The organism is Microvirga subterranea (assembly GCF_003350535.1).
GTDB classification, from domain to species: Bacteria; Pseudomonadota; Alphaproteobacteria; order Rhizobiales; family Beijerinckiaceae; genus Microvirga; species Microvirga subterranea.
The window spans coordinates 1-56456 of record NZ_QQBB01000002.1; the positions used below are offsets into that span (position 1 = coordinate 1).

The following is a 56456-nucleotide window of genomic DNA, read 5'->3' on the forward strand; positions in this document are numbered from 1 at the left end:
CTGCAGCCCAACCCGGTCCACCTCGACCCGCGATGGGCCAGCCTCTCACACGGCGTCCACCAGCTCAACGCAACACTCCTCGTCATCCTAAACGTCGATCAAGTCCTTCAATTCGATATTCAACAAGCCGCATAAGAAACTTCTGGAGTTTGAGGCCATGAAATATTGCCTGGTCGTCGATGATTCCTCGGTCATCCGCAAAGTGTCCCGCCGCATTCTGGAAGACATGAGGTTCCGCGTTTCCGAAGCCGAGAACGGGGAGAAAGCCCTCGACATGTGCCGCGCCGAGATGCCCGACGTGGTGCTGCTCGACTGGAACATGCCCGTAATGGACGGCTACGAGTTCCTCATGCAGGTGCGCCAGATCCCCGGTGGCGACGAGCCGAAGATCATCTTCTGCACGACGGAGAACGACATCGCCCACATCTCGCGGGCGCTCGAGGCGGGCGCCAACGAATACATCATGAAGCCGTTCGACAAGGATATCGTCGCGGCGAAATTCCAGGATGCGGGCATCATTTAAGCCTGCCGCTTTCCACGTCAGCATTTCTTAGATCATCGTCGAGTTCATTCATGATTGCAGAGTCCGCCTCCCTGACATCCCCCGCCGGGTCACCGCGGACGCGTGTGATGGTCGTTGACGACAGCGTCGTCATCCGGGGGCTCGTCGCCCGCTGGATCAACGAGACCGGTCAGTTCGACGTCGTCACCACGGCCGCCAACGGTCGCATCGCCGTGGATGCGCTGGAGCGCTTCGAGCCGGACATCGTGCTGCTCGATCTGGAAATGCCGGAGCTGGACGGCGTGGCCGCCCTCCCGCTCATTCTGAAGCGGCGGCCCGGCACGAAGGTGATCGTCGTCTCCACCCTGACCCGGCGCAATGCCGAGATCTCCGTGAAGTGCCTGTCCCTCGGGGCGGTCGATTATCTGGCGAAGCCGGAATCGCAGCGGGAAAAGTCCACATCGGACGATTTCCGCCGCGACCTGATCGAAAAGCTCAAGGCCCATGCAGGCTCCCGCGCACGGCCGGTGCGGCTTGCCGCGACGAGCACCCGCCCAGCCTTCAAGCCCATCCTGTCGCGGCCGAAGGTCCTTCTCATCGGCGCCTCGACCGGCGGGCCGCGCGCAGTCGAGCAGGTGCTCGGCGGTCTAGGTGCCGCGATCCAGAAGGTGCCGATCCTCATCGTGCAGCACATGCCGCCGATGTTCACGGCCGTCTTCGCGGATCACCTGCGCGCGCAGTTCGGCGTCAGGGCCTGCGAGCCGCGCGACGGCGAACCCCTCGTGCCGGGAACGATCTTCATCGCGCCGGGCGGTCGCCATATGGGTCTGTCAGGCACCTCGTCGGGCGCGCTCATCCGCCTCGACGACGGGCCGGCGGAGAATTTCTGCCGCCCTGCGGTCGACGTGCTCTTCCGCGATGCGGCCTCCATCTTCGGCAACTCCGCGCTCGCGGTCATCCTCACCGGCATGGGGTCCGACGGGACGCACGGTTCCCGCTCCGTCGTCCAGGCGGGCGGCACGGTCCTTGCCCAGGACGAGGCCACGAGCACCGTCTGGGGCATGCCGGGCAGCGTCGCCAAGGCGGGTCTCGCGCAAGACATCCTCCCTCTCGAAGCCATCGGACCCGTCCTCAAGGGTCATATCACCGGGTCGACACCATGACCGAACTCGATTTCCAGTTCCTGTGCGGCTTCCTCAAAACCCGCTCCGGTCTCGCGCTGACGCCCGAGAAGCGCTACCTCGTGGAAAGCCGCCTGAGCCCGATCTGCCGCCGCTTCGAGCTGGACACGCTCTCGGGACTCGTGGGAGCGCTCAAGGTGGGCCGCACCCCAGGCCTCGAGACCGCCGTCGTCGAGGCGATGACAACGAACGAGACGTTCTTCTTCCGGGACAAGGGGCCGTTCGACCTCTTCCGCGACGTGCTGCTGCCGCGATACCTCACGGCCCGCGCAGGAGCGCGGCGCCTGCGGATCTGGTGTGCGGCCGCTTCGACCGGCCAGGAGCCCTATTCGCTCGCCATGCTCCTCAACGAAGCCTCAGCGCGCCTCGCCGGCTGGCAGGTGCAGATCGTCGCCACGGACATCTCGACCGAGGTCCTGGAGAAGGCGAAAGCCGGCATCTACAATCAATTCGAGGTGCAGCGCGGTCTGCCGATCCAACTCCTCGTGAAGTATTTCAAGCAGAACGGGGATCAGTGGCAGATCTCGCCGCAGATCCGCGCGATGGTGGATTACCGCCCGCTCAACCTCATCAAAGAATTCGGGCATCTCGGCACGTTCGACATCATCTATTGCCGCAACGTCCTGATCTATTTCGACAAGCCGACGAAATCCGACGTCCTCGAGAGGCTGGCCAAAGCCATGGCGCCCGACGGGGCGCTGCTTCTCGGAGCAGCCGAGACGGTGATCGGTCTCACCGACTCGCTGAGCCCCGATGTCGCCAATCGCGGGCTCTACGGCAAGGCGGTGTCCGAGGCATCAGTGCCGCCGAGGATCGCCGCGTTGCGCTGAGAGGTGAGAGACCCTCGCGAGCAGAAGCGGGCGAGGGTCCTCGTCGAAGTCAGGTCCGGCGCGCTTTATCGGCGCGATCCTTCTTCTTTCCCGGATGGGGCTTCTTGCCCGGATAAGGCTTCTTGCCGCCTTTCGCCGGAGCCGCCTTCTTGCCGCCGCGGTGCTCGGCGCGGGCACCCTCGGCCGGCTCGATTCGAATGTCCTCGTCGTTGGTCTTGCGCACGGCCGAGGCAAAGCGAGGGGCGACCGACTGGGCGATCTCGAATCTCGTATCCTGATCGAAGATTCGAATCGAGCCGATCTCCTTCTTCGTCACATGGCCGAGACGGCAGATGATCGGCAGGAGCCAGCGTGGGTCGGCGTTGTTGCGCCGGCCGACATTCATCCGGAACCAGACCATGTCCTCGGAGCTCCGGTGGCTCTCGCCGTCGCGTCGCTCGCGCGGGCCGCGACGGTCGTCGTCCTCCCGGAACTCCCGCTTTTCGCGCCGCGGGCGCTCGGGGCCGGCATCGACAATCTCCTCGGGCGCAGGCAGCCGCGACCTGAAGGAGCGGACCAGGGTGGCGGCGATCTCCTCGGCCGAGAACTGCCCCAGCAGGGCCTGGGCCGTCGCGGCGTCCTCCTCGGTCGTTTCTTCCGAGAAGACCGGATCCTTGAGAAGCCGCTCGCGATCCTTCAATCGGATCTCGTCCGCGGACGGCGCGCCGCCCCAGGTGACGTCGACGCGCGCCGCATCGATGAGCCTCTCGGCCTTGCGGCGGCGCGTAAAGGGAACGAGCATGACGCAGACGCCCTTGCGGCCCGCTCGGCCCGTCCGGCCGCTGCGGTGCAGGAGCGTTTCGTGGTCGTTCGGCAGGTCGGCGTGGATCACGAGGCCGAGATCGGGCAGGTCGATGCCGCGTGCCGCCACATCGGTCGCCACGCAGACGCGGGCGCGACCGTCGCGCAGAGCCTGTAGGGCGTGGCTGCGCTCGCTCTGGCTGAGTTCGCCCGAGAGCGCGACCGCCGCGAAACCGCGTTCGAGCAGGCTCGCGTGCAGGTGCCGCACGGCTTCGCGCGTATGGCAGAAGACCATGGCGCCGCGACTCTCGTAGAAGCGCAGCACGTTGACGACGCCGTGCTCGACCTCGTTCGGGGCGAGCCTGATGGCGCGGTACTCGATGTCGCCGTGAGGCTGGTTCTCCACCAAGGTGTCGATCCGGGCCGCATCGCGCTGGTAGCGCCGCGCGAGGGTAGCGATGTTCTTCGGAATCGTGGCCGAGAACAGGAGCGTGCGGCGCTCGGCGGGCGTTGCGTCGAGGATGAATTCGAGATCCTCCCTGAAGCCGAGATCGAGCATCTCGTCCGCCTCGTCGAGCACGACCGCGCGCAGCTTCGACGTGTCGAGCCGGCCGCGCTCCAGGTGGTCGCGCAGACGTCCAGGGGTGCCGACCACGATGTGACACCCGTCCTCGAGGGCGCGCTGTTCACGGCGCACGTCCATGCCGCCGACGCAGGTCGCGACGCGTGCGCCGGCCGGGCCATAGAGCCAGATCAGCTCGCGATTGACCTGAAGGGCAAGCTCGCGGGTCGGGGCGATGACGAGCGCCAGCGGCTCCCGGGGAGGGTCGAAACGCTCCGCATCACCCAGCAGGGTCGAGGCGAGGGCGAGGCCGTAGGCGACGGTCTTGCCGGAGCCGGTCTGGGCTGAGACGAGAAGGTCCCGGTCGAGGACGCCGGGATCGAGCACGGCGGCCTGAACGGGCGTCGGCTCCTGGTAGCCTCGATCTGCGAGGGCGCGCTCGAGGCTGGGATTGGTCTTTGGAAAGGGCATGTGTTTGCGGCTGAACCGTTTTCTGAGGAGCCGTTCCGGGCTCCGGTAAGATCATCAGCCTGAGGCGGCGCTATCGTCTATTTCATCGATTGAGACCAGGAAAACGACATCGATGTCGAGATCGCCGTCAAAATCCTCGTCTTCGTCCTCTTCCTCTTCGTCCAGAGCCTCATTGAAAGCATCGATCTCGTCTTCCGATGCGCTCCGGGTCGTCAAGGCAGCCGATCCGTCCCACAGGGGACGCCCCTCGCTCTTAAACGACATCAGGTCATCTTTGAAGCTCTTGCTGAGAAAGAGGTCCCGGGCCTGATCCTCGTCGGCATTGGTGACGGCAACGGCCTTCCCGGCGATCTCAAGCGTAACCATAGTGTTTCCTTCGTGGCGCAGGTGGATCCACACCATTAACGTCCGGAAGCGGAATTTCGATCAATCTTTGTCAAGGTCGGCGAAGGCCCCGGCTCCGGGATGACCTAGCCGCCGCGGCCTGTCGTGCCTCCTGGTAGGCCAGGAGATGGACCTGCTCGTTCCTGGGATGGCCGGAATGGCCACGGATCCAGGTCCAGGTGACGGTCCTCTCCTCCAGGAGCGCAGCCAGGCGCTGCCACATGTCCCGGTTGGCGACCTTGCCGCCCTTCACGATTCGCCAGCGCCGGGACCGCCACCAGGGGAGAGAAACGGTCGCTCCGGTGATGACGTACTGGCTATCGGTGTGGACCTGGGCGGCGATTGCGGGCGGCAGGGCTTCGAGAGCCTGGATGACGCCCATGAGCTCCATGGCCGTATTGGTTGTCGAAAGACTCTGCCCGACGACGATCCGCTCGTCGCCTCCGATGAGGATCAGGGCGGCATATCCGCCGGGACAAGAGCCGCCGCTGCCGATGCAGGCGCCATCCGTGTAGATGAGGGCCCCGGGTTCGATTCCCGCGCTCATCGGGATAGAAGCTGCCAGAACTCGTCCTCGGTGATGATCGAGACCTGATGGCCGCCCGATCTCAACCGCTCCGCCTCGCGCCCCTTGGAACTCATCGCGGTGCCGGTTCCGTTCCCGCCGACGCAGAGATGGGTCGTCGCCGGAGACACGGCTCCCGCAACCGTGAAGCCAAGCTCTGCCGCACGGCGGGCGGCTTCCTTGCGCGCGACCTGCATGCGGCCCGTGAATACGATCGTCCGGCCTGAGAAGGGACCGCCGCTCACCCCCTGCACCAGGATCGGAGCGGCCGAGCCCGGCTGCCGGGAGACGCCAGACGCCCATTCGCTTGCGGTGCGGCCGCTCTCGGTCAACGCACGTCGGAAGATCTCGGCCGTCGCGATGGCATCCTCAAGCGCGTCGTGGTGCTGAAACGCGATATCGAAATGGGCCGCGAGGTTTCCCAGCGAATAGCCGCGCCGGGAGAATTGCGGCCAGGTCCGGCGCACCACGGTCTGGTTGTCGAGCCAGCGGGCCTCCAGGAGGGGGAGGTTATACTTCTGACAGGCCTTGGTGATCGCGATGCGGTCGAACGATCCATGGGTCACGACGATCCGCCCCCCGATCAGGCCTGCAATCTCCGGCAGGAGGTCCGCAAAGGTCGGCCGGCCGGCCACATGCTCGGGGCGGATGCCGTGGACCTTGATGTTCCAGTGGTCGAACCGGTCTTCCGGATCGATCAGGTACGAGACGGTGCCGACGGTCTCGCCGTTCTCGACCAGCACGATGCCGATCTGGCAGATGGAGGCGCAGTCCGGGTTGGCCGTTTCCAGGTCGAGGACGATGTAGTTCATGAAGGGCGCTTTATCGTGTGCCGTCGATTTTCGAAAGCGATGGATGCGCCTGATGTAAGGCCTTCCCGGCTCTGAGCGTCGTGAAGGATTGTCGCAGAGGACTCTCCCGGTCCTTAGTACGTGTAGCGGAGGGCCTCGCTCGCGTCCCGCAGAGCCGGGAGGAGGCGCTCCTCCATCTCGGCCACCGTGGCCCGGGCGGCTTGGGCGCTGATGTTCAGGGCGATCGTCACGGCGCCGTCCTTCTGGACGAGCGGCACGGCGATTGAGCGCAGCCCGTATTCGAGCTCCTCGTCGACGACCGAGTAGCCCTGGTTGCGGACAGCCTGGAGGGCTCCACGGAACTGGTCCTTGTCCGTGATGGTCTTGGGCGTCCTCGGCTCGAGCCGGACCCGCTGAAGGTAGGCCTCGATCTCCGCCTCCGGCTGAAACGCGAGGATCGCCCGCCCGAGCGACGTGCAATAGGCCGGGAGCCGGCTCCCGACGCCGAGCCCGATCGACATGATGCGGCGGGTCGCGGAACGGGCGATGTAGACGATGTCGTCCCCGTCCAGCATGGCGGCCGAGCTCGATTCTCCCGTCTGCTCCGAGATCCGCTCCAGGAAGGGCTGAAGGCGGATGGAGTGGGAGGTCGAGGCCAAGTAGGCATAGCCTAGCCGAAGGATCCGTGGATTGAGGCTGAAGTAGCGCCCGTCGAAATTGGCATAGTTCAGCTTCGTGAGGGTGCGCAGATAGCGGCGCGCGCCGGCGCGGGTGATGCCGGTGAGCTTGGCGACCTCGGTCAAGGTAAGGCGGGGGCGGCTGGCGTCGAAGGCCTCGATGACTGCGAGGCCCTTCTCCAGACTCGCGACGAAATCGCGATCGCCTACGGCCGCCTCGTCCATCTCCGTATTAGTCATGGAAGCTCCTGAGACATTTGGTGCGGTCGCCTTCCGTGGCCTTGACACCGGCCCGGGATTTGTACTTCATGTTCGCAATGGTAATCAATGTTCGTTATGCGAACAAGATGTGTGCCAGAGACCGAGACCGCAGATCCTGCCGAACGAGATCGAGGCGGCTCCAGGGAGGGACGAGAATGTCATCTGTGAAGAAGCTTCTTTGCGCCGCCGTCGGCGCCCTGATCGCCGGATCGGTGTCTGCGTCGGCCGACACCGTCAAGGTCGGCATCATCGGTCCCTTCTCCGGGCCCTTCGCCTTGCAGGGCAAGAACTTCCAGGCTGGCGTCGAGGCCTACATGGCGCTCAACGGCAAGAGCGTGAAGGGCCATGACGTCGAGGTCATCTACCGCGACCTGCCGGCCGCGAACCCGGCCCAGTCCCGCGCGCTGGCCCAGGAACTGATCGTCAAGGACAAGGTCCAGTATCTCGGCGGCGTCTACTTCACGCCGGATGCGCTCGCGATCACGCCGCTCCTCAAGCAGGCGAACGCGCCGCTCGTCATCTTCAACGCCGCGACCTCGGCCATCATGACCCAGTCGCCGCTGGTGGTGCGCACCTCGTTCACGACGGCGCAGACCACGACGCCGCTCGGCAAGATCGCGGTCGACCGGGGCGTCAAGAAGGTCGTCACCGCTGTGAGCGACTACGGCCCAGGCGTCGATGCCGAGAACGCCTTCAAGAAGGCCTTCGAGGCGGCCGGCGGGAAGGTGGTTGAGGCCATCCGCATGCCGCTCAACACCAACGATTTCAGCCCGATCATGCAGCGCGTGCGCGATTCCGGCGCCGAAGCGGTCTTCGCGTTCCTGCCGTCCGGACCGACGACGCTTGGCTTCGTGAAGGCCTACAACGAGACGGGCCTCAAGCAGGCCGGCATCAAGTTCTTCGCGCCCGGCGACCTGACGCAGGAATCGGACCTGCCGGCGCTCGGCGACGGCGCGCTCGGCCTCCTCACCACGTTCCACTACGCCGTGTCGCACGACTCGCCCGAGAACAAGCGCTTCGTCGAGGCGGCCACGAAGGCCATCGGCGGTGCGGACCAGCTCTCCTTCCCGGCGGTCGGCGCCTTTGACGGCATGCATGTCATCTACAAGATGATCGAGGCGACCGACGGCAAGCAGGACGCGCAGAAGGCCGTGGATGCGGTGAAGGGCCTCTCCTGGACCAGCCCGCGCGGCCCGGTGAGCATCGACGCCGACACGCGCCACATCACCGAGAACATCTATCTCCGCGAGGTGGTGAAGGGCCCCGACGGCAAGCTCATCAACAAGGAGATCGAGACCTTCGCCAACCAGAAGGATCCTGGTCTCGCCTCGCAGTAAGGCGCGCGACGCCATCATGCGGACGGGCGCGGCCTTCGGGCCGCGCCTTCGATCCTATCTCGGGCCTTGGGGCCGACGGGACATTCACATGCAGACCATCCTCAGCATCGGGATCGACGCCTTTGCCTACGGCATGGCGCTTTTCATCATCTGCATCGGCCTGTCCCTCACCATGGGCCTCATGCGCGTGGTCAACCTCGCGCACGGCGCCTTCGCGATGATCGCCGGCTACATCGCTTCCTATGTGGCGCGCGATCTCGGCTGGGGCTATGGCTTCGCAATCATCCTGGCGGTGATCGGGACCATCATCCTGTCGATCCCGCTGGAGCGCTTTCTCTTCCGCCGCATCTACGGCAGCTCCGAGCTGACGCAGGTTCTGATGACCATCGGCATCACCTTCTGCGTCATCGGCATCACCAACTATTTCTTCGGCCCGACCCTCAAGACGATTCCGTTGCCCACCGGCCTCTCGCAGCCGGTCGATGTCGGCTTCCGCACCATCGCGGCGCACCGGCTCTTCGTCATGGCCTGCGGCCTCGTGGTCGCGGCAGGGCTCTGGTACGTGATCGAGCGGACCGCCTTCGGCATCAAGCTCCGGGCCACCGTGGACAACGCCGCCATGGCCGACGCCCTCGGGGTGAAGACGCAAGTGGTCTATGCGGTGAGCTTCGCACTCGCCATCGGCCTTGCGGCCTTCGGCGGGGTGGTCGGAGCCGAATTCCTGCCGATCGAGCCCTATTACGCGCTGCGCTACATGGTGACCTTCCTGGTCGTGGTCTCCGTCGGGGGCGCCGGCTCGATTCTGGGCGCCGTAATCGCCTGCCTCGTGCTCGGCGCCGTGGACACGACAGGGCGCTACCTGATGCCCGATTTCGGCAACTTCTTCTTCTATGCGGCCGTCATCGCGATCGTGTGCGTCTTCCCCCGCGGCTTCTTCGGAAAGGCTCAGTGATGCAGACCCTGGCCCAGTCTGAAAAGCTCGCTGCCGCTCCTTCCCTCGGCTCCCGGTTCCTGCGCGACGCCATCGGGATCGCGGCGATCATCGTCGCGGGGATTGCCGGCTATTTCCTGTTCCCGGACAACCTCGCGTTGCTCACCCGGGTCATTGCGGTGGGGCTTCTCGTCCTGTCGATCGATCTGATCACCGGTTATTGCGGGGTTGCGACCCTCGGCCAGGCGGCGCTCTTCGGTGCCGGCGCCTATGCGGCTGGAATCGCCTGCGTGAACGGCGTCACGGAGCCCCTGACACTGATCCTGATCGGCGCGATCGCCGGCGCGGCGGCGGGGCTTCTCATGGGCACGATCATGCTGCGGGCCCACGGCCTCGCCCAACTCGTCCTCTCCATCGCCATCGTGCAGCTCTTCCATGAGGCCGCCAACAAGGCCTCGGCCTACACAGGCGGCAGCGACGGCCTCGCCGGCCTGATGCTGAGCCCGCTCTTCGGCATGTTCGAGTTCGACCTCTGGGGCCAGACCGCCTACCTGTTCGGTCTTGCCCTGCTGGTCGTCGTCTTCGTCGTCCTGAAATTCGTCGTGGCCTCGCCGTTCGGCATGCTCTGCCGCGGCATCAAGGAGGACCCGGTCCGCATCGGCGCCATGGGTGCCTTCGTGTTCCCGGTGCTCCTGAAGATGTTCGTCATCTCGGGAGCGGTGGCCGGGATGGGCGGCGCGCTCGCGGCGATCTCGACGCAGGTCGTCGGCCTCGACAGCGTGAGCTTCGAGCTGTCCGCCAATGCGCTCGTCATGCTGGTGCTCGGCGGGCTGGGGAGCCTCTACGGAGCGCTGATCGGCACGGTGATCTTCATGGGCTTCGAGCACGTGGTGTCCGCCATCAACCCGTTCCACTGGATGACTATGGTCGGTGCGCTCCTGATCGCCGTCGTCCTGGCCCTGCCGGGCGGGCTCAGCAGCATCGCGGACGCTATCCTGCCGTCGCGGGGCCGCACCAGGGGAGGGAAAGCATGAGCGATCTCTTCCGGGTCGAAGGCCTCACGAAGTCGTTCGGCGGACTTGCGGTCAGTCGCGACATTTCGCTGTCCATGCCGGAGGGCGAGCGGCTGGCCCTGATCGGCCCCAACGGCGCCGGCAAGACCACCTTCGTCAACCTCGTGACCGGGCAGCTCGCGCCGAGCGCGGGGCGCGTGATCCTCAACGGCGAGGACGTGACGGGTCTCGGCGCGGTCCGCCGCGTTCGGAAGGGGCTGGTGCGCACGTTCCAGGTGACGCGCCTGTTCTCCGACATGACGCCGGAAGAGCACGTGACCCTGACCGTGCTGCAGCGGGAGGGCAAGGCCTCGCGCCTCCTCGGCCGGTTCCACGGCAACTCCCAGGTTTCGGGCGAGGTCGAGAGCATCCTCGCGACCCTGGGGTTGATCGAGGTCGCACGCCGCAAGGTCCGCGAGATCGCCTACGGCCAGCAGCGTCTTTTGGAGATCGCCATCGCGCTCGCCTTGCGGCCGAAGGTGCTGCTCCTCGACGAGCCGGCGGCGGGGGTGCCGTCGAGCGACACGCCGCGCATCGAGCAGGCGCTGGAGCGTCTGCCGCCGAGCCTCGCGGTGCTGATGATCGAGCACGACATGGATCTCGTCTTCCGCTTCGCCAAGCGCGTCGTGGTGCTGGCGGCAGGCGAGATCATCTTCGAAGGATTGCCATCCGAAGTGGCGGCCGATCCGAAGGTCCGGGAAGCCTATCTGGGGAGCTATGCCAATGCCCGCAGCGTCGCTTGATGTCCGCGGCCTGAGTGCCGGCTACGGGCCGACCGTGGTCCTGGAGGATCTCTCGTTCTCCGTTCCGGCGGGTTCGCGCCTGTCGATCCTCGGCCGCAACGGCATGGGCAAGACGACACTGCTCGCGAGCCTCATGGGAATGACCCGCCGCTATGGCGGCGAGATCCGCGTCGACGGCAGCGACATCGCCTCTGCGAAGAGCTCAGAGCGGGCCATGAGGGGCATCGGCCTCGTACCCCAGACGCGCGACATCTTCCGCTCGCTCACCGTCGAGGAGAACCTCCTCGTCGGCATCAAGGGCCGGCCGCGCAGCGTGATCGAGGAGGCCTACGAGATGTTTCCGCGCCTGAAGGAGCGGCGGCGCAATCTCGGTTGGCAGCTCTCGGGTGGCGAGCAGCAGATGCTCTCGACCGCCCGCACGATCCTGGGCCGTCCGTCCGTGCTCCTCCTCGACGAGCCGCTCGAGGGTCTGGCGCCCGTGATCTGCGACGAGCTGATGGCAGCCTTCTCGCGCCTCGCGGCAAGCGGCGAGATGACGATCCTGCTCGTCGAGCAGCGCCTCGAAAGCGCCCTCGACTTCGCCGATTCCGTCATGATCCTGGAGCGCGGGCGCATCGTCTGGCAGGGCACCAGCGAGACCCTGCGGTCCGACCACGAACTGGTCGAGCGTTATATCGGCGTCGGCTCCCTGCACTGAGAGACACCATGGCTTTCACCCGCGCAAACGGCATCGTCCTCCACTATCAGGTCCAGGGCCGCGCGGACGGTCCGACCCTGGTGTTCCTGAATTCGCTCGGAAGCGACATGCGCATCTGGCAGGAGGTGGTCCCGGCCTTCGCCGACCGCTTCCGGATCGTGCTCTACGACAAGCGCGGCCACGGCCTGTCGGACGCTCCGCCGGCGCCGTACACCATCGACGATCATGCGGACGATCTGCTGGCGCTGCTCGACCACCTCGGGGTGAGGAGCGCCTCTCTCATCGGCCTCTCCGTCGGCGGCATGATCGCACAGCGGCTCGCCGTCCGCACGCCTGAGCGCGTCGAGGCGCTCGTCCTCTGCGACACGGCCGCCAAGATCGGAACGCCGGAGATGTGGAGCGAGCGCATTGGCGCCGTCGAACGCGCCGGAATCGGGTCGATCGCCGACCGCATCCTGGACCGATGGTTCACGCCGGCGTTCCGCGAGACGCGCGACGAGGACTTCACCGGCTGGAAGAACATGCTGGTCCGTACGCCAGCCCACGGCTATGCGGGGACCTGCGCGTCGATCCGGGATGCCGATCTGACGGCCGATGCGGGCAGGATCACGGCGCCGACGCTCTGCGTGGTCGGCGATCAGGACGGCTCCACGCCGCCGGATCTGGTGCGGACCACCGCCGATCTCATTCCCGGTGCGCGCTTCGAGATCATCCGCGATGCGGGACACATTCCCTGCATCGAACAACCTGCGGCGTTGATCGACTTGGTCGAGCGCCATCTTCGGGAGGCTGGACGTGGCTGAAACGGACAAGAGCGAACGCTACAAGGCCGGCATGGCGGTCCGCCGCCAGGTTCTCGGCGACGCGCACGTGGACCGCGCGACGGCCCAGATGACCGCATTCGATGAGGATTTCCAGACCTTCATCACCGAAGGGGCCTGGGGATCCGTGTGGTCGCGTCCCGGCTTCACCAAGCGGGAGCGCTCGATCGTCACCATCGCGCTGCTCGCGGCGCTCGGCCAGGACGAGGAGGTCGCCATGCACGTGCGCGCGACCCGCAACACCGGCGCGACCAAGGAAGATATCAAGGAAGCGCTTCTCCATGTGGCGGTCTATGCGGGCGTTCCCGCGGCCAACCACGCCTTCAAGATCGTCAAGAAGGCCTTTGCGGAGATGGAGACGGCAGCAGGCACGTCACAGGGGCAAACCGAACCGCGCTGAGGCATCGGCGCATTTGGACGGGATGGCAGACATGGTGGATCAAGGACCTTTCTTTCAGCGTGACCGGGACTGGCATCCGCCGGCCTTCACGCCGCAGTACAAGACATCGGTGCTGCGCTCGCCGCAGCAGGCGCTCCTGTCGCTCGAGAACACCATCTCGGAGATGACCGGGCCGGTCTTCGGGCATGACAAGATCGGGCCGCTCGACAACGACCTGATCCGGAACTACGTCCAAACCGGTGAACCGATCGGCCAGCGCATCATCGTCTATGGACGCGTGCTGGACGAGAATGCCCGGCCCGTTCCCGGCGCGCTGGTCGAGTTCTGGCAGGCCAATGCGGGCGGCCGCTACCGGCACAAGAAGGAAACGTACCTCGCTCCCATTGATCCGAATTTCGGCGGCTGCGGCCGCACGATTACGGACGAGGAGGGGCGTTACCGGTTCCGCACGATCAAGCCGGGCGCCTATCCGTGGCCGAACGGCGTCAACGACTGGCGCCCCGCGCATATCCACTTCTCAATCTTCGGCCACGCCTTCGCGCAGCGGCTGATCACGCAGATGTACTTCGAGGGCGATCCGATGATCTGGCAGTGCCCGATCGTCTCGACGATCCCCGACCAGGCCGCCATCGAGCAACTCGTCGCGGCGCTCGACCGCAACAACACGCTGCCGATGGATGCGCTCGCCTACAAGTTCGACATCGTCCTGCGCGGGCGCCGTTCGACCATGTTCGAGAACCGGATGGAGGGGAACTGATGGTTCAGAAGCTCGGATTTTTGAAGGAATCGCCCTCCCAGACCGCGGGACCCTACGTCCATATCGGCACGACCCCGAACTGGGTCGAGATCACCGGCGTCTGGAAGGAGGATCTCGGCCTCGTGCTGGTCGGCCCCGAGACGAAGGGCGAGCGGATCATCGTCAAGGGGCATGTCTACGACGGCGCCGGCGATCCGCTGAAGGACGCTCTCATCGAGATCTGGCAGGCAGATGCGGAGGGCTTCTACAACAGCCCGCAGGAGCGCCGCGGGCGCGCCGACCCGAACTTCGCCGGCTGGGGCCGCCAGCCTGCCGACGGCGTCACCGGCGAGTACAAGTTCGAGACGATCAAGCCGGGACGCGTTCCCTACAAGGACGGGCGCCTGATGGCGCCGCACATCACGTTCTGGATCGTGGCGCGCGGCATCAATATCGGCCTCCACACGCGCATGTACTTCGGCGACGAGGATGCGGCGAACGCCGAGTGCCCGGTCCTGGCGCGCATCGCCCACAAGGCGCGCATCCCGACGCTCGTCGCCACGCGCGGCGTGGAGAACGGCCTGCCGACCTACACCTTCGACATCCATCTCCAGGGTGAGAAGGAAACTGTGTTCTTCGACATCTGATCGTGAGCTGAAAACTGAAAATGGCCAAGTTCCAGAGCCTCAAGGAGGCCGTTGCCGAGAACCTGCGCGACGGCGATACCGTCGCGTTCGAAGGGTTCACCCATCTCATCCCGCATGCGGCCGCCCACGAGGTCATCCGCCAGGGCCGCAAGGACCTGACCCTGATCCGCATGACGCCGGACATTATCTATGACCAGATGATCGGCATGGGGCTCGCCAAGAAGGTGATCTTCTCCTATGCGGGCAATCCCGGCGTCGGTCTCCTGCGCCGCATGCGCGACGCCATCGAGAACGGCTGGCCGCGCGCCATTGAGACCGTGGAGCACAGCCACGCCGCGATGGCGAACGCCTACGAGGCGGGCGCCGCGGGGCTTCCCTGCGCGGTGTTCCGCGGCTATCGCGGAGCCGGCCTCAAGGAGGTCAATCCGGCCATCAAGAGCGTGACCTGCCCGTTCACGGGCGAGGAGCTCGCAGCCGTTCCCGCGCACCGGCCGGACGTGACCTTTATCCATGCCCAGAAGGCCAACCGGCGCGGCGACGTCCTGGTCGAGGGCATCATTGGCGTGCAGAAGGAGGCGGTGCTCGCCGCCAAGCGCGCCATCGTCACGGTCGAGGAGATCGTGGACGATTTCGAGGGGCTGCATCCGAACCTCTGCGTGCTGCCGCACTGGACGATCACGTCGATCGTGCACGTGCCGGGCGGAGCGCATCCGTCCTATACGCACGGCTACTACGACCGTGACAATGCGGCCTATCTCGAATGGGACAAGATCTCGGCCGATCGCGACCTGTTCACGCAGTGGATGAAAGACAACGTGCTCGCCGTGGGCTCCGAGGCCTTCGCGGCCCGCGTCAAGGGAATGTGAGACAGCCAGATGCCCGACTTTACTCCCACCGAGATGATGACCATCGCGGCCGCGCGTGCGCTGTCGAACGAGGACGTGTGCTTCGTCGGCATCGGTGCACCGTCCGCCGCCTGCAACGTCGCGCGCCTCACCCATGCGCCTGACGTCACCCTCATCTACGAAAGCGGCACCATCGGCACCGCGCCCGACGTGTTGCCTCTGTCGATCGGCGACGGCGAGCTCTGCGAGACGGCGGTGGCCACCGTGTCGGTGCCGGAGATGTTCCGCTACTGGCTCCAGGGAGGACGCATCTCCATCGGCTTCCTGGGCGCCGCCCAGCTCGACCGCTTCGGCAACATCAACACCACCGTGATCGGCGACTACAACAAGCCGAAAGTGCGCCTGCCAGGTGGCGGCGGCGCTCCGGAGATCGCGACCTCGTGCCAGGAGGTCTACATCACCATGAAGCAGTCGACCCGCGGCATGGTGGAGAAGATCGACTTCTTCACCTCCTTCGGCCACGGCGAAGGCGGCAATGACCGTGAGCGCCTCGGCATCACCACGAAGGGCCCGACGCTGCTCATCACAGACCTCGCGGTCTGGAAGCCCGATCCGGTCACGAAGGAGTTCACCGTCGTGTCGATGCATCCGGGCGTGACCCGCGAGCAGGTGCAGGAGACCTGCGGCTGGAAGGTTCGCTTCGCCGACAACGTCGAGGAGACGCCTCCGCCGACCGAGCTCGAGCTCAAGACCCTGCGCGATCTTCAGGCGCGCACCGAAAAGGCCCACGGCGGCAAGAAGGAAGCGTGATCATGCGCGAGGCTTACATCTGCGCCTATGTGCGTACTCCCATCGGCCGCTATGCCGGATCGCTTTCGAGTATCCGCGCGGACGATCTCGGGGCGGTTCCGCTGAAAGCCCTCATGGAACGTCACCCGAATCTCGATTTCGAGGCGGTGGACGACGTGATCTATGGCTGCGCCAACCAGGCCGGCGAGGACAACCGTAACGTCGCCCGCATGGCGCTGCTGCTGGCGGGGCTTCCGGGTTCCGTCCCAGGCACGACCATGAACCGCCTCTGCGGCTCCGGCATGGATGCGGTCATCACGGCCGCGCGCGCCATCAAGGCCGGCGAGGCCGAGCTGATGATCGCGGGCGGCGTCGAGTCCATGTCGCGCGCGCCTTTCGTCATGCCGAAGGCGGAGGCGGCGTTCTCGCGCGCCGCCGAGATCTTCGATACCACCATCGGCTGGCGCTTCATCAATCCGCTGATGAAGAGCCAATACGGCGTCGATTCGATGCCGGAGACCGGCGAGAACGTGGCCGAGGACTTCCAGATCTCGCGCGCTGACCAGGATGTCTTTGCGCTGCGCTCGCAGAAGAAGGCTGCGGCCGCGCAGGAGAACGGGCGGCTCGCCAAGGAGATCGTGCCGGTGACGATCCCGCGCCGAAAGGGCGACCCGATCGTGATCGACAAGGACGAGCATCCGCGCGGCGACACGACCCTTGAAGGGCTCTCCAAGCTCTCGACCCCGTTCCGCAAGGACGGCACCGTGACGGCCGGCAATGCGTCGGGCGTGAACGATGGCGCCGCGGCGCTGATCGTCGCATCCGAGGAGGCTGTGCGGAAGTATGGGCTCGAGCCGATCGCCCGCGTGGTCGGCGGCGCCACCGCCGGCGTGCCGCCGCGCATCATGGGTATCGGGCCCGCGCCCTCCACCAGGAAGCTCTGCGCCCGGCTCGGCCTCAAGCCGACCGATTTCGACGTGGTCGAGCTCAACGAGGCCTTCGCCAGCCAGGGCATTGCGGTTCTGCGCCAGCTCGGTATTCCCGAGGACGCGCCGCACGTGAACCCGAACGGCGGCGCCATTGCGCTCGGCCATCCGCTCGGCATGTCGGGCGCGCGCATCACCGGCACGGCCGCGCTCGAGCTCAAGCTCAGCGGCAAGAAGCGGGCGCTCGCGACCATGTGCGTCGGCGTCGGCCAGGGCATTTCCATCGCCCTCGAGGCCGTCTAAGCTCCCGCCATGACGATGCCGGCGCCATCCCCCACGCTCCTCGACTCCCTCACCGGAGACGAGGAGATCGGCGGCTTCTTCACCAGGGAGGCCGAACTTTTCGCCATGCTGCAGGTGGAGGAGGCGCTCGCCGGCGCCGAGGCCGATGTCGGCCTCATCGACAGGGAAGCCTTGGGCGCCGTTGCGGAAGCCTGCCGCACCTTCAAGCCGGACTGGGAGCGGCTCGCCCGAGGGCTCGCGCAGGACGGCGTGGTGGTGCCGGAATTCGTCAAACAATTGCGCGGGGCGGTAGGACAAACTCATGCCAAGGCCGTTCACTTCGGGGCGACGAGCCAGGACGTGATCGACACGGCGCTGGTCCTGCGCCTGAAGGGAGCGGTGCAGGTTTATCTCCGCCGCCTCGACGGATTGCTCCAGGCTCTCCACGCCTTGAAGGCCCGGGACGGCGCCGTGCGGCTCATGGCCCATACCCGGATGCAGCAGGCGCTGCCCTTCACGGCCGCCGACAAGATCGACACCTGGCTCCAGCCGCTGGAGCGGCACAGGGAGGCGCTCGCGGAATTCTCGCCGCGGCTCCTCGCGGTCCAGCTCGGCGGACCAGTCGGCACCCGGGCGGAGCTGAAGGGGCATGGCGACGCCGTCGCCGACCTCATGGCTGAACGCCTGGGCCTTGCCTATGCGCCGCAATGGCATTCCCAGCGGGACCGGATCGGCGAGTTCGGCTCCTGGATCTCGCTCCTGTCCGGCACCCTCGGCAAGATCGGTCAGGACGTCGCCCTCATGGCGCAGAACGAGGTCGGCGAGGTCCGGCTTGCCACCGGCGGCGGCTCCTCGGCGATGCCGCACAAGTCGAACCCGGTCCCTGCCGAGGTGCTGGTGACGCTCGCCCGGTTCAATGCGGGCCTCCTCGGAACCCTGCACCAGGCGCTCGTCCACGAGAACGAGCGCTCCGGAGCCGCCTGGACCCTCGAATGGCTCGTGCTGCCGCAGATGGCCGTGTCCACCGGCGCCGGGCTGAGGCTGGCGCAGGATCTGGTCGGGAAGCTGACCTTCCAATCCTCCGTGACGTAGCGCTCCCGTCAGGCATCGCCGACAATCACGGTGATGCGGCCGCTGCCGCCGCAATCCGGACAGGCCTTGTGCCCGATCTCGCCGGAGCCGTTGCAGGTCGGGCAGATATCTTCGCCCGTCTGCTTCGTGCCGCTCACGTCCTCGTCGCCTGGGTTCTTCCGCTCGGTCTCGGCCATGGATGTCTCCTTTTCGGGAGAACGTCGGGACCCGGCCTCGGTTCAGGTGGACGGTCCACGCTGGAGCGCCCGGAATCCGAGAGGCGACAGGCCTGTCTTGTTCTTGAAGAAGCGCGCGAAGTAGGACGGGTCCTCGAATGCGAGGGCGAGCGCGATCTCCTTTGCGCTGAACGACGTGAAGGTGAGATAGCGCTTGGCTTCGAGGACGAGGCGCTCGTGGATCATCCCGAGCGCCGTGTCGCCGAGCTGCTCGCGGCAGATGCGGTTGAGATGGGCCGGCGTGAGGCCGAGGCGGCGGGCATAGGCCTCGACCGGCTTGTGGGTGCGGTAGTCCTGATCCACCAGCTGGCGGAACCGCAGGGCATGGTGGCGCGCCCTGTCACGCACGCCCGGTGTCGAGGCGATCGACAGACGTTGCAGCCGGTGGACCGTGATGAGGACGAGGGCGAGGCGAGCCTCGATGACCCCGAGCCGTCCCGGCTCCCGCGTCCCGAACTCCGCCGCGATGCTAGCGATGTCGTCCGCGATCGCCCGGGCGATGGCGTCACGCCCGGCCAACGGCACGAACTGCACCTGCCGGAAGGTGCTCTCGATGTTCCCTGCCGCCTGGAGGATCGCCGGCAGGCGGTCCTGGAACAGGGTCAGCACGGTCCCTTCCACGTCAGGCCGGAAGGAGTAGCCGTGCACCACCATCGGCGGCAGCGTGATCAGGCTCGGGCCTTCGAGATGGCCATGCTGGCCGTCGACGACGATGTCCGCCTTGCCGCTCCCGAGGTGGAGGATCTGGAACAGGTTCTCGTGCCGGTGCGGCTGGATCTCGTAATTGTACAATCGGCTGCGCGACTGGATCGTCTCGCAATGAACCCAGTCGGTTCGCGCGCCATCCTTGAATTCTCCATAAAGGGAATAGGTTGGGATCGTTTCCATGAGGCGGCCGGGTCTTCTGATCGTGTGGCTTGGGATGTTCGAATTGTCCTATCCTTTGCCTGCTTTGTCCATTGGCCGCGGACCGATCCGCACCCATTGTCCGTTCTTGTGAGAGGCGGCCGAAGCCGCCCGTCTGGAGGAACGTCACAATGCGCACCAAGGTTGTCATCATCGGCGCCGGGCCGGCCGGACTTCTTCTCGGGCGGCTGATCGAGAGCGAGGGCATCGAGACGGTCATTCTGGAACGCCGCAGCCAGGATTACGTGCTCGGCCGCATCCGGGCCGGCGTCCTCGAACAGGGCACGGTCGAGCTGCTGGAACGCGCAGGCGTCAGCGAGCGTATGCATGCGGAAGGCCTCGTTCACGACGGGGTCGAGCTCTCCTTCGACGGCGATACGCATCGCTTCGACTTTCGGAAGCTGGTCGGCCGGACCGTCATGGTCTACGGCCAGACAGAGGTGACCCGCGACCTGATGCAGGCCCGCGACGCCTCCGGGGCGGCGACCGTCTACGAGGCCGAGGACGTGTCGCTCCACGATTTCGACGGCGAGGCCCCGCGGGTGCGCTACCGCAAGGACGGCGTGGAGCACGAGATCGCCTGCGATTTCATCGCCGGCTGCGACGGCTATCACGGCGTCTCCCGCGCCAGCGTGCCGGAAGGTGCGGTGAAGACCTTCGAGCGGGTCTATCCCTTCGGCTGGCTCGGCATCCTGGTGGACCGGCCGCCCGTGGCGGAGGAGCTGATCTATGCCCATCACAGCCGCGGCTTCGCCCTCTGCTCCATGCGCTCCGAGACCCGCAGCCGCTACTATGTTCAGGTTCCGGCGGGCGAGCGCGTCGAGGACTGGTCCGACGAGCGTTTCTGGGACGAGCTCCGCAGCCGCCTGAACAGGGAGACGGCGGACAGGCTCCAGACCGGCCCCTCGATTGAGAAGTCCATCGCGCCCTTGAGGAGCTTCGTCGCCGAGCCCCTGCGGTTCGGACGCCTGTTCCTGGCGGGCGATGCCGCCCACATCGTGCCGCCGACCGGCGCCAAGGGCCTGAACCTCGCAGCGAGCGACGTGCGTTATCTAGCGGACGCCTTCATTGAATATTACGGCGCTCGCTCCCCGGCCGGAATCGACGCCTATTCGACCAGGGCTCTGGCGCGGGTTTGGAAGGCGGAACGCTTCTCGTGGTGGATGACCTCAATCCTCCACACCTTCCCGGACACGGACGCCTTCGGCCGGCGAATGCAACGGACGGAGTTCGACTATCTGGTCGGCTCCGAGGCGGCATCCCGGTCTCTGGCCGAGAACTACACCGGCCTGCCGTATTAGGATTCGACCCGCCCCCCGATCCGGGTGTGAAAAGCCCTTAAGACCAGTATGGACAGAGGGCGACCAATATGAGACCAGTTATGGAGTGAACCAGACTGGCCCTCATTCCCGCTTCCGGTTGCTGCATTGGCAATCCGTGCCCGGATCCCACGTCAACGAAGACGGAGCGGGATTGCATGGCCATGCGGCTTGGATCATCGACGGAGCGACTGGGGTCTCGGACCGCAAATTGACCTCGGGCGGCTCCGATGCGGCATGGCTCGCCGGCACGATCGACGAGAGGTTGACGCACCTCGCCTCGAACGGCGGGTCGGAGCATTTCGACCACCTCGAACACAGCATCCGGGGCGCCTTCGAAGCCGAGACCGCCTATGCGGATCTCCCCGGCGACGAACACGCCCCCTCGGCCTGCCTCGGCTTTCTTCGCCTCCTTGAGCGGTCCGCGAGCGGATTGCTGCGCCTCGAAGGGCATTTCCTGGGCGACGTGGTCGCCCTGGTTCCGACCGAGAACGGCATCGTCCGGTGGACGGACGAGCGCTCCAAGCCCTTCGAGCGGCGGACCCTGGCGGCTCTCGAAGGCGCGAGTCGCGAGCCCGGCGCGATGCCGGAGGCGGTGAGGCGGCAGATCCAGGAGAACCGGACCAGGCTGAACCATCCGGAAGGTTACTGGGTGGTGAACCCGCGCCGTCCCTGGGCCGGCCGCCAATTGCGCTTCGAGGCCGCGATCGCGCCCGGGCAGCCGGTGGTGCTGGCGACGGACGGCTTCATGCGCCTCGTGGACGTGTTCGCTGCCTATTCGGATTCCTCGATTCATGCCGGCCTGTCTGCCGGGGAGGGGGAGCGCCTGATGCAGGAGTTGCGCAAGCGGGAGCGCGAGGATGCGTGGGCGGGGCTCTATCCGCGGGTCAAGATCCACGACGACGCCACGGTCCTCGTGGTGGCGCCCGAACACGAATGACGGAATTCCGCAGGGCAGGCCCGAACGGAGGCCCTGCGGTGGGAGGAAGGACTTCAACGATGAGGGAACTCAAGATGAAACTGACGAGACGACTTCTGCTCGGCGCCGCCGCTGGCGGCTACCTACTCTCGGCCGGCGCCGCAATGGCCAAGACCGAGCTGACCTTCTGGAGCTGGCGCCAGGAAGACAAGGCCTTCTACAACGAGATCATCAAGAAGTTCCAGGAGAAGGAGCCTGAGATCTCGGTCAAGTTCGAGACCTACGCGCCCGAGAACTACCAGACGATCCTCTCCACGGCGCTCGCCGCCGGCCGCGGCCCGGACGTCATCCAGGTCCGCGCCTACGGCAACCTCGAGACGATCGCGACGCCGGGCTACCTGCTGGCGCTCGACAAGCAGAACGTGCCGGAGCTGGCCAACTTCCCCGAAGCGTCTCTCGCAGCCGAGACCCTGCGCTCGGACGGCAAGGTCTATGCGGTCCCCTTCGCGATGCAGACCCAGCTCGTGGTCTACAACAAGAAGATCTTCAAGGATAATGGCCTCAACCCGCCGAAGACATGGGACGAGCTGATGAGCGTCGCCCAGGCCCTGAAGGCGAAAAACATCAGCCCCTTCGCCAACGGCACCGCGACCGCGTGGCAGAACGAGACCATCGTCGGCGGCCTCCTGTCCTCCATGCTCGGCAAGCAGTTCGAGGAGGACATCGTCTCCGGCAAGGCGAACTTCACCGACCCGCGCTTCGTCAACGCCCTTACGAAGCTGAAGGACGTGAGCCAGTACTTCTCGCCGAACTTCACCGGCGTCGACTATCCGTCCTCGCAGCAGCTTTTCGTGGCGGGACGCGGCGCGATGTTCGCCGGCGGCTCCTACGAGATCGCCAACTTCAAGAACCAGAACCCCACGCTCGACCTCGGCGTGTTCTCGGCTCCGGTGCTGAAGGCCGGCGACCAGGCGCTCGTCGCCACCTACTATGACGGCGGCTATGCGGTGAACGCGAAGTCGGACAAGAAGGACGCGGCGCTCAAGTTCGTCCGCTTCCTCGCGACGCCCGAATACGGCACGGCCTTCACCAACCAGCTGAAGAACCTGTCGCCGATCAAGGGCATCAAGATCGAGGATCCGATCACCCAGGAAGTGGCGAAGCTTGCCGAGAACTCCATGTCCTACCTGATGCTCGTGCGCTTCCGCTATCAGGAGCCGAGCGGCTCGGTTCTGCTGCAGTCGAACGTGCAGAAGATGCTCGCCGGCCAGCAGACCCCCGAGCAGGCAGCCGCCGAGATCAACAAGGGCATCGCGACCTACTACAAGCCGTTCCAGAAGTAAGGCTTCTGCACGGGGCGGCGGACTGCCATGTCCGCCGCCCTTTTTGACGAAGGTTTGAGCCCATGCCCGTCTCGCCCAAACAGGCCCGCACATGGAAGCACCGCAGCTGGGTGGCGTTTCTCATCGTCCCGCCGGTCGTCTTCATGACCCTGTTCGTGGTCTATCCGATCCTGTCCGCCTTCGCCTACGCCTTCTATGAATGGCGAGGGCTGGCGCGGGGCGAGTTCGTGGGTCTTGCGAACTTCAGGGACGTGCTGTTCGGTCCCACCATGGCGCCCGTGGTGTGGAACGCCTTCCTGCACAACGTCTATGCGCTCGTCGCGCTCATGATCATCCAGAACGGCGGCGGATTCTTCCTGGCGTGGCTCCTCTACAAGGAGCCCTTCGGCTTCCGCTTCCACCGGGTCGCGGTCTTCGTTCCCGTCGTGCTCTCGACGATCATCGTCGGCTTCCTCTGGAAGCTCTTTCTCAACCCGAATTTCGGCCTCATCAACCAGGCGCTCTACACGGTCGGGCTCGATTCATTAGCGAAGCCCTGGCTCGGCGATTCATCGACTGCGCTCGGCGCGCTGATCCTCGCCAATGCGTGGCACTTCGTGGGCTTCCCGACCCTGGTCTACCTCGCGGGCATGCAGCGTATCCCCTCCGAGATCATCGAGGCGGCGCGGCTCGACGGCACCACCGAATGGCAGCTTCTCAAGAACGTTGTCTGGCCGCTGGTGGCGCCAAGCACCACGATCCTGTTCACGCTCCTCTTCATCGGCGCTTTCAACTGGTTCGAGATCCCGTACGTGATGGCGGGCCTCGACGGCTCGCCCTTCGGCTCGACCGACGTGCTGGGCCTCGTCTTCTACCGCACCGCCTTCGGCAACCAGAGCGCTAGCATCCAGAACTTCGGCCAGGGCTCGGCGCTCGCCACGCTGATCTTCCTGTTCATCGTGGTGTTCGCGTCGATGCTCACCCTGTGGCTGCGCCGTCGGGAGATCCAGTTTTGAAGACCGAAGCCGAGACCCTGCACGGTGCGGCGCAGCCGCGGCCTATCTCGTTCGCGTTCCTGGCTCAGATCATTCTGATCATGAACTCGTTCATCATGCTCTATCCCGTCGTCGTGATGGTGCTCTCCGCCTTCAAGACGACGGGCGAGATCTTCGAGCACCCCTTCGCGCTACCCGACTTCACGCAGGTGCAGAACTTCACCCGCGTTCTCGGCGAGACGTCGATGCCGACCTACTTCGTGAACTCGATCATCGTGACGGGCGTGTCGATCCTCCTCATCCTCGTGCTCGGCACCATGGCGGGATATGCGGTGGCCCGCTACGAGTCGCGCACCAACACCTTCATCCTGCTGTTCTTTCTCGCGGGACTCATGCTGCCCCTGAAGCTCGCGGTCATCCCGCTCTTCATCCTGCTGCGCGACCTGGGCCTGCTCGACACCCGCTGGAGCCTGATCGTCACCTACACGGCGATCGGGCTGCCGTCCGCGGTGTTCATCATGGCGGGCTTCCTGCGCTCGCTGCCCTCGGAGCTCGAGGATGCAGCCCGCATCGACGGGGCGTCGGAGCCGCGCATCATGTGGTCAGTCATGCTGCCGCTCGCGCGCCCGCCCATGGCGATCGCGGCGATCCAGAACGCGGTGCCGATCTGGAACGACTTCTTCTTCCCGCTCGTGTTCATCCAGACCGACGCCTACAAGACCCTGCCGCAGGGGCTGACGACCTTCATGGGCGAGTACACCACGGACTGGGGCATGCTGTTCGCCGGCCTCACCATCGCGGCGGCGCCCATCACGCTGCTCTACATCGCCCTGTCGCGCCAGTTCATCCAGGGCATGACGGCCGGCGCGGTGAAATAGGAGATGACCGTGCTAATCCCGAAGGGCACTCTCGTGGTCTCCTGCCAGGCCCGCGCGGACAACCCGCTGCACGGCCCCGTCTACATGGCCGCCATGGCGCTTGCGGCCGAGGCCGGCGGCGCGAAGGGTATCCGGGCGAACGGCGCCGAGGACGTCGCGGCCATCCGCGCCGTCACGAAGCTTCCGATCATCGGCATCGCGAAGGTGTGGGACGACCGCTTCCCGGTCTACATCACGCCGGACTTCGACAGCGCCGCCAGGGTCGCCGAATCCGGCGCCGACATCGTCGGCATCGATGCGACGCCGCGCCCGCGCAACGGCGAGCCGGTCGAGCGCCTGATCGCCCGGATCCGCCACGAGCTCGGCCGGGAGGTCTTCGCCGACATCTCCACGCTGGAGGAGGGCAGGGCGGCTGCGGCTTGCGGCGCCACCTACGTGGCCACGACGCTTTCCGGCTACACCGAGGAAACTGCGCCGCGCAAATCCGCGGGTCCGGACTTCGATCTCCTGTCCGCCCTGGTCGAATCCGTGTCGGTGCCGGTCGTGGCCGAAGGCCGCTTCGACACGCCCGATCTCGTGGCGGAAGCGCTTGCGCGCGGCGCCCATGCGGTGGTGGTCGGGACTGCGATCACCAATCCGCGCGAGATCACGAAGAAATTCGTCCGGGCCATCGAGGCCCGGGCAGGCAACGGACCATAGCCGCCTCCCGACCGGGGCGCATCTGTCACAGGACGGAAGTTGAGATGGCAAACGTATCGATCCGCGATGTCCGCAAGTCCTTCGGGACGGTGTCGATCATCAAGGGCGTCGACATCGACATCCAGGACGGCGAGTTCGTCATCCTGGTCGGCCCGTCGGGCTGCGGAAAGTCGACCCTCCTGCGCATGATCGCGGGGCTCGAGGACATCACCGACGGCGAGATCCGTATCGGCCCGCGGGTGGTGAACGACGTGCCCCCGAAGGACCGCGACATCGCCATGGTGTTCCAGTCCTATGCACTCTACCCGCACATGACGGTGGCCGAGAACATGGCCTTCTCGCTGCGGCTCAAGGGACTTCCGAAGGCCGAGCAGGCGAAGCGCGTCCAGGATGCGGCGGCTTCGCTCGGCCTCACGCCGCTCCTCGACCGCTACCCGCGCCAGCTTTCGGGCGGTCAGCGCCAGCGCGTCGCCATGGGCCGCGCCATCGTGCGCGACCCGCAGGTCTTCCTGTTCGACGAGCCGCTCTCCAACCTCGACGCCAAGCTGCGCGTCGCCATGAGGGCCGAGATCAAGGAGCTCCACCAGCGGCTGAAGACCACGACAGTCTACGTCACCCACGACCAGATCGAGGCCATGACCATGGCCGACAAGATCGTGGTCATGCACGATGGTGTCGTGGAGCAGGTCGGCGCGCCGCTGGAACTCTACGACCGTCCGGCCAACCTCTTCGTGGCCGGCTTCATCGGTTCTCCGGCCATGAACTTCATCGACGGGCGGCTGGACGCGTCGGGCCTCGTCCTGTCGAGCGGTGCGGTCCTGCCTCTGGACCGGACGCCCCCGGTCGCGGCGGGATCGAAGCTCACTTACGGGATCCGGCCCGAGCATCTGCAGATCGCGCCGGCCGGCACCCTGGGCGCCATCCCGGCGACCGTAGCCGTCGTCGAGCCGACCGGGTCGGATACCACGCTCATCGTCAAGGCGGAGGGCGGGAACCTCACGGTCCTGCTGCGGGAGCGCTGCGACCTGCGGCCGGGCGAGGCCGTCGCGCTCAAGCCGGTCTCTCATCAGGCCCACCTCTTCGACGAGGCCGGGCGGCGGGTGGCGACGATTTAAGGCAGGCAGGCGCTTGGGCGGAGAGACGAGGCAGGTTATAACACAAACGTGAAGGCACCCCCGGCCTGCTCGGGTGTACCCATCTGGAAGCCTTTTCCAATCGAGGTGCTGCCGTGTTGATCCGCCGTCCTTCAGACATCCTCCCGTCCGAAATCACGCCGCGGGACGCCTATCTCAATCGCCGCCGCCTGCTCGCGGGCGCGGCCGGCCTCGCCCTGGCGGCCGGCCTGCCGAAGCCCTCCCGGGCCGCGGCCCTCAGCGCGGTGAAGAGCCCGCTCTCGGCCACAGACGAGAAGCTGACGAGCCGTGAGGACATCACCACCTACAACAACTACTACGAGTTCGGCACCGACAAGGCCTCTCCCGCCGCCAAGGCCAAGACGCTCAAGACCTCGCCCTGGACCGTCAAGGTCGACGGTTTGGTCGCGAAACCGGCGGATTACGCCCTGGAGGACATCCTCAAGCCGGTGACGCTGGAGGAGCGGATCTACCGCATGCGCTGCGTCGAGGGCTGGTCGATGGTCATCCCCTGGGTGGGCTTCCCGCTGGCAGACCTGATCAAGCGGGTCGAGCCCCTCGGCAGCGCCAAGTACGTCGCCTTCGAGACCGCCTTCCGACCCGACGAGATGCCCGGCACCGACACGATCTTCCCGGTCCTCGACTGGCCCTATGTGGAAGGCCTGCGGATGGACGAGGCGATGCATCCGCTCACCATCCTGGCCGTTGGGCTCTACGGCGAAACCCTGCCGAACCAGAACGGCGCGCCGATCCGGATCGTCGTGCCGTGGAAATACGGCTTCAAAGGCATCAAGTCGATCACCCGCATCAGCTTCGTCGAGAAGCAGCCGGAAACCGCCTGGAACAAGCAGGCGCCCGACGAGTACGGCTTCTACGCCAACGTGAACCCGAAGGTGGATCACCCGCGCTGGAGCCAGGCGACGGAGCGTCGGATCGGGGAGGGCGGGCTGTTCGTGAAACGCCGCCCGACGCTACCTTTCAACGGCTATGCCGACCAGGTGGCGCAGCTCTATGCCGGCATGGACCTGAAGAAGTTCTACTGATGGCCGGACCCATTTCAGCGCAGGGGGCTAAGCGCGGCTTCGCCGTGCCTCAGGTCCCGAAGATCGCCGTCTACGTCATCGGCTTCATCCCGGCGGTCTGGCTCTTCTATGAGGGCGTGAACGACCGGCTCGGCGCCGACCCGATGCGTTATCTGGAGCAGGCGCTCGGGCTCTGGGCCCTGCGCTTCCTCATCGCCAGCCTGACGGTGACGCCGCTGCGGCAGCTCGCGGGCGTCAACCTGCTGCGCTATCGTCGGGCGCTGGGGCTGCTCGCCTTCTACTATGCCGCCCTACATCTCGTGACCTATCTCGTGCTCGATCAGGGACTGGATTTCGCGGCGATCTGGGCGGACATCGTGAAGCGGCCCTACATCACCATCGGCATGGCCACCTTCGTCATCCTCGTTCCGCTGGCGCTGACGTCGAACAATGCCGCGATCCGGCGGCTCGGTGGGCAGGCCTGGGCGCGCCTGCATCGGCTCGTCTATGTGGCGGCCATCGGCGCGGCGCTGCACTTCCTGCTGGTGGTGAAGTCCTGGCCGCCGGAGCCTCTGGTCTATACGGCCATCGTCCTCGTGCTGCTCGGCTACCGGCTCGTCCGGTCGCTCGCCAAGAAGGCGTCCCCGAGGCGGCGCCCTGCTTGAAGCGCGGGGCGGCTCCGCTAGGATGCCGCCTTGGCCATAGCGGCATCGGACGGAGAGACCATATGCATCGACTGCGCCAGCTCCGGACGTCGGTAATCCGTGCGATCGCCGTGTCTCTCGTGCTCGCCCTCTCGGCCCAGGTCGCGGCAGCACAGACGAAGCCGGTGCTCGTCTTCGCGGCCGCGAGCCTGAAGAACGCCCTCGACGAGATCGGCGCGGCCTGGACCCGCGAATCCGGCCGGAAGGTCACGATCTCCTATGCGGGCAGCAACGCCCTCGCGAAGCAGCTCGAAGCGGGAGCGCCCGCCGACATCTTCGTCTCGGCCGATCTGAACTGGATGGACTATGCGGCATCGAAGGATCTCGTCCGACCGGACACGCGCGTGAACCTCCTCGGCAATGCGCTCGTCCTCGTGGCGCCGAAGGATTCCACGGTTCAGGTCGACATCAGACCCGGGATCGATCTCGCGGCCGCGCTCGGCTCCGGCCGGCTCGCCATGGGCAACGTGGATGCGGTGCCGGCGGGCAGGTACGGCAGGGCGGCGCTCGAGAAGCTCGGGGCCTGGGAGGGCGTGAAGGACAAGGTCGCGCAGGCCGAGAACGTGCGGACAGCGCTCCTCTTCGTGTCGCGCGGGGAAGCGCCGCTGGGCATCGTCTACAAGACCGATGTGGCCTCCGATCAGAACGTGAAGGTCGTGGCGGAGTTTCCCGCCGACACCTACCCACCGATCGTCTATCCGGTCGCGCGCCTCAAGGCATCGGACAATCCTGACGCGCAGGCCTTTCTTAATTTCCTCCGTTCCAAGCCCGCGAAGGCCCTGTTCGAGAAGCAGGGCTTCACCTTCGTCGACAAGCCGGCGACCGGTTCGTGATCGACTGGCTTTCTCCCGAGGAATGGACCGCAGTCGGCTTGAGCCTCAAGGTTGCGCTGACGGCGATGGCGGCGAGCGTTCTGCCGGGCATCGCGGTCGCGCTGATTCTGGAGCGCGGGCGCTTCTGGGGACGGCAAGTCCTCGATGTGCTGGTGCATCTGCCGCTCGTGCTGCCGCCGGTGGTCGTCGGCTATTTCCTCCTGCTCGGCTTCGGGCGGCGCGGGCCGATCGGCGCCTTGCTGGACGAGCAGTTCGGGATCGTGTTCTCGTTCCGCTGGACGGGTGCTGCGCTCGCCTGCGCCATCATGGGATTCCCGCTGCTCGTGCGCGCCATCCGACTCTCCATCGAAGCCGTCGACCGAAAGCTGGAGGACGCAGCCGGGACGCTCGGCGCCCATCCGGTCTTCGTGTTCTTCGCCGTCACGCTGCCGCTGATCCTTCCGGGCATCCTCGCCGGCATGGTGTTGTCCTTCGCCAAGGCCATGGGCGAGTTCGGCGCCACCATCACCTTCGTGTCGAACATTCCCGGCGAGACCCAGACCCTGCCGTCGGCGATCTATACCTTCACGCAGGTTCCGGGCGGCGAAGCGGGCGCCCTGAGGCTCACTCTCGTGTCGATCGCGGTTTCGGTCGCGGCCCTGCTCGCCTCGGAATGGATGGCGCGCCGCGTTCGGCGGAGGCTTGCCGCCTGATGAGCCTCGACGTCGATATCCGGCACGGTCAGGGCGACTTCACGCTTCATGCCGCGTTCCGCTCCGAGGGCCGCCTTACGGCCCTGTTCGGCCCGTCGGGCTCCGGCAAGACGACCCTGGTGAACGCCATCGGCGGCCTCATCCGCCCCTCCGAAGGCCGGATCGAGGTAAACGGCCGGGTTCTTGTCGACACGCGGCGCGGGATCTTCGTGCCCAAGCACCGCAGGCGGATCGGCTACGTGTTCCAGGAGGGGCGGCTCTTTCCGCACCTGAGCGTGCGACAGAACCTGCTGTTCGGACGCTGGTTCACACCACGGGACCAGCGCAAGGCGAGCTTCGACGCCGTCGTCGACCTGCTCGGGATCGGGCATCTCTTGACCCGCCGTCCGGCGACGCTGTCCGGCGGAGAGAAGCAGCGGGTCGCCATCGGGCGGGCGCTTCTCGCCGACCCGCAGCTCCTGCTCATGGACGAGCCGTTGGCATCCCTGGACGAGGCTCGCAAGGCTGAGATCTATCCCTATCTCGAACGGCTCAGGGACGAGGGCGGAGTTCCGATCGTGCTCGTCAGCCACTCGGTGGCGGAGATCGCCCGGCTTGCGACCTCCATTGTGGTCCTGTCGGAAGGGCGGGTGAGGGCCTCCGGGCCGGCTGCCGAGATCCTGATGCATGGCAACCTTCTGCCGCAGCCCGATCGGGGCGAGGCGGGCGCACTGGTCGAGACCCGGGTCGCGGGCCACGATGAGGTTTACGACCTAACCTATCTCGAAGCGAAGGGCGGCATCCTGACCGTGCCGCGCCTTCCGCTCCCGATGGGAGCGCATCTGCGCCTGCGCCTGCGCGCGCGCGACATCATCCTGTCCCTGCATGCGCCCGAAGGCCTGAGCGCCCTGAATGCGCTGCCGGCGATCGTGGTGGCCATCGACGAGCCGGACGGGGCCGGCGTGGACGTGGCGCTCGATTGCGCGGGCGATGCCCTTGTGGCGCGGCTCACCCGCAAATCCGTGGAGACGCTTGGCCTCGCGCCCGGGCTCCCGGTTCACGCCATCATCAAGAGCATCGCCTTCGACCAGGAGGCCCTTGCCCGGATGCCGCCTGCGGACGAGTTATGAGACAGCGTTCCCAGGACTTGCGCGACGAGACCCGGCGTGTAGCTTGACCCCCGATTTTCTTTCCAGAGGCAGGATCATGAACGATCAATTCCGGAACCCGTCCCAGGCGACCTCCCACGAGGCGCTCCTCGACCGTCTGGCTGAGGTGACCGTGCGCGTGGGGCTGGGGCTGAAACCGGGGCAGGAGGTCGTTATGACGGCACCCCTCGATGCGGTGCCGCTCGCGCGCCGCATCACGGAGCATGCCTACAGGGCCGGCGCCTCTCTTGTCACGACCCTGTTCTCCGACGAGGAGGCGACGCTCCTCCGCTTCCGCCACGGGCGCGAGGAAAGCTTCGACACGGCTGCGGCGTGGCTCTACGACGGCATGGCCACCGCCTTCAAGAACGGCGCCGCGCGCCTTGCCATTGTCGGCGAGGATCCCTCGCTTCTTGCCAACGAAGATCCGGAGAAGGTCTCCCGCGCTAACCGGGCGCGCTCGAAGGCGTACATGCCGGCCCTCAACCTGATCGCGGGCTTCGACACCAACTGGACCATCGTGTCAGCCGCCACCCCCGCCTGGGCCAAGATCGTGTTCCCGAACGACCCGGAGGATGTGGCGGTCGCCAAGCTGTGGAGCGCGATCTTCGCGGCTTCCCGCGCCGACACGCCGGACCCGATCGCGAACTGGGCCGCGCACAACGCCAATCTCCAGGCACGGACGCGCCTGCTCAACGAGAAGAGCTATGCGGCCCTGCATTTCCGCGGCCCCGGCACGGACCTGCGGGTCGGCCTCGCGGACGGGCACGAGTGGAACGGCGGCTCGACCACGGCGAAGAACGGCGTGGTCTGCAACGCCAACATCCCGACCGAGGAGGTGTTCACGACACCGCACAAGGAGCGCGTCGAAGGCTACGTCACCAGCACCAAGCCGCTCTCCTATCAGGGCACCTTGATCCAGGACATCCAGGTGACCTTCGAGAAGGGCCGCATCGTCGAGAGCAAGGCCCGCACCGGCGAGGCCGTGCTCGCCAAGGTGCTCGAGACCGACGAGGGCGCGCGCCGCCTCGGCGAGGTGGCACTCGTGCCCTACTCCTCACCGATCTCGCAGAGCGGCCTCCTGTTCTACAATACCCTCTTCGACGAGAACGCCTCCAGCCACATCGCTCTCGGCCAGGCCTACAGCAAGTGCATTCGCGGCGGTGGTGCGATGAGCGAGGAGGAACTCGCCGCGCGCGGATCGAACCGCAGCCTGATCCATATCGACTGGATGATCGGCTCGGATCGGATCGACGTCGACGGCATCACGGCATCGGGCGAATCCGAGCCGCTCATGCGCAAAGGCGAGTGGGTTACTGCGTAACAATACGCCGACAGGCAACAGCATAGCTGCTAACTTCGCAGTACCCCAATGCATTAACGGCATGTAAACGGGGCTTGACGCCGGCCCCTTCTGCCTGTGTTTTGTCACAGGTATTAAAGAGGTCCTGCCCTGGCACCGCGCCAGGGCAGTGCCTCATCATGAGTCATTGATTGATGTCGGACACCGCAGCCAAGCCAGCATCCGTTCACGCGCCCCTTCTGTCCGTGCGCTCCCTCTCGGTCGAGTTCGGCAGCCGCGATAGCGCCTTCCGGGCCGTGAAGGAGGTCAGCTTCGACGTGATGCCCGGGCGCACGCTCGCGGTGGTGGGCGAATCCGGATCGGGCAAATCCGTCACGTCGCTCGCGATCATGCGGCTGACCGACTACACGGGCGGCCGCATCGCCGGCGGCGAGGTGCTGTTCCGCCGCTCTGAGCAGGAGACCCTCGACCTCGTGAAGGCCTCCGACTCCACGCTCCGGGAGATCCGCGGCAACGACATCGCGATGATCTTCCAGGAGCCGATGACCTCGCTCAACCCGGTCTTCACCATCGGCAACCAGATTTCGGAAACGCTCACGCTTCACGAGGGGCTGAACGCGCGAGATGCGCGCCTGCGGGCGAAGGAGCTGCTCCAGAAGGTGCGGCTTCCTGACGCCGACAAGCTTCTCGACCGCTATCCGCACCAGCTCTCGGGCGGCATGCGCCAGCGCGTGATGATCGCCATGGCGCTTGCCTGCAATCCCAAGCTCCTCATCGCCGACGAGCCGACCACCGCGCTCGACGTGACGATCCAGGCGCAGATCCTCAACATCATCCGCGACTTGCAGCAGGAGATGGGAACGGCGGTCATCTTCATCACCCACGACATGGGCGTGGTCGCCGAGATGGCGGACGACGTGGTGGTGATGTGGAAGGGCGACAAGGTCGAGCAGGGTCCGGTGCGTGAGATCTTCGCAGCGCCGCAGCACCCCTATACGCGTGCGCTGCTGTCGGCCGTGCCGCGGCTGGGCAGCCTGAAGGGCCAGCCCCTGCCGAAGCGCACGCCCGTCATCGTGATGGATGGCGGCGTGCCGAAGCAGGTCGGCGAGACTCATGTCCAGAACACCGCCGACTATGCAAAGCCCATTCTTCAGGTCGACAAGCTCACGACCCGCTTCGACGTGGGCAAGACCTTCTTCGGGCGCGTGACGCACCGGGTGCACGCGGTCGAGGAGGTGAGCTTCGACATTTATCCGGGCGAGACCCTGGCCCTGGTAGGCGAATCCGGCAGCGGAAAATCCACCATCGGCCGCACGCTCCAGCAGCTCATCGAGCCCACGGGTGGGACGGTGCGCTTCGACGGGCGCGACATGGCGGCGATGAGCCAGGGAGAACGCCGCCGCCTGCGGCAGGAGATCCAGTACATCTTCCAGGATCCGTTCGCGTCCCTCGATCCGCGCCACACGGTCGGCTACAGCATCGCCGAGCCGATCATCGTCCATGGGCTGATCAAGGACCGGAAGGCCATCGATCGGCGCGTGCAGGAGCTGCTCGAGCAGGTCGGCCTTCAGCCGCAGCATGCCAAGCGCTACCCGCACGAGTTCTCGGGCGGCCAGCGCCAGCGCGTCTGCATCGCTCGCGCGCTGGCCAGCGATCCGAAGCTCATCATCGCGGACGAGTCCGTCTCGGCCCTCGACGTGTCGATCCAGGCGCAGATCGTGAACCTGCTCATGGAGCTCCAGGAGCGCCGGCGCCTGTCCTATCTCTTCATCACTCACGACATGGCGGTCGTCGAGAAGATCAGCCATCGCGTCGCCGTGATGTATCTCGGCCAGATCGTCGAGATCGGCACGCGCCAGGCGGTGTTCGAGAACCCGCAGCATTCCTATACCCGCAAGCTCTTGTCAGCGGTTCCCATCGCGGATCCGCAGCGCGAGCGCGCCGAGACCCGCATCGAGGGCGAGATCCCGAGCCCGGTCCGGCCGGTCGGGCAGGAGCCCGCGATTCATCGCATGCGCGAGGTCGAGCCCGGCCACTGGGTGGCGATCGAGGCCGACCAGCTCCGCGGGGCAGCCTGAATTCAGTTCATTGGGAGACGACAAATGAGATTTTCACGAACCTTGAAGGCCCTGGGCTTCACGGTCGCAACGGCGCTGGCGCCGCTGATGGCCGCGAACGCGCAGGCCGCCGGCACGATCACGGTGGCGGTCGCCATCGATCCCGGCAGCTGGGACCCGATCGACACCTTCCTGGTCGATTGGTCGTCTGCCGCCAACAACATGTTCGATGGCCTGACCGCCCGCGGCGCCGACATGAAGCTGAAGCCAGGCCTCGCGACGAGCTGGGAGATGCTCGACAACAACAGCCGCATCCGCTTCAAGCTGCGCGAGAACGTGAAGTTCCACAACGGCGAGCCCTTCAACGCGGCCGCCGTGAAGTTCACCTTCGACCGTCTGCTCGGCGAGGAAGGAAAGAAGGGCCCGCAGCAGTCGAACTACAACACGATCGACAAGGTCGAGGTGGTCGACGACAACACGGTCGACTTCGTCATGAAGCAGCCCGATCCCGTCCTGCTGACGAAGCTCGCGGGCTATGGCGCCATGATCGTGCCGCCCAAGTACATCCAGGAGAAGGGCGAGGACTACTTCAACACCCATCCTGTCGGCACGGGCCCGTTCAAGTTCGTCGAGTACAGCCCCAAGGTCAGCCTGACGCTTGAGGCCTTCCCCGAGCACTGGGGCGGCGCGCCGAAGCTCGACAAGGTCGTGACGCGCTTCATCTCCGAGGCGAACACGCAGGTGGCGGAGCTCCAGGCCGGCCGCATCGACGTGGCGACCCTGATTCCCTTCGGCCTCGCGCCGACGGTCGAGAAGAGCCAGAACCTCGACCTGATCAGCATCACGGGCCCGACGGTCGTGTCGCTGCGACTCAACACCAAGAACGGCATCACCAAGGACGAGAACGTCCGCAAGGCGCTGATCATGGGCATCGACCGCGATGCGATCATCAAGGCGGTGCTGCTGGGCCACGGCAAGCCCATCGCGAGCTTCCAGTCCGAGCTGTCCTTCGGCAACGACCCGGCCCTGAAGCCGCTGCCCTTCGACCTCGCAAAGGCGAAGCAGATGCTCCAGCAGGCCAAGGTCCCGGCGGGCGCTCCGGTGAAGATCGACTTCCGCGGCAACGACGCGACCTTCCGCGAAGTTGCGCAGGCGGCGGCAGGCTTCCTGCAGGCGCTGGGCCTCAAGCCCTCGCTCCAGCCCTACGAGCCGCCGGTGCTGCTCAACGACATCATCCCGAACGGCAAGACGGGCGAGGCTTGGCACCAGGCCTGGGGCGGCTGGACCTTCGACTACGACAACACCGCCTACCTGATGTACCACTCTGGCGAGAAGTGGAACCCGTACGACAACGATCCGAAGCTCAACGAGATGCTCGAGAAGCAGCGCACGATCTACAACGTGCAGGAGCGCGAGAAGCTTCTCCAGGAGATCGCCCGCTACGTGGCCGACCGGGCACTCGAGATCCCGCTCTACAACCAGAACACCATCTATGGCGTGAACAAGCGGGTGAAGAACTTCGACGCACCGTCCGATCGCCGCTTCCGCTTCCAGGAAACGAGCGTCGAGTAACCCATCGGTCCTGGCGTCCTGGGGCGCCCGGGATCAGCGATACCGAAGTGGCCCCGCGCGAGCGGGGCCGTTTTTCCAAAGGCCCAGAAGGATCACCGCATGGCGGGCTTCATCCTCAAACGATTGCTGCAGGCCATCTTCGTGGTCCTTGCCGTGACCCTGATCGTTTCCTTCGCGATCCGGCTGTCGGGAGACCCGGCGGTCATGCTCATGGGCGGTGGCGGCAACGTCACCGAGCAGGATCTTCAGAACATCCGCCAGGCGCTCGGCCTCGAACGGCCGTTCTACGTCCAGTATCTCAGCTTCCTGCAAGGAATCCTGGTCGGCGACTTCGGTCGCAGCTTCATGGGCGGGACGCCCGTGTCGACGCTCATCGCCCATGCGCTTCCCTCGACGCTGCTGCTCGCCTTCACGTCGCTTCTCGTCTCCATCGCCCTGTCGGTGCCGCTCGGCGTCTATGCGGCGGTCAACCGCGGGCGCTGGCCGGACCAGCTCATCCGAATCCTGTCCCTTGTCGGCCTGTCGTTCCCGAACTTTTGGCTCGCGATCATGATGGTGCTGCTCTTCTCCATCGTGCTCGGCATCCTGCCGCCGAGCGGCATGGAGGGGCCGGAGAGCTTCGTCATGCCGGCGCTCACCATGGCGATCATCCTCACGGCCACGAACGTGCGCCTCGTTCGCACCTCGATGCTGGAGACGCTCTCGCAGCAATACATCATGGTGGCCCGCTCCAAGGGGCTCGCCGACCGGGTGGTGCTCTACAAGCACGCCCTGCGCAACTCGGCCATTCCGCTCGTGACCTATATCGGCCTGCAGTTCGGCAGCCTGATCGGCGGCATCGTCATCGTCGAGCGCGTGTTCAACTGGCCTGGCATGGGAACGCTCGCCTTCGACGCCATCTCGGGCCGCGACTATCCGGTGCTTCAGGGCACGATCACGGTGCTGGCGCTCTTCATCGTTCTCATCAACCTGCTGGTCGACATCGCCTACGGGCTGATCGACCCGCGCATCCGGACGGAGTGACGCCGATGGCAGGAACCCAGGCCGTTCCATCCCCGAGCCGCCGGCGCTTCCGCTCGCTCGAATTCGCGCTGGGCGTCATCCTCACCGGCGGCATGTGCCTCGCCGTGCTCTTCTCCAGCGTGCTGTTCCCGGACGGCGGCGAGAGCATGGACCTCATGGCCCGTCTCATTCCGCCGTTCCAGAACCCGGCGCACATCCTCGGCACCGATCCGCTCGGCCGCGACGTGCTGGCCCGCGTCATCGTCGGCGGCAAGATCTCGCTGACGGTCGGCATCCTGTCGGTGCTCGGCGCGGTCGTGGTCGGCACGCTGGTCGGCCTGATCGCGGGCTACTACCGCGGGATCGCCGAGGTGCTGCTGATGCGCTTCGCCGACATCCAGCTCGCGCTGCCCTTCATCCTAATCGCCATCATGTTCCTGGCGATCCTCGGAACCGGCGTCGACAAGGTGATCTTCTTCATGATTGTCGCCCAATGGGTGCAGTATGCGCGCCTCGTGCGCGGCTCCGTGCTGGCCCTGCGCGACCGTGAGTTCATCCTGTCCGCGCGCGCCATCGGGGTCGGCAACAGGCGCATCATCTTCACGCACATCCTGCCCAACGTGCTGGGCCCAATCGTCATCCTCATGACGCTCAACGTCGCCAACAACATCCTGCTCGAGAGCAGCCTGACCTTCCTGGGGCTTGGCGTCGATCCGCTCATCCCGAGCTGGGGCGGCATGCTGGCAGACGGGCGGACCTACCTGCAATCCGCCTGGTGGGTCAGCGTCTTTCCGGGCCTCGCCATCATGTTCACCGTGCTCGGCCTCAACCTCCTGGGCGACTGGCTGCGCGACCTCCTGGATCCAACGGGACAGACTTCGAAATGACCATCCTGCTCGACACGCGCATTCCCCGCACACTCGACATCCTGCTGCGCGACTGGGCCGGCGAGGCCAACCGGGGCGCCCATCTCGAGGCCTGGCTGTTCGAGGACGAGGCGGCGCGGCGCGAGGGCGAGGAGGCGCTCGCCCGCGCGGGCGTCACCGCGCGGCTGCGCAGCGCCTACAAGCCCCTGGTCCACGCCTTTCTCGAGGATATCGATCTCAAGGGCGTCACGCGCGTCACGGTCCGCTATCCCGTCCACGAGGCGGCGGATCCGAACCGCTTCCTGTCGGAAGCCTATCCGCTGGCGGCATTGCTCGACGGCATCGAGACGGCGTTCGAGCCGGGCGCGGCGGACCTCACCTATCGGGTGACGGCGGAATACGAGGACGGGCGCACGGAGGAGCACGCGGTCTTCGCGCCGAACCGCCTTCGCAACAACCATCTGTCGCAGAAAGATCTTGCTCCGACCGGCTGGCTCAAGGTGACGAGCCGCCCAGACGGCGCTCCGGACGTCGACGAGAGCCTCGAGACCGAGGCCCAGCAGGTCTTCCACGCGGTCATGCAGGCGATCGCCGCCCATGACTGGCCGCCCGAGGAGCCCTATGCGGAGACGCTGGCCATCGACGTGACGATCCCTGGCATCGAGCGGCCGCTCGGCTATGACGACGAGGTCATGAGCACGCGGGAGGCGCTGCACGAAGACTTCTATTTCTCGCTGCTCGAATTCTTCAAGCACAAGTCCGGCCGTCCGCCGGAGGACCGCAGCCTGCAGCCGGGCCAGATCGTGCCCGACATCCGGGCTGGCGAGGGCGACGCGCAGGTGCGCGTGGAGCTGCGCTCCTTCGGTGCGCCGCAGGATCCCGCGCGGCCGGAGCAGGACATCGAGACGGCGGATGCGGCGCCCGGGCTTGCGCAGATCCACCGCGAGCTCACGGTCCTGCCCGGCGAGACCTTCGAAGGCCTCTCGCGGGAAGGGCGGCCCGTGCGCGGGGTCTACAGGCCGGGCTCGCGTCCCGCCGTGCTCGTCACCGGCGGCCAGCATGCCAACGAGACCTCCGCCCCGGTGGGCGCGCTCCGTGCCGTGCGCCGGCTGCTGGTCGACCCGGACGCGAACATCGCCTTCATTCCGGTCGAGAACCCGGACGGCTATGCCCTGCACGGCCGCCTCTGCGAGGCCAACCCGCGCCACATGCACCATGCGGCGCGCTACACCTCCCTCGGCAACGATCTGGAATACGATCGCGGCAACCCGACCTATGAGAAGGGTGCGCGCATTCAGGCGCTGCAGATGTCGGGCGCTAAGCTCCACGTGAACCTCCACGGCTATCCGGCCCACGAATGGACGCGGCCCTTCACGGGCTATCTGCCGCGCGGATTCGAGCTGTGGTCGATCCCGAAGGGATTCTTCCTCGTCATGCGCCACAAGCCCGCCTGGGCCGAGCAGGCACGCATCCTTGTCGAGGCGGTGACGAAGGGCCTTTCGGCCGTGCCGGGCCTGCCCGAGTTCAACCGGCGCCAGATCGAGATCTGCGCGATCCATTCGGGTGGCACACCCTACGAGATCATCAACGACATCCCGTGCCTTCTCACGGCCGACGAGCGCTATCCGACGCCGCTCACGCTCATCACCGAGTTCCCGGACGAGACGATCTACGGCGACGCCTACCGCTTCGCCCACACGGTCCAGATGACCACGGTGATCGCCGCCGAGGCGGCCTTCGCGGCCCTAATGGCGACCGTTCCCGAGGAGATGCTGGTCCCGTCCGCGTGACGATTTCGGCTTGGCGTTTCACCGCGGGTCTGATCCTATCGGCCGAAAGGCGCGGATGCGTTCCGCGCCTCTCACCCTGACAGAGAATGGGAGATGCCATGAGCCCCGTCGCCATCGTCACGGCCGCCAGCAAGGGCATGGGCGCCGCCATCGCCCGGGAACTGCACGGGCGCGGCTACAGCCTCGCTCTCCTGGCCCGCTCGGAAGGATTGCAGGAGGTGGCGCGCGAAACCGACGCGCTCGCCGTGCAGGGCTCGGTGACGGAGGCCGCCGACCTGGAGCGCCTCGTGCGGGAGACCCTCGACCGCTACGGCCGCATCGACGCGGTGGTGAACCACACCGGGCACCCGCCCAAGGGAGACCTGCTCGCGATCCCGGATCAGGACTGGCACGCGGGCCTCGACGTGGTGCTCATGAACGTGGTGCGCATGGCCCGCCTCGTCACGCCCGTGATGGAGAAGGCCGGACGCGGCGCGGTCGTCAACATCTCGAGCTTTGCGGCCTTCGAGCCCGATCCGGACTTCCCGGTCTCCGCTGCCTTGCGGACGGCGCTCGCGTCCTTCACCAAGCTTTATGCCGACCGCTACGCCAAGGCCGGGATCCGCATGAACAACGTGCTGCCCGGCTTCATCGACAGCCTGCCGGAAAAGGCCGAGCGCACCGCGCGCATCCCGATGGGGCGCTACGGGACCGTGGCCGAGGTGGCGAAGGCCGTCGCATTCCTCCTCTCGGACGACGCCGGCTACATCACTGGCCAGAACATCATGGTCGACGGAGGTCTCGTCCGCGGCCTCTGAAGCCGGAACAGGCGGCAGGGCCTGCCGTTAGTCAAGCACCGTCGAAGCGTCGATCCGAACGTCGAGAGGTGCAGCAATGGCCGGTCTGTCGTGGAAGCAGAAAGAGAACGATGCGGGCATTCAGGAGGCCGTCCGCATCGTGCGCGAGCACGGCGAGGAGCTGCCGCCCATCTCAGACGCCCAGGCTTTCGGGGCGATGTTCGACCGCTTCGCCGACGCCAAGGTCGTGCTGCTCGGCGAGGCCACGCACGGCACGTCCGAGTTCTACCGGGCCAGGGCTGCAATCACGCGGCGGCTGATCGAGGAGCATGGCTTCAATATCGTGGCCGTGGAGGCCGACTGGCCCGACGCCGCCCGCATCGATGCCTATGTGCGCCACCGCCGCGTCCCCGACGGGGACGACGTCGCCTTCGAGCGTTTCCCCACCTGGATGTGGCGCAACGAGGAGGTGGCGGACTTCGTCAACTGGATGCGGGACTTCAACAAGGACCGGCCGGAGGACCGGTGCGCCGAGTTCCGCGGGCTCGACGTCTACAGCCTGAACTCCTCCATCCGCGGGGTGCTCGATTATCTCGACAAGGTCGACCCGGAGGCCGCCGGAGAGGCGAGGGGGCGCTACGGCTGCCTGAGCCCCTGGCAGTCCGATCCGGCCCAGTACGGCCGCGCGGTCATGACCGGCCGCAAGCGCCCCTGCGACGAGGCCCTGCTCACGCAGCTCCAGGACATTCTCGAGAACCGGCTCGAATATCTGAAGGCCAATGGCGGGGGCGAAGCCTTCTTCGACGCGGTCCAGAACGCCAAGATCGTCCACGCGGCGGCGCATTACTACCGGATCATGTACGAGGGCGCGACCGAGTCCTGGAACCTGCGCGACCGGCACATGTTCGACACGCTCCAGAGCCTGCTGGCCCGGCGGGAGGATGCCAAGGCCGTCGTCTGGGCACACAACTCCCATATCGGCAACGCGTCCGCCACGGCCATGGGCTGGCAGGGTGAGTTCAACATCGGCGAGCTGTGCCGCACCGCCTATCGTGACGAGGCCGTCCTGATCGGCTTCGGGACCGACCGCGGAACCGTTGCGGCGGCGAGCGACTGGGACGAGCCCATGGAAATCAAGGACGTCCGTCCGGTCCGGCCCGACAGCCACGAACGGATCTTCCGCGACGCCGGGCTCGGCCGGTTCCTGACCGACTGGCGGCAGAACGGGCAGCGGGACCTGAAGGACGCCCTCTCGCGTCCCCGCCTGGAACGGGCGATCGGGGTGATCTACCGGCCTGAGACCGAGCTCTACAGCCATTATTTCGAGGCCGTCATGGCGGAGCAGTTCGACGCCTTCGTGTGGTTCGACGAGACCAGGGCCGTGACCCCGCTCAGCCATGCCCACGGCAAGGGCATGCCCGAGACCTACCCCTTCGGCCTCTGACCCCGGAACCGCCAAACCCTTGCCGGTCCGGGCTCCCCCTGCTAACTGACGCGCAATCCATTCATTGCGCTCCGTCATTCAGCAGGGTTTTCGCCGTGTCCCGTCAGTTCATCTACCACATGCGTGGTCTCACCAAGACCTACCCCAACGGGAAGAAGGTCCTGGACAATATCCACCTGTCCTTCTACCCGGACGCCAAGATCGGCGTGCTCGGCGTGAACGGCGCCGGTAAGTCGACCCTGCTCCGGATCATGGCCGGCATCGACAAGGACTGGAACGGCGAGGGCTGGGTCGCCGAGGGCGCCCGGGTCGGCTACCTGCCGCAGGAGCCGCAGCTCGACCCGACCAAGAATGTCCGCGAGAACGTCATGGAGGGCGTGGCCGCCAAGAAGGCAATCCTCGACCGCTACAACGAGCTCGCCATGAACTACTCGGAGGAGACGGCGGACGAGATGACCCGTCTCCAGGACGAGATCGAGGCGAAAGGCCTCTGGGACCTCGATTCCCAGGTCGACCAGGCCATGGACGCCCTGCGCTGCCCTCCGGACGACTGGGCGGTCGACAGCCTCTCGGGCGGCGAGCGCCGCCGCGTGGCGCTCTGCAAGCTGCTTCTGGAGCAGCCGGAGCTGCTTCTCCTCGACGAGCCTACCAACCATCTCGACGCCGAGACGACCGCCTGGCTCGAAGGGCACCTGCGCACCTATCCGGGCGCGATCCTGATCGTCACCCACGACCGCTACTTCCTCGACAACGTGACGGGCTGGATCCTCGAGCTCGACCGCGGCCGCGGCATCCCCTACGAGGGCAACTACTCGTCCTGGCTCGAGCAGAAGCAGAAGCGCCTCGCGCAGGAAGGCCGTGAGGAGGAGGCGCGCCAGCGCACCATTGAGCGCGAGCGCGAATGGGTGTCGGCCTCGCCGAAGGCCCGTCAGGCCAAGTCCAAGGCCCGTATCCAGCGCTACGAGGACCTCGTCGCCAAGGCGGCCGAGAAGGGCCCGACGACCGCTCAGATCATCATCCCGATCGCCGAGCGGCTCGGCAACAACGTCATCGAGTTCGACAACCTCAAGAAGGCGTTCGGCGACAAGCTGCTCATCGACGGCCTGTCCTTCAAGCTGCCGCCGGGCGGCATCGTCGGCGTGATCGGCCCGAACGGCGCCGGCAAGACCACCCTGTTCCGCATGATCACGGGCCAGGAGCAGCCGGACGAGGGCTCGATCCAGATCGGCGAGAGCGTGAAGCTCGGCTATGTGGATCAGAGCCGCGACTCCCTCGACGCCAATAAGACCCTCTACGAGGAGATCTCGGGCGGCAACGAGGTGCTCTATCTCGGCAAGCGCGAGATCAACGCCCGCGCCTATTGCTCGGCCTTCAACTTCAAGGGTGGGGACCAGCAGAAGAAGGTCGGCGTGCTCTCGGGCGGCGAGCGCAACCGCGTGCACCTCGCCAAGATCCTGAAGTCTGGCTCGAACGTCCTGCTTCTCGACGAGCCGACCAACGACCTCGACGTGGACACCCTGCGCGCCCTCGAGGAGGCGCTGGAGGACTATGCCGGGTGCGCCGTGATCATCAGCCACGATCGCTGGTTCCTGGACCGCATCGCCACCCACATCCTCGCCTTCGAGGGCGACAGCCATGTGGAGTGGTTCGAGGGGAACTTCGCCGATTACGAGGAGGACAAGAAGCGCCGCCTCGGGACGGATTCCACGATCCCGCACCGGATCAAGTACAAGAAGTTCTCGCGCTGAACCGCAGCGTGAGGACGTTTCTCATCACTGGCGCAGGGCGCGGCATCGGGCGAGAGCTCGTGCGCGTCCTGCCGCCCTGTCGATAAGGCGGCAGCATCGAGCCCCAGCGCTGGCCGCCATTCCGCCTGGATTTCGATATCTTCACGGCTAGAGCGCCCGAACCTTTGCATCTGACGAACGCCTCAGCTTGAGCGATACGGGGAAGTTCTTCGACTGGCAGGGTTCCGCGCTCCCGTTCTGAGAAGACCCGCCCGTCGGTCATTGACGGATGCTTGACGGGATCTTCAGCTCCAATTCAGGTGCTGCGCGCTAATCTTTCACACATCTGAGGGAGCAGGACGTCTATTTCAGGCATCGTCCCCGAACACGCTCCCGTTGGAGGGTGAGATGGTTCGCACCAAGTCCATTCTGACTGCCGGCTTCGCCGTCCTGGCGCTCGGCGGCGGCGCGCTGGCCTCAGGCCCCGCGGAGGCCGGCGCCAGCACCGGAACCTGGCGCAACGGCATGGTGGCCGGTCCCCGAGGCGTGGGTTATTACGGCGGCTATGGCTACGGCTATCGCCCGGCCGGCTACGGTTATCGTCCCTACGGCTATTACCGTCGTCACAACAATGGCGGAGCCGTTGCGGCGGGCCTGATCGGCGGCCTCGCTCTCGGGGCGCTCGCGGCCCGGCCCGCCTACTCCTACCCGGCCTATTCGTATCCGTCTTACCCGGTAACGTCCTATCCGGGCTATTACGGCACGGGCTATTATGGCGGTTCGTCCTGCTACACGGTCCGCGAGCGTGTCGTCGACGAGTGGGGCGAGGTGGTGGTGCGCCGCACGCAGGTCTGCGAGTAGGAACAAGGCGAGGCATCCTGTCGTTCTGCGGAGGCGGATCGCACCCGCCTCCGCGTCGGATCGCGTCCTGCCGCTTGGTCACCGGATGAAGACGGTTGGGTTCCTGTCGGAAACCGTGTATGACCCTTGAGGCACGAGACATGAGAAGAGACGTTTCCGTGCCCGCCGATCAGATCCCAGCCTTCCGAACTGTTGCCACTCCCGAAGAAGCCGTCGAGGCGCTGATCCATCTCTACGATGGAGCCATCGAGGCGCAGCGCGAAGCGCTGGAGCACTTCTTCTCGACGCACACGGCGCCGACACCGGGCGAGCGGGCCCGCTTCCGCTATCCCGAGCTGCGGCTCGTGTATCGTGCGACCTCGGTGCCACCGGTCAAGCAACGCGCCTACGCCAAGTTCCAGAGCCCCGGCGTCTACGCGACGACGATCACGCAGCCGGCCTTCTTCAAGAATTACCTGCTGGAGCAGCTGAACTATCTCGTGCGCGATTACGGCGCGACCCTTGAAGTCGGCGTCAGCGACCAGGAGATACCTTATCCTTACGTGTTCGAGCGCGGCGACGAGCTGGGTCGTGGCGCCCATTCGGCCGCGGAACTCGCGCAGCACTTCCCGACCCCGCTTCTCGCCAAGGTCGGCGACGAGATCGCCGACGGCACATGGCTCTTCCACGAAGGAGACCCGCGCCCGCTCTCGCTCTTCGACGCCGCGCGCGTCGACTACTCCCTGCGGCGCCTCGTACATTACACGGGGAGCGACTGGCGCTCGATCCAGCCCTGGATCTTGCTCACCAACTATCACCGATACGTCGACCAGTTCGTGCAATGGGCGGTCGGCGAACTGGCCAAGGAGGACAGCGAGTTCGAGCGCCTCCTGCTGCCGGGCGGCGTCGCGATCGAGCGCGGTCTGCACCAGAGCGCCGTCGCCGAGATGATCGCGTCATCGCCCTGGCATCGCTTCCAGATGCCGGCCTACCACCTCATCCACCGCAACGGGCACGGGGTGACGCTCGTCAATATCGGCGTCGGCCCGTCGAACGCGAAGAACATCACCGATCACCTGGCGGTGATGCGCCCCCATTGCTGGCTGATGGTCGGCCATTGCGGCGGCCTGCGCCAGTCGCAGACCATCGGCGATTACGTGCTGGCGCACGGCTATCTGCGGCGCGACCGCATCCTCGACGGAGCGGTGCCGCCGGAAATCCCGATCCCGGCGCTGGCCGAGGTCCAGGTCGCCCTGCAGGAGGCGGCCGCCCAGGTCACCGGCGACCGGGGCGACGACCTCAAGCGGCGCCTGCGCACCGGCACGGTCGTGACCTACGACGACCGGAACTGGGAACTGCGCTGGAGCCAGGAGCGGCGCCAGATCAACCTGTCACGCGCCATCGCGGTCGACATGGAGAGCGGCACCATCGCGGCCCAGGGCTACCGCCTGCGCGTTCCCTACGGCACGCTGCTCTGCGTGTCCGACAAGCCGCTGCACGGCGAGATCAAGCTGCCGGGCGCCGCCAACGCCTTCTACGAACGGGCCGTCGGCGAGCACCTCATGATCGGCCTCGCGGCGCTCGACATCCTGCGCGGCCAGCGCGCCTCGCTGCATTCGCGCAAGCTGCGCAGCTTCGACGAGCCTCCTTTCCGATAGTAGACCCGCATGCCCCGTGAAACCCTCGGCCTCGTCCTCGGCTTCGTCGGGGTGTGCATCTTCGCGGGGACGCTGCCCTTCACCCATCTCGCCGTCGAGGCCCTGAGCCCGCTCTTCATCACGGCGGGCCGTGCGGCGCTCGCAGGTCTTCTGGCGCTCGTCACGCTGGTTCTGCTGCGCAAGCCCTGGCCCACGCGGGGACAGCTCGGCACGTTCCTGCTCTCCGCGCTCTGCCTCGTGGCCGGATTTCCGGGGTTCACGGCCTTCGCCATGCAGAGCGTGCCGGCCTCCCATGGCGGCGTGGTGCTCGGCATCCTGCCGCTCGCCACCTCGGCCATCAGCGCCCTGATCGCCGGCGAGCGGCCGAGCCGCGCCTTCTGGGCGGCCGCCGTGGCCGGCGCCGCCCTCGTGGTCGGCTTTACCCTGCACGAGGGCGGCGGGTCCCTCGGTAAGGGAGACCTGTTCCTGCTCGCGGCGGCGCTGTCCTCGGCCCTCGGCTACGTGCTGTCGGGCAAGCTCGTCCGCAGCGGCTATGCGGGCTGGGAAGTGATCTCCTGGATCCTAGTCGTCTCCCTGCCAGTCACGATCCCCGTGGCGGTATGGACCATGCCGGACCCAGTCGCCGTCGTCCCGGCCTGGAGCTGGATCGGCTTTCTCTACGTGGCGCTGATGAGCCAGTACCTCGGCTTCTTCGCCTGGAACGCGGGCCTCGCCATCGGGGGCATCGCCCATGTGAGCCAGGTCCAGCTGCTGCAGACCTTCGTGACCCTGATCTTCGCCGCCTTCCTGAACAGCGACCCGGTCGAGCCTTCGGCCTGGGTCGTGGCCGCCGGCGTATTCCTGCTGGTCGTCCTGGCGCAGCGGGCCAAGGTCCGCCGCTGAGCCAGGCAGGCAAGGATTCACTTGCCGGCGCCTCGCAGAAGATATAAACATATCTTTATATGTGAGAGCGAGATTTCGTCTTGGCCGAGACAGCATCCCCATCCCTGGACCTGACCCTGAGCATCCTCCGGGCCGCCGCCGAGGAGACGCGCATGCGGATCCTGGCGCTCCTGACCGAGGGCGAGCTGTCTGTCTCCGACCTCACGGACATCCTCGGCCAGTCCCAGCCGCGCATCTCCCGTCACCTCAAGCTCCTGGTGGAGGCGGGGCTCGTGGAGCGGCACCGGGAGGGGGCCTGGGCCTTCTTCCGCCTGACCGACCGCGGCACCGCCCAGCGCATCCTGCGCCCGATGCTCGACAGCCTCGACCGTTCCGACCCGCAGCTGCTCGAAGACCGGACCCGCCTGGAAACCGTCCGTGCCCAGCGGGCCCAGGCCGCCCAGGCCTTCTTCTCGCGTCTTGCTCCCGACTGGGACCGCATCCGTTCGCTTCATGCGCCCGAGACCGTCGTCGAGGCGGCCGTGCTCGATGCGCTGGGTCCGAAGCCGATCCGCAATCTCGTCGATCTCGGCACCGGCACGGGCAAGATGCTCCAGCTTCTCGCGCCGCGGGCCGCCCGCACGGTGGGGCTCGACGCGAGCCACGCCATGCTGTCGGTCGCGCGCGCCAACCTGGAAAAGGCGGGCCTGTCGCGCATCGAGCTGAGGCAGGGCGACATCTACGCGCCGCCGTTCCCGCGCAACAGCTTCGACCTCGTGGTCATCCACCAGGTGCTGCACTACCTCGACGATCCGGCCCGGGCGATCCGCGAGGCGGCCCGCCTCGTGTCCCCGGGCGGGCGCATGCTGGTGGTCGATTTCGCGCCTCACAATCTCGAATTCCTGCGGGAGGCCCAGGCCCATCGCCGCCTCGGCTTCGCGCCCGAGCAGGTTGCGGCCTGGCTCGACGAGGCCGGGCTCGACTGCACGCTCACGCGCCAGCTCGCCCCTCAGAAGAAGGCGGACGAGCAGCTCGTCGTATCCCTGTGGCTGGGCCAGGATCGCCGGGTGGCGACGGATTGGCCTCTGATCGAATCCAACAAAGAGGTCGCCTGATGTCGCCGCTCGCCCTTCGCCCCAGCCGTCAGGATTCCTGCTCGATCCGCGTGTCGTTCGAGTTCTTTCCGCCCAAGACGCCCGAGATGGAGGCGACGCTCTGGTCCTCGATCGAGCGCCTGGCGCCTCTCAGCCCGCAGTTCGTGTCCGTGACGTACGGTGCCGGCGGTTCCACCCGCGAACGCACCCACGCGACGGTCGCGCGCCTCGTGCGCGAAACTCACCTCAAGCCCGCTGCCCACCTCACCTGCGTGGCCGCCACCAAGCCGGAAGTCGACGACGTGGTGCGCTCCTACTGGGATGCGGGCGTCCGGCATGTGGTGGCGCTGCGCGGCGATCCCGTGGGCGGCCTCGGCACGGCATACGCGCCCCACCCGGGCGGCTATGAGCGGACCTGCGATCTGGTGGCCGGCATCAAGGCGATCGGCGATTTCGAGGTGTCGGTGTCGGCCTATCCGGAGAAGCACCCGGAAGCGACGTCGCTCGATGCCGACATCGACGTGCTGAAGGAGAAGGTCGATTGCGGCGCCGACCGCGCCATCACCCAGTTCTTCTTCGACAACGACCACTACTTCCGCTACCTCGACCGGGTCCGTGCACGCGGCATCGACATCCCGATCGTGCCAGGCATCGTGCCGGTGCAGAACTTCAAGCAGACGGCGAACTTCGCGGCCAAGACCGGCGCGAGCATCCCGTCTTGGCTCGCCGCCCGCTTCGAGGGCCTGGACAGCGACGTGGACACCCGCAAGCTCATCGCCGCCGCCGTCGCGGCCGAGCAGGTGATCGACCTCGTCGATCGCGGCGTCAGCGAATTCCACTTCTACACCATGAACCGCGCAGACCTCGTCTATGCGATCTGCCACCTGCTCGGATTGCGCGATCAATCCGTCAGGGCCGCCGCCTAAAGCCTCCTCCTCATGCCCGGCCGCGTTGCCTCGGCGAAAGAAAAGAACATGACGACTCTCACTCCTTCTCCCGCCGATGGTGCCGATGTCCTGAAGGCGCTTCGCGAAGCCGCGTCGCAGCGAATCCTCGTGCTGGACGGCGCCATGGGCACCGAGCTGCAGAGCTACCGGTTCTCGGAGAAGGATTTCAGGGCTGAGCGCTTCAAGGACTGGAAGCAGGACGTCAAGGGCAACAACGACCTTCTCATCCTCACCCAGCCCGATGCGGTGCGCGACGTTCATCTCGCCTATTTCCGCGCCGGCGCCGACATCGTCGAGACCAACACCTTCTCGGGCACCTCCATCGCCCAGGCCGATTACGGCATGGAGGAGATCGTCTACGAGCTGAACTACGAGGGCTCGCGGCTGGCCCGCGAGGCCGCGATCCTGGCCGAGAGAGAGGATGGCCGCCGCCGCTTCGTGGCCGGCGCCGTCGGCCCGACGAACCGCACGCTCTCGATCTCGCCGGACGTGAACAACCCGGGCTATCGCGCGGTGACGTTCGATCAGGTTCGCGAATCGTATGCCGAGCAGGTGAGGGGGCTCATCGACGGCGGGTCGGAGATCATCCTCATCGAAACGATCTTCGACACGCTCAACGCCAAGGCGGCGATCGTCGCCACGCAGCAGGTCTTCGCCGAGCGCGGCGTGACGCTGCCGATCATGATCTCGGGCACGATCACGGACCTGTCCGGCCGCACGCTCTCGGGCCAGACGCCGACCGCCTTCTGGCATTCGGTGCGCCATGCCGAGCCGTTCTCCGTCGGCCTCAACTGCGCGCTGGGCGCCCGCGAGATGCGTGCGCACATCCAGGAGATCGGCAAGGTCGCCGACACCCTGGTCTGCGCCTATCCGAATGCGGGCCTGCCGAACGAGTTCGGCCTCTATGACGAACGCCCGGAGGCCACGGCCCGAATGCTGGCGGAGTTCGCCGATGCGGGCCTCGTCAACGTGGTCGGCGGCTGCTGCGGCACGACGCCGGCCCATATCCGCGCCATCGCGGAAGCGGTCGCCGGCAAGGCGCCGCGCCAAGTGCCTGAGGCAAAGCCGCTGATGCGCCTCTCGGGCCTCGAGCCCTTCGTGCTGACGCCGGACATCCCGTTCGTGAACGTGGGCGAGCGCACGAACGTCACGGGCTCCGCCAAGTTCCGCAAGCTCGTCACCAACGGCGATTACGCAGCCGCCCTCGACGTGGCGCGCGACCAGGTGGCGAACGGCGCGCAGATCATCGACGTGAACATGGACGAGGGCCTGCTCGATTCCGAGAAGGCCATGGTCGAGTTCCTCAACCTCGTGGCCGGCGAGCCGGACATCGCCCGCGTGCCGGTCATGGTCGACTCGTCGAAGTTCCACGTGATCGAGGCCGGCCTGAAGTGCATCCAGGGCAAGGCGATCGTCAACTCGATCTCCATGAAGGAGGGCGTCGAGGCCTTCATCGAGCAGGCGCGGATCTGCCGCTCCTACGGCGCCGCGGTCGTCGTGATGGCCTTCGACGAGCAGGGCCAGGCGGACACGCTGGAGCGCAAGGTCGAGATCTGCACCCGCGCGTACAAGATCCTCACCGAGGAGGTCGGCTTCCCGCCCGAGGACATCATCTTCGATCCCAACGTCTTCGCGGTCGCGACTGGCATCGAGGAGCATAACGGCTACGGCGTTGCGTTCATCGAAGCGACCCGCATCATCCGCGAGACGCTGCCGCACGCCCACATCTCGGGTGGCGTGTCGAACCTCTCGTTCTCGTTCCGCGGCAACGAGCCGGTGCGCGAGGCCATGCACTCGGTGTTCCTGTTCCACGCCATCAAGGTCGGCATGGACATGGGCATCGTGAACGCGGGCCAGCTCGCCGTCTACGACGAGATCGACCCGGAGCTGCGCGAGCTCTGCGAGGACGTGGTGCTCAACCGCCGTCCCGACGCGACCGAGCGCCTCCTCGAGGCCGCGCCCCGCTTCAAGGGCGACGGTGCGGGTGCGGTGAAAACCGCCGATCTCGAATGGCGCTCCTGGCCGGTCGCGAAGCGCCTGGAGCACGCGCTCGTCAACGGCATCACCGAATTCATCGAGCAGGACACGGAAGAAGCGCGACAGGCCGCCGAGCGTCCGCTGCACGTGATCGAAGGCCCGCTCATGGCCGGCATGAACGTGGTCGGCGACCTCTTCGGGGCGGGCAAGATGTTCCTGCCGCAGGTGGTCAAGTCCGCCCGCGTGATGAAGCAGGCTGTGGCCTATCTCATGCCGTTCATGGAGGCCGAGAAGGAAGGCTCCGGCGCGGCCGCGCGGTCCGCCGCCGGCAAGGTGCTGATGGCGACCGTGAAGGGCGACGTCCACGACATCGGCAAGAACATCGTCGGCGTGGTTCTGGCCTGCAACAACTACGAGGTCATCGATCTCGGCGTCATGGTGCCGGCCCAGAAGATCCTGGAGACCGCCCGCAAGGAGAACGTCGACATCATCGGGTTGTCGGGGCTCATCACGCCGTCCCTCGACGAGATGGTCAACGTGGCGAGCGAGATGGAGCGCGAGGGCTTCGACATCCCGCTACTCATCGGCGGCGCCACCACGAGCCGCGTGCATACGGCGGTGAAGATCCACCCGAACTACAGCAAGGGCCAGGCGGTCTACGTGACCGATGCGAGCCGCGCGGTCGGCGTGGTGTCCTCGCTCATCTCGCCCGAGATGAAGGGCGCTTATGTCGAGACGATCCAGGCCGAGTACCGCAAGGTGGCGGACGCCCATGCCCGCTCCGAGGCCGACAAGCAGCGGCTGCCGATCGAGAAGGCCCGCGCCAACGCGCCGAAGTTCGACTGGTCGTCCTACCAGCCGCCGAAGCCCACTTTCACGGGCGCCCGCGTGTTCCGCAGCTATGACGTGGCCGAGCTCGTGCCCTATATCGACTGGACGCCCTTCTTCCAGACCTGGGAGCTGAAGGGGCGCTATCCGGCGATCCTGGAGGATGCCGAGCAGGGCGAGGCGGCACGCCAGCTCTTCGAGGACGCGCAGGCCATGCTCAAGCGCCTCGTGGACGAGCGCTGGTTCAACCCGAAGGCCGTGATCGGCTTCTGGCCCGCCAACGCGATCGGCGACGACATCCGCCTCTTCACGGGCGAGAGCCGGTCCGAGACGCTCGCCACCTTCCACGGCCTGCGCCAGCAGCTTACCAAGCGCGACGGCAAGCCGAACCTGTGCCTGTCGGATTTCGTGGCGCCCGTCGAGAGCGGCAAGGCGGATTACGTGGGCGGCTTCGTCGTGACGTCCGGCATCGAGGAGGTCCGCATCGCGGAGCGGTTCGAGCGCGCGAACGACGACTATCAGTCGATCCTGGTGAAGGCGCTCGCCGACCGTCTCGCGGAGGCCTTCGCGGAGCGCATGCACCAGCGCGTGCGCACGGAATTCTGGGCCTATGCCCCGGACGAGGCTTGCTCTAACGAGGACCTGATCCGCGAGGAATACCAGGGCATCCGCCCGGCTCCCGGCTATCCGGCCCAGCCCGACCACACCGAGAAGGCCACCCTGTTCGACCTGCTCGGGGCGGAGCGCCGGATCGGCGTGGCGCTCACCGAATCCTACGCCATGTGGCCGGGCTCGTCCGTGTCGGGCCTCTACCTGTCGCATCCGGAGGCCTATTACTTCGGCGTCGCCAAGGTCGAGCGCGACCAGGTCGAAGACTACGCGGCGCGCAAGGGCATGAGCATCCCGGAGGTGGAGCGCTGGCTCTCGCCGGTCCTCAACTACGATCCGGCCCGCTACCGGGCGATGGCGGCGGAGTGACGCGACCGGTGGCGTGAGGCCGGACGACGACCCAAATCAGAGGATCGTTTCCTCTGATCGGTGTCGCCATGGACGTCTCCACCCCTCCCGCCAACGCCCTCCTCGTCATCCAGCCCTACCGCTCGCACGGCACCTGGGTGTTCGACGATCCGGCCGTGGGGCTCGTGCGCGAGCCCTTCGTGTCCGGCATCCCGCAGATGATCGACGATGCGGTGAGGAACATCCCGAACGCACCGAACGGCTTCCGGCTGATCTTCTCCACCGCGCCGTTCCCAGGCTACCAGGTCGAGCTGACCCTGCTGCGGGAGGAGTATGGCGGGAACTGGTACCGGGAGGAGGGCAAGAACCGCGAGGGCTGGCTCTGCCCGGCGCTGTTCAAGTACTTCGCCAAGCCGCCGCAGAAGATCTACGCCAAGGCCGAGCCGATCTAAGTCTCATTCCCGCCGCAGGGCCTCGATGGGGTCGAGCCGTGCGGCGCGCTGCGCCGGGTAGAAGCCGAAGAAGATGCCCACCAGCGCCGAGAAGCCGACCGCCAGGATGATGGCGTTGGTCGAGACCAGCGATGGCCAGCCGGCGAGCTGCGCCACTAAATAGGCTGCGCCTGCGCCCAGCCCGACGCCGAGCGCGCCGCCGATGGTGGAGAGCGTCGTAGCCTCGATCAGGAACTGGCTGAGGATGTCGCGCGGGCGCGCGCCGACCGCGAGCCGCAGGCCGATCTCGCGGGTGCGTTCCGTCACGGAGACCAGCATGATGTTCATGATGCCGATGCCGCCCACGAGCAGCGACACCGCCGCGACGGCGGCGAGCAGCATGGAGAGCGTGTTGGCGGAGGCCGAGGCCGTGTTGGCGATCTCGGTCAGGTTGCGGATGGAGAAGTCGTCCTCCTGCTCGCCGACGATCCGGTGCCGCTGGCGCAGCAGGGCAGTCATGGTCTCGATGCCAGGCTCGATCTCCTCCTCATTGGCGAACTTCACGAAGATTGATCCCACCGAGCCGTCCTTGGCGTAGTTGCGACCGATCACGCGGCGGCGGCCCGCATCGAGCGGCACGAAGATCACGTCGTCCTGGTCCTGCCCGAAGGCGGACTGTCCCTTCGGGGCCATGACGCCGATCACCCGGAACGGCACGTTTCGCACGCGCACCGTCTGGTCGATCGGATCGTCCTCGCCGAACAGGTTGCGGGCGACGGTCTGGCCCAGGATGATCACAATGTCGCCCCGGCGCACCTCCTCCGGATCGAAGCCCCGGCCGGTCGCCACGTCCCATTCGCGGGCCTGGAACCAGTCGAGATCGACGCCGTAGATGCGCGTACCCCAGTTGCTCGCGCCGGCGACCACCTGCGCGCCGCCCTGCACGAAGGGCGCGGCCGCCACGACCCCGTCGACCTCGCGCCGGATCGCCTCCGCGTCGTCGCTCGTGAGCGTCGAGGCCGCGCCTGCGCCGAGGCGCGCGCCGCCCTGGGTGACGTTGCCAGGCGTCACGATGGCGAGGTTGGCGCCGAGGGAGCGGATCTGCTGGTCGACGAGGTTTCGCGCGCCGGACCCGATCGCCACCATGGCGATGACGGCCGCGACGCCGATCACGATGCCCAGCATGGTGAGCAGGCTGCGCAGGGCATTCGCCGCGATGGCCGAGAGGGCGGAGCGGATCGCTTCAACCAGTCTCATGCGGCGCTCTCCGCCGCGATGAGGTCGCGCGCATCGAGCGGCGTCTGGCGGTGATCCTCCAGCACGCGCCCGTCCTTGAAGCGAACAAGGCGGCGGGCATGGCGGCCCACATCGGCGTCGTGGGTGACGAGGACCACCGTCACGCCTTCGCGGTTCAGCTCCTGGAACAGCCAGAGGATCTCCGCCGCGGTGCGGCTGTCGAGGGCGCCGGTCGGCTCGTCGGCGAGCAGGAGCTTGGGCCCGTTCACGAGGGCGCGCGCAATGGCGACGCGCTGCTGTTGGCCGCCGGAGAGCTGCATCGGACGGTGATGCCAGCGCTCGGCGAGGCCGACGCGGGCCAATGCGGCGTGAGCCTTTTCGCGCCGGGTCCGGCGGTCGACGCCCGCATAGACCATCGGCAGCGCCACGTTGCCGAGCGCATCGACGCGGGGCAGCAGGTTGAACTGCTGGAACACGAAGCCGATCTCCCTGTTGCGCAGCCGCGCGAGTCCGTTCGCATCCAGAGTCTCGACCGCGGTGCCGGCGAGCCGGTAGGTGCCGTGAGTGGGTCTGTCGAGGCAGCCGATCAGGTTCATGAACGTGGACTTGCCCGAGCCCGACGGCCCCATGACTGCGACGAAGTCGCCCTCGTCGACGTCGAGGGAGACGTGGTCGAGCGCCACGACGCGGCCGGCATCGAGGTCGTACACCCGTCCGAGATCGCGCGTTTCGATGAGCGCCATGGCCCGGTCCTCAGAACATCCGGGGCGGCCGCGGGCGTGCGCCCGGCCGCGATCCGCCAGGTTCCGATCCGCCGCGCGAGCCCGCACCGACGATCACCGCATCGCCTTCCTTCAGCCCGCCGCGCAGCACTTCGGTGTAGCTGCCGTCGGTCGCGCCGACGCGGATCGGCACGGCCTGCGGCGAACCGTCGGCCGCCAGGCGGTAGACGCGGGCGCTGCTGCCCTCGTCGGCCTCCGCTGTCGCCGGCTCCCGTGAGCGTCGTCCGGCCTGCTGCCGCGGCGCGGAGCCGTCGGCCGCCACGGCCACCGGCTGCGCGGGCCGGAACCGCAGGGCGGCGTTGGGAATGCGGAGCACGTTCTCCCGCTCGTCGGTGATGATCTGGAGATTGGCCGTCATGCCAGGCAGGAGCGCGAGATCCTGGTTCTTCACGCCGATGACCGCCGTGTAGGTCACCACGTTCTGCACCGTCTGCGCACCGAGCCGCACCATGCGCACGGTGCCGTCGAAGCTGCGGTTCGGATAGGCGTTGACCGTGAAGGTCACGTGCTGGTCGGGCTTGAGGAGCCCTACGTCGGCCTCGTCGATATTGGCGTAGATGTCGATCTCCCGCAGGTCCTGCGCGATGGTGAAGAGCGTCGGGGCCGAGAGTGAGGCCGCCACCGTCTGGCCCAGCTCGATGTCGCGCTTGACCACCACGCCGTCCACCGGGGAGCGGATGTCCGTGCGGGCGAGGTCGATCTCGATGTCCTTCAGCTTGGCCTGACGCTGCAGGATGAGCGCCTCGGCCGATTTGAGGCCGGCCTCCGCCAGGGCGACGTCCGCCTTCAGGCCTACCGTCTCGGCTTTGTTGGAGGCGATCTGGGCCTCCGCCGAGGCGAGGGCGGCCTTCTGGACGGCAACCTGCGTTTCCGCCTGCTCGAGGGTGGCCTGGGCGCCGACGGCGCGGGCGTTCAGGGTGGTCTGCCGCTCGAAGTTGCGCTGGGCGTCCTCGAACTGCGCCCGGGCCTTGTCGCGCTGGGCCGCGAGATCGAGCGCGACCGCCTCCGCGCGCTGGAGGGCAGACCTCGCCTTGTCGATCTGCGCCCGCTTGGTGTCCCGGTCGGCCTGGGCCTGCGCGAGGTCAGCCTGCGCGGCGTCGCGGCGGGACTTGATCTGCTCCGAATAGAGGCGCGCGACGACCTGGCCTTCCTTCACGGGGGTGTTGTAGTCGGCCAGGATCTCGACCACCTGGCCGGAGAGCTGCGAGCCGACGAGAACGGTGGTGACGGGGTTGAGCGTTC

At 66.7% G+C, this 56456-nt stretch carries 54 protein-coding genes (1 of these 54 running past the window's edge); 44 read left to right on the forward strand and 10 right to left on the reverse strand.

Translation table 11 applies throughout. The annotated features are described in order from the left end of the window. Window positions 1–157: 157 nt before the first annotated feature. The 3 genes from DES45_RS04710 to DES45_RS04720 are packed head-to-tail and all read left to right on the forward strand — an operon-like array spanning window position 158 to window position 2513. Window positions 158–523 (forward strand): response regulator, encoded by a 366-nt coding sequence (locus DES45_RS04710; RefSeq protein WP_114768854.1) that lies wholly within the window; start codon window positions 158–160, stop codon window positions 521–523. A 50-nt stretch (window positions 524–573) separates the two neighbouring features. Further along, a complete protein-coding gene (locus tag DES45_RS04715) occupies window positions 574–1665 on the forward strand; it encodes a protein-glutamate methylesterase/protein-glutamine glutaminase (protein ID WP_425374259.1) in 1092 nt (363 codons plus the stop codon). Next, window positions 1662–2513 carry a CheR family methyltransferase gene (locus DES45_RS04720; RefSeq protein WP_114768856.1) on the forward strand — a complete coding sequence of 284 codons (852 nt, stop codon included), beginning with the start codon at window positions 1662–1664 and terminating at the stop codon, window positions 2511–2513. The genes DES45_RS04715 and DES45_RS04720 overlap by 4 nt, the downstream gene beginning before the upstream one ends. A gap of 49 nt (window positions 2514–2562) precedes the next feature. Here the strand turns inward: DES45_RS04720 and DES45_RS04725 are convergent, their stop codons facing one another. The 5 genes from DES45_RS04725 to DES45_RS04745 form a co-directional block, all read right to left on the reverse strand. Then, a complete protein-coding gene (locus DES45_RS04725; RefSeq protein WP_114768857.1) occupies window positions 2563–4326 on the reverse strand; it encodes a DEAD/DEAH box helicase in 1764 nt (587 codons plus the stop codon). 54 nt (window positions 4327–4380) lie between these two features. Continuing rightward, window positions 4381–4692 (reverse strand): hypothetical protein, encoded by a 312-nt coding sequence (locus DES45_RS04730; protein ID WP_114769425.1) that lies wholly within the window; start codon window positions 4690–4692, stop codon window positions 4381–4383. A gap of 70 nt (window positions 4693–4762) precedes the next feature. Further along, on the reverse strand, window positions 4763–5257 hold the full coding sequence (locus DES45_RS04735) for a ribonuclease H family protein (RefSeq protein WP_114768858.1): 495 nt from the start codon (window positions 5255–5257) through the stop codon (window positions 4763–4765). Further along, the gene (locus DES45_RS04740; protein ID WP_114768859.1) at window positions 5254–6087 is read right to left on the reverse strand and encodes an exonuclease domain-containing protein; all 834 of its coding nucleotides are present in this window, start codon (window positions 6085–6087) and stop codon (window positions 5254–5256) included. The genes DES45_RS04735 and DES45_RS04740 overlap by 4 nt, the downstream gene beginning before the upstream one ends. Before the next feature lie 113 nt (window positions 6088–6200). Continuing rightward, complete coding sequence (locus DES45_RS04745) at window positions 6201–6983, reverse strand: IclR family transcriptional regulator domain-containing protein (protein WP_114768860.1); 783 nt, start codon at window positions 6981–6983, stop codon at window positions 6201–6203. Window positions 6984–7168: 185 nt separating this feature from the next. On the opposite strand from DES45_RS04745, the gene DES45_RS04750 reads away from it, so the two are divergent. The 13 genes from DES45_RS04750 (at window position 7169) to DES45_RS04810 (ending at window position 18302) form a co-directional block, all read left to right on the forward strand. Beyond that, window positions 7169–8341, forward strand: a complete 1173-nt coding sequence (locus DES45_RS04750) for an ABC transporter substrate-binding protein (protein ID WP_170151425.1) — start codon at window positions 7169–7171, stop codon at window positions 8339–8341. Window positions 8342–8429: 88 nt separating this feature from the next. Continuing rightward, window positions 8430–9293: a branched-chain amino acid ABC transporter permease gene (locus tag DES45_RS04755; protein WP_114768862.1), complete on the forward strand. Its 864-nt coding sequence runs from the start codon at window positions 8430–8432 to the stop codon at window positions 9291–9293. Next, window positions 9293–10306: a branched-chain amino acid ABC transporter permease gene (locus tag DES45_RS04760; RefSeq protein ID WP_114768863.1), complete on the forward strand. Its 1014-nt coding sequence runs from the start codon at window positions 9293–9295 to the stop codon at window positions 10304–10306. Before DES45_RS04755 ends, DES45_RS04760 begins: the two co-directional genes overlap by 1 nt. Further along, window positions 10303–11067, forward strand: a complete 765-nt coding sequence (locus DES45_RS04765) for an ABC transporter ATP-binding protein (RefSeq protein ID WP_114768864.1) — start codon at window positions 10303–10305, stop codon at window positions 11065–11067. The genes DES45_RS04760 and DES45_RS04765 overlap by 4 nt, the downstream gene beginning before the upstream one ends. After that, entirely contained in the window at window positions 11048–11764 is a 717-nt protein-coding gene (locus tag DES45_RS04770; protein ID WP_114768865.1) for an ABC transporter ATP-binding protein, read from the forward strand. Before DES45_RS04765 ends, DES45_RS04770 begins: the two co-directional genes overlap by 20 nt. 8 nt (window positions 11765–11772) lie before the next feature. Then, window positions 11773–12567, forward strand: coding sequence for a 3-oxoadipate enol-lactonase (pcaD, locus tag DES45_RS04775; RefSeq protein ID WP_114768866.1), 795 nt, complete (start codon window positions 11773–11775; stop codon window positions 12565–12567). A 31-nt stretch (window positions 12568–12598) separates the two neighbouring features. Next, window positions 12599–12985: a 4-carboxymuconolactone decarboxylase gene (gene pcaC / locus DES45_RS04780; protein WP_210272521.1), complete on the forward strand. Its 387-nt coding sequence runs from the start codon at window positions 12599–12601 to the stop codon at window positions 12983–12985. A gap of 31 nt (window positions 12986–13016) precedes the next feature. Continuing rightward, complete coding sequence (gene pcaH, locus DES45_RS04785; protein ID WP_425374260.1) at window positions 13017–13742, forward strand: protocatechuate 3,4-dioxygenase subunit beta; 726 nt, start codon at window positions 13017–13019, stop codon at window positions 13740–13742. Next, complete coding sequence (gene pcaG / locus DES45_RS04790) at window positions 13742–14368, forward strand: protocatechuate 3,4-dioxygenase subunit alpha (protein WP_114768869.1); 627 nt, start codon at window positions 13742–13744, stop codon at window positions 14366–14368. The genes pcaH and pcaG overlap by 1 nt, the downstream gene beginning before the upstream one ends. 20 nt (window positions 14369–14388) lie before the next feature. After that, window positions 14389–15234, forward strand: coding sequence for a CoA transferase subunit A (locus DES45_RS04795; RefSeq protein WP_114768870.1), 846 nt, complete (start codon window positions 14389–14391; stop codon window positions 15232–15234). A gap of 9 nt (window positions 15235–15243) precedes the next feature. Beyond that, window positions 15244–16023 carry a CoA-transferase subunit beta gene (locus DES45_RS04800; protein ID WP_114768871.1) on the forward strand — a complete coding sequence of 260 codons (780 nt, stop codon included), beginning with the start codon at window positions 15244–15246 and terminating at the stop codon, window positions 16021–16023. Window positions 16024–16025: 2 nt separating this feature from the next. Continuing rightward, window positions 16026–17231, forward strand: a complete 1206-nt coding sequence (pcaF, locus tag DES45_RS04805) for a 3-oxoadipyl-CoA thiolase (RefSeq protein ID WP_114768872.1) — start codon at window positions 16026–16028, stop codon at window positions 17229–17231. Window positions 17232–17240: 9 nt separating this feature from the next. Continuing rightward, window positions 17241–18302 (forward strand): 3-carboxy-cis,cis-muconate cycloisomerase, encoded by a 1062-nt coding sequence (locus tag DES45_RS04810; RefSeq protein WP_114768873.1) that lies wholly within the window; start codon window positions 17241–17243, stop codon window positions 18300–18302. Window positions 18303–18310: 8 nt separating this feature from the next. Here the strand turns inward: DES45_RS04810 and DES45_RS25005 are convergent, their stop codons facing one another. Both DES45_RS25005 and DES45_RS04815 read right to left on the reverse strand, forming a co-directional pair. Further along, entirely contained in the window at window positions 18311–18478 is a 168-nt protein-coding gene (locus tag DES45_RS25005) for a hypothetical protein (RefSeq protein ID WP_170151396.1), read from the reverse strand. 42 nt (window positions 18479–18520) lie between these two features. After that, window positions 18521–19405: a helix-turn-helix domain-containing protein gene (locus DES45_RS04815; RefSeq protein WP_114768874.1), complete on the reverse strand. Its 885-nt coding sequence runs from the start codon at window positions 19403–19405 to the stop codon at window positions 18521–18523. A gap of 149 nt (window positions 19406–19554) precedes the next feature. On the opposite strand from DES45_RS04815, the gene pobA reads away from it, so the two are divergent. From pobA to DES45_RS04955, 28 genes are all read left to right on the forward strand, one after another. Continuing rightward, on the forward strand, window positions 19555–20724 hold the full coding sequence (pobA, locus tag DES45_RS04820; RefSeq protein WP_114768875.1) for a 4-hydroxybenzoate 3-monooxygenase: 1170 nt from the start codon (window positions 19555–19557) through the stop codon (window positions 20722–20724). Window positions 20725–20860: 136 nt separating this feature from the next. Further along, a complete protein-coding gene (locus tag DES45_RS04825) occupies window positions 20861–21682 on the forward strand; it encodes a hypothetical protein (protein WP_147282345.1) in 822 nt (273 codons plus the stop codon). 74 nt (window positions 21683–21756) lie between these two features. Then, entirely contained in the window at window positions 21757–23004 is a 1248-nt protein-coding gene (locus tag DES45_RS04830) for an extracellular solute-binding protein (protein ID WP_114769426.1), read from the forward strand. A 62-nt stretch (window positions 23005–23066) separates the two neighbouring features. Next, window positions 23067–23999 carry a carbohydrate ABC transporter permease gene (locus DES45_RS04835; protein ID WP_114768877.1) on the forward strand — a complete coding sequence of 311 codons (933 nt, stop codon included), beginning with the start codon at window positions 23067–23069 and terminating at the stop codon, window positions 23997–23999. Then, the gene (locus DES45_RS04840; RefSeq protein ID WP_245429757.1) at window positions 23996–24856 is read left to right on the forward strand and encodes a carbohydrate ABC transporter permease; all 861 of its coding nucleotides are present in this window, start codon (window positions 23996–23998) and stop codon (window positions 24854–24856) included. Before DES45_RS04835 ends, DES45_RS04840 begins: the two co-directional genes overlap by 4 nt. Window positions 24857–24859: 3 nt before the next feature. After that, entirely contained in the window at window positions 24860–25555 is a 696-nt protein-coding gene (locus DES45_RS04845; protein WP_114768878.1) for an N-acetylmannosamine-6-phosphate 2-epimerase, read from the forward strand. Window positions 25556–25599: 44 nt separating this feature from the next. Beyond that, window positions 25600–26670, forward strand: coding sequence for an ABC transporter ATP-binding protein (locus DES45_RS04850; RefSeq protein ID WP_114768879.1), 1071 nt, complete (start codon window positions 25600–25602; stop codon window positions 26668–26670). 113 nt (window positions 26671–26783) lie between these two features. Then, window positions 26784–27731 (forward strand): protein-methionine-sulfoxide reductase catalytic subunit MsrP, encoded by a 948-nt coding sequence (gene msrP, locus DES45_RS04855; protein ID WP_114768880.1) that lies wholly within the window; start codon window positions 26784–26786, stop codon window positions 27729–27731. Beyond that, complete coding sequence (msrQ, locus tag DES45_RS04860; RefSeq protein WP_114768881.1) at window positions 27731–28375, forward strand: protein-methionine-sulfoxide reductase heme-binding subunit MsrQ; 645 nt, start codon at window positions 27731–27733, stop codon at window positions 28373–28375. The genes msrP and msrQ overlap by 1 nt, the downstream gene beginning before the upstream one ends. Before the next feature lie 62 nt (window positions 28376–28437). Beyond that, window positions 28438–29247, forward strand: coding sequence for a molybdate ABC transporter substrate-binding protein (gene modA, locus DES45_RS04865; RefSeq protein ID WP_114768882.1), 810 nt, complete (start codon window positions 28438–28440; stop codon window positions 29245–29247). Next, on the forward strand, window positions 29244–29939 hold the full coding sequence (gene modB, locus DES45_RS04870) for a molybdate ABC transporter permease subunit (protein WP_114768883.1): 696 nt from the start codon (window positions 29244–29246) through the stop codon (window positions 29937–29939). Before modA ends, modB begins: the two co-directional genes overlap by 4 nt. Next, window positions 29939–31048, forward strand: a complete 1110-nt coding sequence (modC, locus tag DES45_RS04875) for a molybdenum ABC transporter ATP-binding protein (RefSeq protein ID WP_114768884.1) — start codon at window positions 29939–29941, stop codon at window positions 31046–31048. Before modB ends, modC begins: the two co-directional genes overlap by 1 nt. A gap of 76 nt (window positions 31049–31124) precedes the next feature. Continuing rightward, a complete protein-coding gene (locus tag DES45_RS04880) occupies window positions 31125–32390 on the forward strand; it encodes an aminopeptidase (RefSeq protein WP_114768885.1) in 1266 nt (421 codons plus the stop codon). 173 nt (window positions 32391–32563) lie between these two features. Next, window positions 32564–34447 (forward strand): ABC transporter ATP-binding protein, encoded by a 1884-nt coding sequence (locus tag DES45_RS04885; RefSeq protein ID WP_114768886.1) that lies wholly within the window; start codon window positions 32564–32566, stop codon window positions 34445–34447. A 24-nt stretch (window positions 34448–34471) separates the two neighbouring features. After that, window positions 34472–35998: an ABC transporter substrate-binding protein gene (locus DES45_RS04890; RefSeq protein ID WP_114768887.1), complete on the forward strand. Its 1527-nt coding sequence runs from the start codon at window positions 34472–34474 to the stop codon at window positions 35996–35998. Window positions 35999–36097: 99 nt separating this feature from the next. Further along, window positions 36098–37021, forward strand: coding sequence for an ABC transporter permease (locus tag DES45_RS04895; protein ID WP_114768888.1), 924 nt, complete (start codon window positions 36098–36100; stop codon window positions 37019–37021). A 5-nt stretch (window positions 37022–37026) separates the two neighbouring features. Next, window positions 37027–37887 (forward strand): ABC transporter permease, encoded by an 861-nt coding sequence (locus DES45_RS04900; protein ID WP_114768889.1) that lies wholly within the window; start codon window positions 37027–37029, stop codon window positions 37885–37887. Continuing rightward, window positions 37884–39656: a M14 family zinc carboxypeptidase gene (locus tag DES45_RS04905; protein ID WP_114768890.1), complete on the forward strand. Its 1773-nt coding sequence runs from the start codon at window positions 37884–37886 to the stop codon at window positions 39654–39656. The genes DES45_RS04900 and DES45_RS04905 overlap by 4 nt, the downstream gene beginning before the upstream one ends. An 86-nt stretch (window positions 39657–39742) precedes the next feature. Further along, a complete protein-coding gene (locus DES45_RS04910) occupies window positions 39743–40453 on the forward strand; it encodes an SDR family oxidoreductase (protein ID WP_114768891.1) in 711 nt (236 codons plus the stop codon). A 76-nt stretch (window positions 40454–40529) separates the two neighbouring features. Continuing rightward, the gene (locus tag DES45_RS04915; RefSeq protein ID WP_114768892.1) at window positions 40530–41876 is read left to right on the forward strand and encodes an erythromycin esterase family protein; all 1347 of its coding nucleotides are present in this window, start codon (window positions 40530–40532) and stop codon (window positions 41874–41876) included. A 95-nt stretch (window positions 41877–41971) separates the two neighbouring features. Next, complete coding sequence (ettA, locus tag DES45_RS04920; RefSeq protein WP_114768893.1) at window positions 41972–43624, forward strand: energy-dependent translational throttle protein EttA; 1653 nt, start codon at window positions 41972–41974, stop codon at window positions 43622–43624. A 387-nt stretch (window positions 43625–44011) separates the two neighbouring features. Next, window positions 44012–44464: a hypothetical protein gene (locus DES45_RS04925; protein ID WP_173950579.1), complete on the forward strand. Its 453-nt coding sequence runs from the start codon at window positions 44012–44014 to the stop codon at window positions 44462–44464. Window positions 44465–44622: 158 nt separating this feature from the next. Beyond that, window positions 44623–46101, forward strand: coding sequence for an AMP nucleosidase (locus DES45_RS04930; protein WP_425374261.1), 1479 nt, complete (start codon window positions 44623–44625; stop codon window positions 46099–46101). A 9-nt stretch (window positions 46102–46110) separates the two neighbouring features. Further along, a complete protein-coding gene (locus DES45_RS04935; protein ID WP_114768895.1) occupies window positions 46111–46983 on the forward strand; it encodes a DMT family transporter in 873 nt (290 codons plus the stop codon). Between the two features lie 152 nt (window positions 46984–47135). Then, the gene (locus DES45_RS04940; protein ID WP_245571584.1) at window positions 47136–48077 is read left to right on the forward strand and encodes an ArsR/SmtB family transcription factor; all 942 of its coding nucleotides are present in this window, start codon (window positions 47136–47138) and stop codon (window positions 48075–48077) included. Next, the gene (gene metF / locus DES45_RS04945; RefSeq protein ID WP_114768897.1) at window positions 48077–48982 is read left to right on the forward strand and encodes a methylenetetrahydrofolate reductase [NAD(P)H]; all 906 of its coding nucleotides are present in this window, start codon (window positions 48077–48079) and stop codon (window positions 48980–48982) included. Before DES45_RS04940 ends, metF begins: the two co-directional genes overlap by 1 nt. Before the next feature lie 48 nt (window positions 48983–49030). Continuing rightward, the gene (gene metH, locus DES45_RS04950; protein ID WP_114769428.1) at window positions 49031–52786 is read left to right on the forward strand and encodes a methionine synthase; all 3756 of its coding nucleotides are present in this window, start codon (window positions 49031–49033) and stop codon (window positions 52784–52786) included. Window positions 52787–52854: 68 nt separating this feature from the next. Continuing rightward, window positions 52855–53217, forward strand: coding sequence for a DUF6717 family protein (locus DES45_RS04955; RefSeq protein ID WP_114768898.1), 363 nt, complete (start codon window positions 52855–52857; stop codon window positions 53215–53217). A 3-nt stretch (window positions 53218–53220) separates the two neighbouring features. On the opposite strand, the gene DES45_RS04960 is transcribed toward DES45_RS04955, so the two are convergent. The 3 genes in view from DES45_RS04960 to DES45_RS04970 are tightly spaced (at most 10 nt apart) and all read right to left on the reverse strand, a layout consistent with a single transcriptional unit that may run on beyond the window. Beyond that, entirely contained in the window at window positions 53221–54453 is a 1233-nt protein-coding gene (locus DES45_RS04960) for an ABC transporter permease (RefSeq protein WP_114768899.1), read from the reverse strand. Beyond that, the gene (locus tag DES45_RS04965; protein WP_114768900.1) at window positions 54450–55175 is read right to left on the reverse strand and encodes an ABC transporter ATP-binding protein; all 726 of its coding nucleotides are present in this window, start codon (window positions 55173–55175) and stop codon (window positions 54450–54452) included. Before DES45_RS04965 ends, DES45_RS04960 begins: the two co-directional genes overlap by 4 nt. Before the next feature lie 10 nt (window positions 55176–55185). Further along, a protein-coding gene (locus DES45_RS04970; RefSeq protein WP_147282346.1) for an efflux RND transporter periplasmic adaptor subunit crosses the window boundary here: on the reverse strand, window positions 55186–56456 show its 3' portion. 157 nt of this gene lie beyond the right edge of the window; 1271 of the gene's 1428 nt are visible here — the last part of the coding sequence; the start codon falls outside the window, past its right edge — the gene reads right to left on this strand; its stop codon occupies window positions 55186–55188.

Bases quoted from the DNA above. Each gene is read 5' to 3' on its own strand.
- DES45_RS04710 (WP_114768854.1), top strand. From the start codon at position 158: ATGAAATATTGCCTGGTCGTCGATGATTCCTCGGTCATCCGCAAAGTG.
- DES45_RS04715 (WP_425374259.1), top strand. From the start codon at position 574: ATGATTGCAGAGTCCGCCTCCCTGACATCCCCCGCCGGGTCACCGCGG.
- DES45_RS04720 (WP_114768856.1), top strand. From the start codon at position 1,662: ATGACCGAACTCGATTTCCAGTTCCTGTGCGGCTTCCTCAAAACCCGC.
- DES45_RS04725 (WP_114768857.1), bottom strand. From the start codon at position 4,326: ATGCCCTTTCCAAAGACCAATCCCAGCCTCGAGCGCGCCCTCGCAGAT.
- DES45_RS04730 (WP_114769425.1), bottom strand. From the start codon at position 4,692: ATGGTTACGCTTGAGATCGCCGGGAAGGCCGTTGCCGTCACCAATGCC.
- DES45_RS04735 (WP_114768858.1), bottom strand. From the start codon at position 5,257: ATGAGCGCGGGAATCGAACCCGGGGCCCTCATCTACACGGATGGCGCC.
- DES45_RS04740 (WP_114768859.1), bottom strand. From the start codon at position 6,087: ATGAACTACATCGTCCTCGACCTGGAAACGGCCAACCCGGACTGCGCC.
- DES45_RS04745 (WP_114768860.1), bottom strand. From the start codon at position 6,983: ATGACTAATACGGAGATGGACGAGGCGGCCGTAGGCGATCGCGATTTC.
- DES45_RS04755 (WP_114768862.1), top strand. From the start codon at position 8,430: ATGCAGACCATCCTCAGCATCGGGATCGACGCCTTTGCCTACGGCATG.
- DES45_RS04760 (WP_114768863.1), top strand. From the start codon at position 9,293: ATGCAGACCCTGGCCCAGTCTGAAAAGCTCGCTGCCGCTCCTTCCCTC.
- DES45_RS04765 (WP_114768864.1), top strand. From the start codon at position 10,303: ATGAGCGATCTCTTCCGGGTCGAAGGCCTCACGAAGTCGTTCGGCGGA.
- DES45_RS04770 (WP_114768865.1), top strand. From the start codon at position 11,048: ATGCCCGCAGCGTCGCTTGATGTCCGCGGCCTGAGTGCCGGCTACGGG.
- pcaD (WP_114768866.1), top strand. From the start codon at position 11,773: ATGGCTTTCACCCGCGCAAACGGCATCGTCCTCCACTATCAGGTCCAG.
- pcaC (WP_210272521.1), top strand. From the start codon at position 12,599: ATGGCGGTCCGCCGCCAGGTTCTCGGCGACGCGCACGTGGACCGCGCG.
- pcaH (WP_425374260.1), top strand. From the start codon at position 13,017: ATGGTGGATCAAGGACCTTTCTTTCAGCGTGACCGGGACTGGCATCCG.
- pcaG (WP_114768869.1), top strand. From the start codon at position 13,742: ATGGTTCAGAAGCTCGGATTTTTGAAGGAATCGCCCTCCCAGACCGCG.
- DES45_RS04795 (WP_114768870.1), top strand. From the start codon at position 14,389: ATGGCCAAGTTCCAGAGCCTCAAGGAGGCCGTTGCCGAGAACCTGCGC.
- DES45_RS04800 (WP_114768871.1), top strand. From the start codon at position 15,244: ATGCCCGACTTTACTCCCACCGAGATGATGACCATCGCGGCCGCGCGT.
- pcaF (WP_114768872.1), top strand. From the start codon at position 16,026: ATGCGCGAGGCTTACATCTGCGCCTATGTGCGTACTCCCATCGGCCGC.
- DES45_RS04810 (WP_114768873.1), top strand. From the start codon at position 17,241: ATGACGATGCCGGCGCCATCCCCCACGCTCCTCGACTCCCTCACCGGA.
- DES45_RS25005 (WP_170151396.1), bottom strand. From the start codon at position 18,478: ATGGCCGAGACCGAGCGGAAGAACCCAGGCGACGAGGACGTGAGCGGC.
- DES45_RS04815 (WP_114768874.1), bottom strand. From the start codon at position 19,405: ATGGAAACGATCCCAACCTATTCCCTTTATGGAGAATTCAAGGATGGC.
- pobA (WP_114768875.1), top strand. From the start codon at position 19,555: ATGCGCACCAAGGTTGTCATCATCGGCGCCGGGCCGGCCGGACTTCTT.
- DES45_RS04830 (WP_114769426.1), top strand. From the start codon at position 21,757: ATGAAACTGACGAGACGACTTCTGCTCGGCGCCGCCGCTGGCGGCTAC.
- DES45_RS04835 (WP_114768877.1), top strand. From the start codon at position 23,067: ATGCCCGTCTCGCCCAAACAGGCCCGCACATGGAAGCACCGCAGCTGG.
- DES45_RS04845 (WP_114768878.1), top strand. From the start codon at position 24,860: ATGACCGTGCTAATCCCGAAGGGCACTCTCGTGGTCTCCTGCCAGGCC.
- DES45_RS04850 (WP_114768879.1), top strand. From the start codon at position 25,600: ATGGCAAACGTATCGATCCGCGATGTCCGCAAGTCCTTCGGGACGGTG.
- msrQ (WP_114768881.1), top strand. From the start codon at position 27,731: ATGGCCGGACCCATTTCAGCGCAGGGGGCTAAGCGCGGCTTCGCCGTG.
- modA (WP_114768882.1), top strand. From the start codon at position 28,438: ATGCATCGACTGCGCCAGCTCCGGACGTCGGTAATCCGTGCGATCGCC.
- modC (WP_114768884.1), top strand. From the start codon at position 29,939: ATGAGCCTCGACGTCGATATCCGGCACGGTCAGGGCGACTTCACGCTT.
- DES45_RS04880 (WP_114768885.1), top strand. From the start codon at position 31,125: ATGAACGATCAATTCCGGAACCCGTCCCAGGCGACCTCCCACGAGGCG.
- DES45_RS04885 (WP_114768886.1), top strand. From the start codon at position 32,564: ATGTCGGACACCGCAGCCAAGCCAGCATCCGTTCACGCGCCCCTTCTG.
- DES45_RS04890 (WP_114768887.1), top strand. From the start codon at position 34,472: ATGAGATTTTCACGAACCTTGAAGGCCCTGGGCTTCACGGTCGCAACG.
- DES45_RS04895 (WP_114768888.1), top strand. From the start codon at position 36,098: ATGGCGGGCTTCATCCTCAAACGATTGCTGCAGGCCATCTTCGTGGTC.
- DES45_RS04900 (WP_114768889.1), top strand. From the start codon at position 37,027: ATGGCAGGAACCCAGGCCGTTCCATCCCCGAGCCGCCGGCGCTTCCGC.
- DES45_RS04905 (WP_114768890.1), top strand. From the start codon at position 37,884: ATGACCATCCTGCTCGACACGCGCATTCCCCGCACACTCGACATCCTG.
- DES45_RS04910 (WP_114768891.1), top strand. From the start codon at position 39,743: ATGGGAGATGCCATGAGCCCCGTCGCCATCGTCACGGCCGCCAGCAAG.
- DES45_RS04915 (WP_114768892.1), top strand. From the start codon at position 40,530: ATGGCCGGTCTGTCGTGGAAGCAGAAAGAGAACGATGCGGGCATTCAG.
- DES45_RS04925 (WP_173950579.1), top strand. From the start codon at position 44,012: ATGGTTCGCACCAAGTCCATTCTGACTGCCGGCTTCGCCGTCCTGGCG.
- DES45_RS04935 (WP_114768895.1), top strand. From the start codon at position 46,111: ATGCCCCGTGAAACCCTCGGCCTCGTCCTCGGCTTCGTCGGGGTGTGC.
- DES45_RS04940 (WP_245571584.1), top strand. From the start codon at position 47,136: ATGCGGATCCTGGCGCTCCTGACCGAGGGCGAGCTGTCTGTCTCCGAC.
- metF (WP_114768897.1), top strand. From the start codon at position 48,077: ATGTCGCCGCTCGCCCTTCGCCCCAGCCGTCAGGATTCCTGCTCGATC.
- metH (WP_114769428.1), top strand. From the start codon at position 49,031: ATGACGACTCTCACTCCTTCTCCCGCCGATGGTGCCGATGTCCTGAAG.
- DES45_RS04955 (WP_114768898.1), top strand. From the start codon at position 52,855: ATGGACGTCTCCACCCCTCCCGCCAACGCCCTCCTCGTCATCCAGCCC.
- DES45_RS04960 (WP_114768899.1), bottom strand. From the start codon at position 54,453: ATGAGACTGGTTGAAGCGATCCGCTCCGCCCTCTCGGCCATCGCGGCG.
- DES45_RS04965 (WP_114768900.1), bottom strand. From the start codon at position 55,175: ATGGCGCTCATCGAAACGCGCGATCTCGGACGGGTGTACGACCTCGAT.